The following is a 57,671-nucleotide window of genomic DNA, read 5'->3' as shown; positions in this document are numbered from 1 at the left end:
ATCCGTGGCGACAGCGTCCGGACCGTCGAGACCATCGTGGCCTCGGTCGCCGATAAGACTGTCGACCAGTCCAAGCTGCGGTTGGTCGACTCGCTGAACACTCGCGCCATCATGGTCGCTGAGAGCGCCGGCGTCGCCGAGGCTCTACGCGGCAATACCAAAGACGGCCTGCGTGATTTCACGATCAGCGGCAATACCGAGCGCCAGATGCTCGGGATTCTCGCGCACCGCTTCGCCGACGGGGACCCGCAGATCGCTGATCTGAACCGGCTCCTGGACACCCGCTTGCAGTTGACGACCGGTGCGCAGGCCAGTTCCGGTCAGCTGCCGGTCGCCGACCTCAAAGACTCGGTCGAGTCGAGCCTGAACATCTATCAAACGATCGTGAACAACTCCACCAAGGAGATTGTCTCCCGGGTGGATTCGCTGGCGAGCACCTCGCGCACCGATGCCATCCGCTACTCGGTGATCGTTATCGCCACCATCCTCGGCGCGCTCGCGCTGGCCGTGTTGATTGCGCGCGCGATGATCGTGCCGCTGCGCCGTCTGCGCCTGGCCGCGCTCCGCGTCGCCGAATACGACCTGGGCCAAGAGGCCACGCAGCTGCGTGACGGCGCCGACCCGGAAGATGTGCCGCTGGAACCGATGCCGGTGCACACCGACGAGGAGATCGGCCAGCTGGCCCGTGCCATCGACGATATTCACGGGCAGGCGCTGCGCCTGGCCGCCGACCAGGCCACCATGCGTGTCCAGGTCAACGACATGTTCGAGACCCTGGCACGGCGCTCCAAGTCGCTTGTCGATCACCAGCTCTCGCTCATCGAGGCGATGGAGTACGACGAGAAGGACCCGCGTCTGCTCGAAAATCTCTTCCGCCTGGACCATCTCGCCGCGCGTATGCGCCGCAACGGTGACAACCTGCTGATTCTGGCCGGTACCACCAAGCAGCGCCGCGGCAAGTCGGTCCCGGTCGAGATCGCGGACGTGCTGCGCGCCGCCATCTCCGAGGTGGAGGACTACGAACGCGTCAAGCTGGGCGCCACACCACGCGGTTCCCTGACCGAACCGGCCGCCTCCGATATGGCGCACCTGTTCGCCGAGCTACTGGACAACGCACTGCGTGCCTCGCCGCCGGAGACGGACGTGAAGTTCACCTTCGCGCAGGCACACGATCAGGGTCTGCTCATCGAGGTCGCCGACCGCGGCATCGGTATGCCGCCGGCCGAAATGGCCGAGATCAACCGTCGTCTGGAAACCACCGCCGAGGTCGGCCCGGACACCGCGCGTCACATGGGCCTGTTCGTGGTCGGCCGGCTGGCCGAGCGCCACGGCCTGGTCGTGCGACTGCGCCCGACCTTCGATACCGCTCGCGATCCCGGCGTGACCGTGACCGTGCACGTGCCCAAGCCGCTGATCGTCGGCACCAGTGGGCCCATTGCGGTTCCGCCGCAGCCCAACCAGCAGCAACCGGCTCCGGCCGCGCCGCAGGGCGCCGGCAACCAGGCCGGTGCGCCGTCCTCCATGCAGATGCGTGCGGTCACCCGCACCGCGACCGGCAATGTCATGGTCACCGTGGATCCCGGTGTGAGCGGCCCGATTCCGGCCGGTGCTCCGGCCGCGCCCGCTCCGGCGGCGGCCAGTGCCTCCACCGGTCTCCCGACCCGTCAGCCCGGTGTTGCCATTCCGGGCGGGCTGCCCGGCGGCGGCGGTCTGCCGCAGCGTCAGCCGGGCGTCAACGGCCCGACCGTCAAGCACACCGTGGCTGCCCCGGCCGTGAACAGACCGGGTGGCCTACCCCGGCGGGATCCCGGTGCCAATGGTCCCGCCGCGCCGTCGTCGCAGCCGGGCGCCAACCTCCCGCAGCGTCAGCCGGGCGATGGCCCGGCCCGGCCGGGTGGCGGCCTCGCCGCCAATATGCTTCGCCGCCAAGGTGGTCCGGGCGGACCGGGTGCTCCCGGTGGCTTGGGTGCTCCGGGTGGACAGCCGCAGCGTCCGGGTGGTCTGGGTGCCCCCGGTGGTCCGGGCGAGTCCGGCCTCCAGCAGCGCGGCCCCGTGCCGCCGCAGCGCGATCCGTCCGGTGGTCTGGCCCCGCGTGATCTGTCCGGTGGTCTCCCGCAGCGGGACGCGTCGGGTGGTCTGCCGCAGCGTGATGCTTCCGGTGGCTTGCCGCCGCGTGATCCGTCCAACGGTCTCCCGCAGCGCGGTGATGCTTCCGGTGGTCTGCCGACCCGTCAGCCGGGTGCCAATGGCGCACCCGGTCGCGAGCCGAGCGTCGGCCTGCCGCCGCAGCGTTCCACCCAGGGTGGTCTGCCGACCCGCGATCCGGGCAAGAACGGCGCCCCGCAGCGCGACGGCTCGAATGGTCAGGCACTGGGCGGTGGAGCGCCGCAGCGGGAAACCGGTCTGCCCCAGCGTGATTCCGCCCCGATCAACCGCCCGCCGCGTGATCCGGCAGCCGGTGGCCTCCCGCCGCGTGATCTGTCCGGTGGTCTCCCGCAGCGGGACGCGTCGGGTGGTCTGCCCCAACGTGATGCTTCCGGTGGCTTGCCGCAGCGTGATGCTTCCGGTGGTCTGCCGCAACGTGATGCTTCGGGTGGTCTGCCGCAGCGCGACGCGTCCGGTGGCTTGCCGCCGCGTGATCTGTCCGGTGGTCAAGCGCTGGGAGGTGGAGCGGCGCAGCGGGACGCCTCGGGCGGCCTGCCCCAGCGTGATCCGGCGTCCGGCGGTCTCCCGCAGCGTGATGCCTCGGGTGGTCTGCCCCAGCGTGACGCGTCCGGCGGTCAAGCGCTGGGAGGTGGAGCGGCCCAGCGTGAACCGGCCGCAGGTGGTTTGCCGCAGCGCGCCGACGCACTGGGTGGTTTGCCGCCGCGTGATCCGTCGAACGGTCTTCCGCAGCGTGGTGATGCTTCCGGTGGTTTGCCGCAGCGTGATGCCTCGGGTGGTTTGCCCCAGCGTGATGCGACCGGTGGTCTCCCGCAGCGTGATGCCACGGGTGCGACCGGTCTGTCGCAGCGTGATACCGGCCGGCACGGCTTGCCGCCGCGCGATGCGGGTCTGCCGCAGCGCGATCCGGCGGTCGGTGGTCTGCCCCAGCGTGATGTGGGCCAGACGAACCTGCCGGGCCGCGACGCCGGTGGCAATCGCTTGCCACAGCGCGATCCTGCCGCCAATGGCTTGCCGCAGCGTGACGCCGGTGCAACCGGTATCCCGCAGCGTGATCAGACTGCCGGTGGCGGCCTCCCTCGCCGTGCGCCGGGTGGCAATGGTGCGCCGCAGCAGGATGCCCCGTTCGGTGGCCTCCCGCAGCGTGCTCCCACCGGTGGTCTCCCGCAGCGTGATCCGGCGAGCGGTGGTCTCCCGCAGCGTGACCCCGCGAGCGGTGGCTTGCCGCAGCGCGACAGTGGTCTCCCGCAGCGTGGTGCGACCGGTCTGCCGCAGCGTGATCCGGGTGCGGGTCTCCCGCAACGTCCGGCTTCGCTGCCCGGAATCGGTCTCCCGCAGAACGATTCCGTCGACCCGAAGGATCGCGGGCGGCACAGCTTCCGCTCGAATCCGCAGAAGGCGGCCTCGTTCTTCCAGACCCGGTTGCAGCCGGCCGGTGAAGCCGAAGCGTCCATGGGTACACCGATCTTCGCGGAGATGATGTCGGCGTGGCTGACAGATCCCAGTGCGGACCGGTCCCAGGTGGCAAACTCCTTCGAGTCACCGGGTGATGAGGGTTGGCAGGCCGCGCAGCGCGCCGTCGAGGCCGAGCCGCAGCGGCGTACCCCTTCGGGTCTGCCGCAACGTGACCCGGGTAATCGTCTCGTGCCGGGCGGTGTGAACGGAAACGCTGACAAGCAGGCCCATCGCGACCCAGAATCCATCAGGTCGAGTCTGAGTCGGCATCAGCAGGGTGTCCGGGATGGCCGCGCAATGAAAGAAATGAACCTAACCGGAGATAAAGGAGACCGATGAACCCCGATCTAGGTGGTACGAAGCGTCAGCTGGATTGGCTGGTTTCGAATTTCGCCAATGAGGTTCCCGGCGTTGCGCATGCGGTTCTAGTTTCGGCGGACGGTCTGCTGATGGCCGCGAGCGCGCAGCTGCCCGTGGATCGCGCCGAGCAGCTGTCCGCCGTCACCGCAGGCCTCGCGAGCCTGTCGGTGGGTGTGTCCAATCTGTTCGAGGGCGGCACCGTGCTGCAGTCGGTCGTCGAGATGGAGCACGGATACCTGCTCCTGATGGCCGTCGGCGATGGCTCCTACCTCGCGGTGCTCACGAATACCTCGTGCGACATCGGACAGGTGGGATACGAAATGGCCTTGTTGGTCGAGCGAGTGGGCCAGACAGTCCAGGCCACACCTCGCGTCACGATGGGTTCCTGATGGCGGGATGGACATAGACAACGAACGTGTCGGTAGCGCCGAGCCGAGCCTCGTCCGCCCATATTCCCTGACCGCCGGCCGTACGCGGCCGAAGGTGGAATTGGCGTTGGAGGCGCTCGTCGCATCGCATCCGGTCGCCCTCGAGCGGCAGTTCGAACTCACCAACATCGAGACGTCAATCGTGGAGTTGTGTAGAGAATCGCCGTCTGTCGCCGAGGTCGCCGCGCGCCTGGGTATCCCTATCGGGGTGGCCCGGGTGCTGGTCGCCGACCTCATCGATGCCGGCCATGTGCGGGTTTCGGCGACATTGAAAGACGATTCCAGCGACGATGAACGTCGCGAGCTGATCGAAAGGGTTCTCAGTGGACTCCGGCGTATTTGATTCGACGACACAGGTCGATACGCGCACAAGCAAGCCCACGTCGGCCAAGATCGTGGTCGCCGGTGGTTTCGGTGTGGGTAAGACGACCCTGGTAGGTGCCGTCTCGGAGATTGTTCCGCTGCGCACCGAGGCTTTGGTGACCAATGCCAGTGTCGGCGTGGACAGCCTCACAGGTGTCCCGTCGAAGGCCACCACCACGGTGGCCATGGACTTCGGCAGGATCAGTCTTGCCGACGACCTGGTGCTGTATCTGTTCGGCACGCCCGGCCAGTACCGCTTCTGGTTCATGTGGGACGACCTCATCAAGGGCGCCATCGGCGCGGTGGTGCTGGTCGATACTCGCCGCCTGGAGGACAGTTTCGCCGCCGTCGATTATTTCGAGGCGCGGAACCTACCCTTCCTGGTGGCGATCAATGAATTCGATGATGCGCCAAGGTATCCGGTCGAGGACATCCGTCAGGCACTCGCTGTGCCCGCGGATGTGCCGATCCTGTCGATGGATGCTCGTCGACGGGAACCGGTGAAGCAGGCCCTAGTAGCTGTTACCGAGTACGCACTGCGCAAGGTTGTGCAGGGCTATTAGTTTGCGGCCCCTTCCGGGGCCGCAAACTGCTGCGCCGAAGGTGGCGCAGTGGAACACCGGCTCGACGTTGACCACAGCAGCGTCCGAGTCCGGTTAAGCTCGCGCCCGTGAAGATTTCGGCGCGCGAATTGCTCGGCGAATTGCTCGATCCCGGTTCCTTCGAGAGCTGGGATCGACCGCCGATCGAAGTCCCTGCTTCCCCGCAGTATCGGGCGGAGTTGGAGGCGGCTGCGATATCGGCGGGCACCGATGAGTCGGTGCTCACCGGTGCCGGGTTGCTGCGTGGACGGCCGGTGGCCGTAATCGCTTGTGAATTCAGTTTTCTCGCCGGATCTGTCGGTGTGGCAGCGGCCGAACGCATTGTGTCGGCGGTGGAGCGCGCGACGGAGCTCGGCCTGCCGCTGCTGGCGTCGCCGACCTCCGGTGGCACTCGAATGCAAGAGGGCACAGTCGCTTTCGTGCAGATGGTGAAGATCGCCGGCGCCGTCGCGACGCACAGGTCCGCGGGGCATCCGTATCTGGTGTATCTCCGGAATCCGACCATGGGTGGCGTGTTCGCCTCGTGGGGATCGTTGGGGCACATGACTTTTGCCGAACCCGGGGCATTGATCGGCTTCCTGGGTCCGCGCGTGTACAAGGCACTGTACGGCCGCAACTTCCCTGAGGGTGTGCAGACCGCAGAAAATCTCTACCACAGCGGCGTCATCGACGGCGTGGTGCCGGTCTCGGTGTTTCGCCGTATCGCGCACCGCGCCTTGAACGTGCTGTGCGACGGACCGCAGCCGCTCACCGAAATGGAAAGCAACACCCGCGAATTCGACAATGGCGTGGGGATTCTGCAGGCCGGGCACGAACTGCGCGGGCCTGCCCTGCAGGTCGGTGACAATGTGCCGGCCTGGCAGTCGGTGCTCATCTCCCGCCGCGGCGATCGCCCGGGTATTCGGGACCTGCTCCGTCATGCGACCGACCGAGTTCCCTTGTCCGGCACCGGCCAAGGCGAGTCCGACCGCACGGTGGTGCACGCCCTCGCCCGATTGCGCGGCCAGCCGTGCGTCCTGTTCGGCCACGATCGTTCCGGTCAATCACCCGATCAGACGATGGGCCCGGCGGCACTGCGGGAGGCGCGCCGCGCCATGCACCTGGCGGCCGAACTGCATGTACCGCTGGTGCTGGTCATCGACACCATCGGCGCGTCACTCTCCCGCGAGGCGGAGGAGCGCGGGCTGGCTCCCGAAATCGCCCGCTGCCTGGCCGATCTGGTGACTCTCGATACCCCGACCGTCTCGGTCCTGCTGGGTCAGGGCAGCGGTGGCGGCGCGCTCGCTCTGCTTCCTGCCGACCGAGTACTCGCCGCCGCCAATGGCTGGCTCGCCCCGCTCCCGCCCGAGGGCGCCAGCGCCATCGTCTACCGCGACACCCTGCACGCCCCGAAAATGGCGGCAACACAGGGCATTCGCGCGCCGGAGCTGAAAGCGAACGGCATTGTCGACAGCATTGTCGCCGAATATCCGGACGCTGCCGACGAACCGGTGGATTTCGCCCTGCGCATGGTCTCGGCGATTGCCGTCGAAGTCGCCGACCTGACCTCGAAACCGATGGATGAGCTCCGAGCCGTCCGCCACAACCGCTACCGCCGCCTGGGACTCCCCGGCTGAGCACTGCGACTGATCTTGGTGGCACCGGTTTTGGGGGCTCACCGAAGCATATGCATTTCACTACCGTCGCGAAGCGACACAGAGGGAAATGCTTGCGGCGTAAGACAATTGCTTCGCGAGTCCTGATCGCGGAGGCTTCTCATGTACCGAACCGTTCGTCTCATAGTGACCGGCGCGGTCGCGGCCGCGGCGCTGACCGCCGGTGCGGCCACCGCTTCCGCGGATACGGGTTCTGTCGGCTCGGGTTTCGCATCGGGCTCGTCGGGCATGGTTGTCTCGATCGTGCGGGCGCTGGAGTACAGCCCGGGGGCGTCGTCCGGCAGCTCGAATGTGATCGAGAGCCTGATGGTCAATTCCGGCTCGTTCTCGTACTGCGACCGCAACGGCGGCATCGTTCCGAATTGCTGGGTGCACTAGCCGGGTGCTCCTGCTGAAAGTTAGCTGGTTCACATATCGATATCCGGGGCTGACACGCGCGGGCGCGTGGTTGACGCCCCGGTAAACCGCTTCTACGGTCGGAACGGTGACTTACCGGAGCGAGACCAGCGCAGTTCCTTCCATCGTCCTGAACGACGGGCAGGTCATGCCGAAGCTCGGCTACGGCGTGTTCAAGGTCGCCGCCGAAGAAGCCGTCGACGCTGTAGCGGCCGCGCTGCGGGTCGGCTACCGCAGTATCGATACCGCCGCCATCTACGGCAACGAGGCCGAAGTGGGCAGCGCACTGCGGGAATCGGGGCTGCCGCGCGACGAACTCTTCGTCACCACCAAGCTGTGGAACAGCAATCAGGGCTATGACGCCACGCTGCGCGCTTTCGACGAGAGCATGAAGCGCCTCGAGCTGGACCGATTGGACCTCTACCTGATTCACTGGCCGATTGCTGAGGCCGGACTGTACGTCGATACATTCCGCGCTCTGCAGGCTCTCAAAGCGCAGGGCAGGGTCACTTCCATCGGCGTCTCCAACTTCACCCGCGCGAATCTGGAGCGGGTGATCGCCGAGACGGGTGAGGCCCCGGCGGTGAATCAGATCGAGCTACACCCGTACCTGCCCCAGACGGCTCTGCGCGCCTTCCACTCCGAGCACGGCATCATCACCGAAGCCTGGAGCCCCCTGGGCCGTGGCGCCGAGCTGGAGGATCCGGTCATCGCCGCCATCGCGGGCGAGACCGGCCGCACCGCCGCCCAGGTGATCCTGCGCTGGCACATGCAGCTCGGCAATGTGGCAATCCCCAAGTCGGTCACCCCGTCCCGGATCGCCGAGAACTTCGAGGTCTTCGATTTCGAACTGACCGACGAGCAGCTGGCGCGAATCAACGGCTTGGACAACGGCACTCGCATCGGCCCCGACCCGGACACCTTCCAGATCGACGCGCCCGCCTGATTCCGTCGCGGCCGGCGCTCGCCCTCATGGCTGTGGCCACCGGCTGTCGATGAGGTCGGCGAACATCCGGGTGACGCGGTCGGCGAGAGCGGCCGCGGTGGTGCCCATGTGCGCGGAGCGCGCTTCGAGTTTGCCGTCGAGAGTGAGCGAGGCCAGACCGTGCGCGAGGCTCCACCAGGCCAGGGCCAGGGTTTCGGCGTCCTCGGCCGGTAGCTCGCCCGCCCGGGTGGCGTCGGCGAGCGTGTCCTCGAGGACCGCGAAGGCGGCGTCGCCCGCGTCCTCGGTGTCCGGCTGGTTGTGCGGCTGGGAGAGTTCCGGGCGGAACATCAGCCGGAAGTAGGTGGGGTGTTCGCGCGCGAATCCGACGTACCCCTCGGCCATTTCGATGAGCGCTTCCCGTGCTGAGGAAGTGGTGTCGCGTGTGGAAATCAATGCCGCGCCGAGCAATTCGAAGCCGCGGGTGGCGAGCGCGGCCAGCAGCGCCGCCCGGTCGGTGAAGTGGTGGTAGGGCGCGCCCGGGCTCACCCCCGCCTCGCGTGCGACCCGCCGCAGGCTCACCGCTGCCAGTCCCTCGGTATCGATCAGCCGCAGCGAGGCGCGCAGGAGCTCTTCGCGGAGGTCTCCGTGGTGATAGCGGTCCTTGGTCGGCGGCATGGAATGAGCGTAAAGGGTTGACTTCGGCGCGCCCCGCCATCTATACAGTGTTTAGATTCTAAACACTGCTTAGATTGGAACCCGCTCATGTCCGATCTCGTTCTTGTCACCGGCGCCTCCGGCTATGTCGCCGGGCATGTCATCAGTGAACTGCTCAGCAACGGCTACCGCGTGCGCGGGACCGTCCGCGCGCCGGCCCGCGCGGATCTGTCCCATCTCGACGGCGTGGAGCTGGTCGCGGCCGACCTCGGAGCGGATGCCGGCTGGGCCGACGCGGTCGAGGGTTGCCGCTACGTCGTGCACACCGCCTCCCCCTTCCCGTCCGCCGAACCGGAACACGAGGACGAGCTGATCCGCCCGGCGGTGGACGGCACACTCCGGGTGCTGCGCGCCGCCGCCGCGAGCGGTGTCGAGCGCGTGGTGCTCACCTCCTCGGTGGCAGCGGTCCGCTGCGGCAACCCGGGCCGCGATCTCACCGAGGCCGATTGGTCGGATCCCGCCGCCTGCAACGCCTATGAGAAGAGCAAGACGCTCGCCGAGCGCGCCGCCTGGGATTTCGTGGCCGAATATCCGAAACTCGAACTGTCCGTGCTCAATCCGGGCATGATCCTCGGACCGGTGCAGCGCGCGGTGGCAGGCACCTCCGTCGATGCGGTCCGGCTGCTGCTGGCCCGCGAAATGCCCGGCGTCCCGGATTTCGGTTTCGCCACCGTCGATGTGCGCGATCTGGCCATCGCCCACCGCCTGGCCATGACTTCCCCGCAAGCCGCGGGCAGCCGCTATATCTGTGCGGGAGCACAGGTTTCGCTCCCCACCATGGCACGCACCCTGGCCACCACCTACCGTGTCCCGACCCGCGTCCTCCCCGACTGGCTGGTGCGCCTCACCGCCCGCTTCAATCCGGCAGCCCGCACCGCAGCCCGCTACCTCGGCCGGCAGGAGCGCGTCAGTGCCACAAAGGCCCGCACCGAACTCGGCTGGACCATGCGCCCGGTAGAACAGACCCTCCTCGACACCGCCGCCAGTCTCATTCGCTTCGGCCTGGTCGCAGATCCGGGTGCGCCTCGTGGAAAGAACACGCCCGCCACCGCCCGGCCCGCCGTGGCCTGAACCGTCGCCCCCCACGCGATCCGGAATTTCGGAAATGGCTGCCGCGCTGCGAATCCCGCTATCGGCGCCGCCTTGTTCTATCGGTGCGGCAGGCCCAGATAAGTGGTGAGTTCCACGGCGGCCGCGCGCCCGGCCCGATTGGCGCCGATGGTGCTGGCGGACGGTCCGTATCCGATCAGATGGATGCGCGGGTCGGCGGCCACCTGGGTGGCCAGCTGCCCGGTCATGGTGATGCCGCCGCCGGGCCCGCGCAGGCGCAGCGGGGCCAGGTGATCGAGGGAGCTGCGGAAGCCGGTGGCCCAGAGGATCACGTCGATGTGCTGGAAAGTGTCGTCGGCCCAACGGATTCCGTCGGTTTCGAGGTGGTCGAACATGGGCTTCCGGTCGAGCACGCCGCGTGCCTGGGCGGCGCGGACGCGGTCGTCCTCGGGGAGCCCGGTCACCGATACCACCGAGCCGGGCGGCAATCCGCGCCGCACCCGGTCCTCGACCATGGCGACCGCCGCGCGACCGTCCTCGGGCCCGAAGTTCTTGTCGCGGAACACCGGTTCGCGCCGGGTGACCCACGTGGTCTTCGTCACTTGCGAGATTTCGTCGAGCAGCTGGATGGCGGTGATCCCGCCGCCGACCACGAGCACCTGCTTGCCCGCGAACTCCGCCGCGGTGCGGTAGTCGTGCGCGTGCAGCTGTCTGCCCCGGAACCGATCGGCGCCGCGATAGTAGGGGATGAATGGCTTGTCCCAGGTTCCCGTGGCATTGATGAGCCCGCGGCTGCGAATGCTGCTGTCCACCACCGGTGTAGAGACCGTTCGGTCTTCATCGATGCTGCCGCCCGGCCGGGTCTCCGCATGCAGCAGGCCGTCGACCTCTTCATTCGGGCAGGTCACAGCGGTAGCCCGATCGCACACCACACGCACCGACACCGGCCGATGCACCCGCAGATCGAAGCGCTTCTCGTACAACTCGAAGTATTGCGGTACCGCCGTGGCCGCCTGCGCCTGCTCCGAACCCGCCGGCAACGTCTCCTCGAAGGACATTCCGGGCAGATCGTGCACCCTATTCACGGTGCTCAAAGTCAGTGACGGCCACCGGAACTGCCACGCGCCACCCGCCGCGGGGGAGTGGTCCACGATGAGGAAGTCCTGTTCGGGTCGCAGCCCGAGCCGCTGCAGGTGGTAGCCCACCGACAGACCGGCCTGGCCCGCACCGATCACCAGGATCTCGACATCGGGTGTTGCGGTCACGAACCAGACGGTACGCCCGCTTACAGTTGAGATGACCATGGGTACGCAGCACAGTGGGGAAGGACAAATGCTCGGAGTCAGCCACGATGGCGAAGTTGTCACCATCGAACTGCAGCGTCCGCAACGGCGGAACGCACTCAACGAAGAGCTGGTCGGGCTGTTGCGCGACGCGATCGAGCAGGCCGCCGAGTCGGCGCGCGTCATCGTGCTCACCGGCCAGGGACCGATCTTCAGCGCCGGCGCTGATCTGGACGGGGTCTACTCCGACACCTTCCTGGAGGGCCTACTAGGTATGTTGGCCACCATCCAGACGGTGCCGGTGCCGGTGATCTCCGCCATCAACGGCGGAGCGCTCGGCGCCGGAGTTCAGCTGGCCATCGCCTCGGACCTGCGAGTGATGAGCCCGGATTCGTTCATTGCCGTGCCGGCGGCGAAACTCGGTATCTCCGTGGACCGTTGGACGGTCCGGCGCCTCTCGGCGCTGATCGGCTCGGGTCCCGCGCGCACCATTCTGCTGGGTGCGGATCGGATATCGGCCCAGGACGCCTACAATTTCGGCTTCGCCAATAAGATCGGCACGCTGGCCGACGCACAGCAGTGGGCCAAGCAGATCGCGGAGCTCGCACCGCTGTCGCTGCGTCATATGAAGCTGGTCTTCAATGACGACGGCAGCCGCACCACCGATACCGCCGAGCAGAGCGCGGCCCTGGCGGCAGCCTGGGCCAGCGATGATGCGAAGGAAGCGCGCGCAGCAAGGCTGGAGAAGCGCCCGGCGAAGTTCACCGGCAGATGAACGGAGAGCGTATGGCCGCGAATGCACGCAAACTGGTGGGTATGGCTGCGGGTGCGTTCGGAATTTCCTGGTTGATGCGGGCGGCGTGGGGCATCCCGTCCGCCATCGGCGCCTCGACGTCGGCCATCGCGCCGACGGCGACCGGTGCGACCACCTATCGCAAGGGGCAGTTCCACAACACCGAGCCGAGCTCCCAGCTCACCGGCTCTGGGCTGGATCTGCTGTATCAGCTTGTGACACAGCGAGATACGGGTCGCCCGCCGGGGCAGATCCCGGTGGAGACGCCGGTCGCGCCCGAGCAGGCCGCGGATCTGGCGGTCACCTGGTACGGCCACGCCTCCTGCCTGGTCGAGGTCGACGGGTATCGCGTACTCGCCGATCCGGTGTGGAGCGAGCGCGTGTCGCCGTCGCCGCTGGTCGGCCCGGCCCGCCTGCACCCGGTGCCGACGCCGCTGGAGGCGCTGCCGCCGCTGGACGCGGTGCTCATCTCGCACGATCACTACGACCATCTGGACCGCGACACCATCGACACGCTGGTGCGCACCCAGGACGCGGTCTTCATCGTCCCGATCGGCATCGGCGCCCATCTGCGCCAATGGTCGGTGCCGCCGCAGCGCATTGTCGAATTGGATTGGGGCTCTTCGGTTTCCCTCTCCGAACTGGAGCGTGAGCACGCCGACGGCACCGATCTGGTCATCGCCTGCTCGGAGGCCAGGCATTTCTCCGGGCGCGGGCTGGTGCGCAACACCACACTGTGGGCGTCCTGGTCCATCGCCGGTCCGACCCGCCGGGTGTATTTCGGCGGCGATACCGGCTACACCAAGGCGTTCGCGGAGGCGGGCGCGCGGCTGGGCCCGTTCGATCTGACCCTGCTGCCCATCGGTGCGTACGACCGGCACTGGCCGGATGTGCACATGAATCCGGAGGAGGCGGTGCGCGCACACGCCGATCTGTGTGTCGGAGATCCGGGATACGGGCTGCTGGTGCCGATCCACTGGGCAACCTTCAATCTGGCCTTTCACGGCTGGTCGGAGCCGGTACGCCGGCTGGTCGCGGCCGCACAGGAGGCGGGCACCGAGGTCGCCGTTCCCAAGCCGGGACAGCGGATCGACCCGATTGGCCTCCCACCACGGGATACGTGGTGGGAGGATGTGCGCGAATGACCTATGACCGAGAGTGAAGGAGCAGGTTGCTGTGAGTCTGATAGACACGCTCAAGGGATTGGTCGGTAAGGGCAAGGAAGTGGCGGCCCAGAACGCCGACAAGATCGAGCAAGCGGTCGACAAGGGCAAAGATGTCCTCAACGAGAAGACCGGCGGGAAGTACTCGTCGCAGATCGACAAGGGCGCCGACGCGGTCAAGAACGCCATCCCGGCCGATGCCGCGGCAGAGGCGGCCCCGGCCGCTCCCGCCGAGCCCGCACCGGCCGAGGCGGCTGCGCCCGCTCCGGAACCGGCGCCCGAGCCGGCTGCGGAGCCTGCTCCGGGGGAGCAGCCTCCGGCGTAGTTCCACCCAGGTCGTTGCGGGCCGTTCGGTTTCCGGTTGAGAACGCGCCGGTGACCTGAACGGCCCGTTGGCTTTTCATGCGCTCTAGACTGCTGTCATGGGGTCCCGGCGGGATTTCGGGGGCATCGAGGTTGGTCTGACCAACCTCGACAAGGTGCTGTACCCGGCCACCGGTACCACCAAGGGCGCGGTCATCGACTATTTCGCGGCCATAGCGCCCGCGCTACTGCCGCATATCGCGGGCCGGCCGGTGACCCGCAAGCGCTGGCCCAACGGGGTCGACGCAGCGTCGTTTTTCGAAAAGAATCTGCCCGAGCACGCGCCGAAATGGTTGCCGCGCCGCACCATCGAACATTCCGACCGGCCGGTTGTCTATCCGCTCATCGAATCGGTAGCCGCCATGGCCTGGCTGGGTCAGCAGGCGGCGCTGGAATTGCATGTGCCGCAATGGCGTTTCGACGGCGCGGAGCGCGGGCCGATCACCCGGCTGGTCTTCGATCTGGACCCCGGGCCGGGCGCCGGGCTGGCGCAGTGCGCGGAGGTCGCGCTCATTCTGCGGGATGTGGTGCGCGAGGTGGGCCTGGACGCCTATCCGGTGACCAGCGGCTCCAAGGGAATTCACGTCTACGTACCCCTGGACCGGCAGCTGGGCCCGAACGGCGCGTCCACCGTCGCCAAGCAGGTGGCCACCAATCTGCAGCAGCTGCGCCCGCAATTGGTGACGGCGAATATGGCCAAATCGGCGCGTGAGGGCAAGGTGCTGCTGGATTGGAGCCAGAACAATACGGCCAAGACCACCATCGCCCCGTATTCGCTGCGCGGGCGCACCGAACCGTGGGTGGCCGCACCCCGCGGCTGGGAGGAGATCGAGAGCCCGAAACAGTTGCGGCACTTGCACTTCGACGAAGTATTGCGACGGTGGCAGGAGAACGGCGATCTGCTGGCGGGGTTGGACGAGCCGCTGCCCGAGCGCACCGGCGACCGCCTCGACACCTACCGCTCCATGCGCGACGCACAACAGACTCCGGAACCGGTGCCTGTCACCGCACCGGTGCCGAGTCCCGGGAATCGCTATGTGATCCAACAGCATCGAGCGCGGCGGCTGCACTGGGATCTGCGTCTCGAGCGCGACGGCGTGCTGGTGTCCTGGGCCGTGCCCAAGGGTCCGCCGATCGACACCCACGAGAACCGGCTTGCCGTGCACACCGAGGATCATCCGCTGGAGTATCTGGACTTCCACGGCGCTATTCCGCAGGGGCAGTATGGGGCCGGGGAAATGGAGATCTGGGATTCCGGCGTCTACGAAACCGAGAAGTGGCGCGACGACGAGGTCATCGTGCACCTGCGCGGGCAGCGGCTGGACGGTCGGTACGCGCTCATCCAGACCAATGGCAATCAGTGGCTCATGCATCTCATGAAGGACCGGGCAGCGCCGGACGCCGCGGCGAAAGGCAATGGTGTACAACAGCCTTCGAAGCCGAAGGAGCCGGTGCCGCTACCACACGGCATGACCCCCATGCTCGCCACGCCGGGCGATGTCAGCACGCTCGACGCCGAGCGCTGGGCGTTCGAAACCAAGTGGGACGGCTTCCGCCTGATAGCCGAAATCGACGACAGCTCGGTCTCACTGCGCAGTCGCACCGGGCATGTGGTCACCGGCCGCTATCCCGGCCTGGCCGCGCTCGGCAGCGAATTGTCCGGCCACCGTGTGCTTTTGGACGGTGAAGCAGTGGTCTTCGACGATCACGGCGTCGCGAACCTGGGCCTGCTGCGCGCCGATTCACATCGCGCGGTCTTCGTGGCCTTCGACGTCCTGCACCTCGACGGCACCTCGCTGCTGCGCAAACGCTACGACGACCGCCGCCTAGTGCTGGAAGCCCTGGCGAAACAGGCTCCGTCCCTGCTGGTTCCGACCCGACTCGAGGGTTCGGGGGCGGACGCCCTCCGGCACAGCCAGGAAAACGGCCTGGAAGGTGTGGTGGCCAAACGCCGCGATTCCGTCTACCTGCCCGGTCGCCGCGGTAGTTCCTGGATCAAGACCCGCAATTGGCGCACACTGCCGGTGGTGATCGGCGGCTACCGCAGTTCGGAGAACCGCCAATTCGCCTCGCTGCTGGTGGGAATTCCGCATGCGGGCGGCCTCTACTACCTGGGCCGGGTCGGTACCGGTTTCACCGAACAGGAGCTGACCGACCTGTCCACCCAGCTCCGCCGCCTGGAGCGCAAGACCAGCCCGTTCGACAATGAAACCACCGCGGAGGAAAGCAAGGACGCCGTCTGGGTGAGCCCGAAACTCACTGGGACGGTCCGCTTCATGAACTGGACCGAGGCCGGACGCCTGTGGCATCCGGCCTGGATTCCCGCCTCGGACTGAGGTTCAGCGCGCCGGCGGCCAGCCGGTCTTCTCCAGCAGCGATGCGAGGGTGTCGGTATCGGTGACGATGGCATTGCCCTGGAAGGCGAATTCGTCCCAGGCGCGAGCCAACCCGGCCGCATCACGACCACCGACGGCATCGCGCACCACCACCGGAACGAACCCGAGATCGGTGGAGTGCGCGACGGTCGGCGCAATGCCGATCTCCAGCGCCACGCCGGTGATGGCGTACGCGCCGATGCCCAGATCGCGGAGTGTCGAGGCCAGCGGGGTGCCCTCGAACGCCGACATGGTTGTCTTGTCGAAGACGACCTCGTCCGGCTGCGGCCGCAATTCCGGAACGAGCTGGAACCCCGGCGAATCGGCCTGCAGAATCGGCTTCACCTCGTCCACCGAATCCACCCCCTGCCAGTTCATGGCCATACGCAGCGCAAACGCACCCATGAGCCGCTTGGGCAGAAACAGATGCCGCAGGAAGATGACCGGATATCCGCCGCGTCGGGCGGCCTCGACCACCCGCACCACCCGCTCCACGACCTGCTGCCCATCCGGAAGCTGCCCGACCACCCCGACCTGCATGTCGTAGACGATCACCGCCATCCGCTCCGGCGCACACAGATCCTCGAGCGTCTCCGGAATCTGCACTCCATTACCGTGTCGCATCGCTCTCCGTTATCGGTAGCTCCCACAACAGCTTTCGAAATTCCACAGTACTAGGGAGTTGCCAGAGGGAGGGGAGTCGCCGTCGGGGCCTGGTCGCCGTCGTTCTTGTGCACTTCCCGGAAGCCCGGCAGGAAACGATCGACGAAGGGGATGAGCAGGTGGATGAGTGGCCCGATGCCGAAGGCGTAGACCAGAGTTCCGATGCCGACGCTGCCGCCCAGTACCCAGCCGACCGCCAGCACACTGACCTCGAGGGAAGTTCGGACGACCCAGACCGGCCGACCGGTCCGCCGAACCAGTCCAGTCATCAGTCCATCGCGCGGCCCCGGCCCCATGCCCGCACCGATATAGAGCACGGTGGCTATCGCATTCAGTACCACCGCCGCACCCATGGCCCCCACCCGCAGCCACAGCCCGTCCAGATGCGGAAGCACCCGCAACCCGACATCCACCGACACCCCGAGCACCACGACATTGCTGATGGTCCCCACCCCGGGCATCTGCCGTAAAGGTATCCAGGCCAGCAACACCACCGCACCGGTAATGGCAACAATCGTCCCGAAACTCAACGGCACATGGCCAGCCACCCCCTGATGGAAAACATCCCAGGGATCCAACCCCAACGCCGCCCGCAGCATGACCGCCATAGACAAGCCGTAAAGCCACAACCCGACATAGAGCGCAACCAATCGACGCAACAACATGCGCCAATCATCCCCACAGCTGGCCTGCCAATACAGATCCACTTCCCAGTTACTGGCCTTACATTTCTGCTCGTGGCTCGTGGCTCTTCTCTGTTCTCGTAAACCGGACCACAGCCGGTCGACCCGGCTGGAACCGCCAGCTCTTCTCCCAACTGCGGGAGGATGCTCGGGTACGGCTCCTGACGTGCTGGTGGCGTCGGGTGGGGTACCCGAATTACCTTCCAATTACCTTCCGCGGTTACGGACAGAGCCGAAAAGAACAAGAACTTGAAGGACAAGGACTTGAAGAGCGAAGGCTCGAAGGTTAGAAACTTGACGACCGAAGCGGGCGATGGGTGAGGGGTTTGGGGTTAGGGGTGGGGTGTGGATTGCAGGTGGTGCTGGTGGGATTTTGTTGCGGCGTGGCTTTTTTCGGGCGCGCTGGAGTGCGTTGACCAGGCGGTATGGTCGCTGTAATTGTGGTTCTCCGATGCGCTGGGCTGTCGGTCGGCGCGGTGCGAGTCCGTCGGGACTGGGGCGTCGGGGGTATTCGACGCTGGAGGCGGGTATGCGGGGGAAAGGCTCGGCAGGGTTCGGCCGATTCGCTGGCGGGAGCGGTGCCATGTGGTGGGACCGGTTGGTGGAGTCGGCGGCCAGGTTTGGGCGGTTCTGGCTCGCGGAATCGCTATCGGGGTTCGGACGATTCGTGCGGCGGGGTGTGACGCGGCGGCGGGTTGGGGTGGTCGGGATCGTTGTGGTTCTGGCGGCGGCTGTAGTCGGGCCGGTGGCATGGGCGGATGTGCCGTTTCCGGAGGACGATTCGTTCTACGCCGCGCCTGCCTCGGTGGAGTCGTTTGCCGATGGGGCGGTGCTGAATTCGCGGCCTATTTCGGTGTTGGGGTTGCCGCTGCCTGTGGCGGGGTGGCAGTTGCAGTTCCGGAGTACGGATTCGGCGGGGGCGGCTATTGCGGATGTGGCGACTGTGCTCGCGCCGGTGGTGCCGTGGTTCGGGGCGGGTGGGCGGCCGCTGCTGTCGTATCAGGTCGCGGAGGACAGTCTCGGGACTCGGTGTGCGCCTTCGTTCGCGCTGGGTGGCGGGCGGGATCCGTCGATTATCAATACGGCGCTGGACATTCCGTTCCTCACCGCGATGCTGCTTCGGGGCTGGGCGGTGGTGGTCACCGATTATGAGGGGCCGCAGTCGCGATTCTTCGACGGGGTGAACTCGGGCCGAGGTGTGCTGGATGGTGTGCGCGCCGCCAAATCGTTTGCACCGGTCGGGATTACCGATAGCAGCCCGATCGGCGCGTGGGGGTACTCGGGCGGGGCCTTCGCCACGCTCTGGGCAATGCAGCAGCGGGCCGCCTATGCGCCGGAGTTGTCGTTCGCGGGCGTGGCCTCGGGTGGTGTGCCCGCCGGTATCGCGGATATCGCTCGCCGGGTCGACGGTCAGACGCAGGCCGGTCTGGCGGTGCTGATGCTGGTTGCGTTCGCGCGCAATGATCTCGGCTCAGGATTGCTCGGCGACTTGAACGATCATGGTCGCGATCTGGTCGCGCAGGAGTCCACGGCCTGTGGTGCGGATTTGGTGCTGCGCCACGTGAATCGGCATGTGGATGAATACTCCGATACGCCGAACCTGTTGTGGCACCCACAGTTCGAGGCCGCTACGCAGCGTCAGGAGCTGGGCGGTATTGCGCCCGATGTGCCGCTGTACATGTATCACAGCTCCGCTGACGACGTGATTCCCGTCGCGGGCTTCTCCGCGCTGGTGGATCGCTATTGCGCACTGGGCGCGGATATCACGGCGGTGCACTCCGCCATCCCGGGCCACAATCCGGCGGCAGTGGTGGAGTCCGTCGGTGCGATGAACTTCCTGGCGGACCGCTTCGCTGGGCAACCGGTATCCCCGGGCTGCACGGTGCGCTGACCCGGACGGGCACGGTGCGTGACCTGGCATGGGCGCTGAACCGGTCGGGGCGCACACCGAAAGGTGCGCGCCCCAACAGAATTCGGTACCTACGACTAGTTGACGGTGCTGTTGTTGTACTTGGTGGTGCCGGGCGCCGCCGCCAGCGTGCCGATCAGGTCCATACCGGCGATGAGCAGTGCGGGTCCACCGACCACCAGGGTGCCGATAATGCCGCCGACCGCGGCACCGGCGATAACGCTGGCGATGACGGTGGGTCCGGCGACAATTCCGGTCAGGCCGACCAGTGCGCCGAGCGCGGTGCCGACGAGGGCGCCGATGGCGGTGGCAATGCCGAATTGGCTACTGAAAGTCTGCATGGCCAGCAGGTTTTCATTGGGGGAGGCCACCGGTTTGACCGCCACCGGGTACGCCGCCGAGACGTTCCTGGCGGCAGTGAGCGACAGCGTGTGGGCATCGTCGGCGAGCGAGCTCGTCAGCGGGTACGCCGTGCCGTTGTCCTCGAAGGACAGCGGCAGGCTCACCAAGGTGTTACCTGCGGTGTCCTTGATGTTCACCGAGGAGCCGGACAGCTCGAACTGCCCATTGGTTAGAGTGGTCACCACGGTGTTGCCGACCAGGTTCGCCTGGTAGCCGATATTAGGAACAGCGGAATCGGCATGTGCGACACCGGCTCCCGCGATGGCGACCGCAACGGCGATGGGTGCGGCAACTGCGGTGATCTTGCGCAGCATCATTTGGTTTTCCAATCTTCATCAGGTCTTACGGGGCAAACACGTGCTCAACACGATCGATTCCCTTCCAATCGGAAATGTGTTGAGCCCCCACGCGTTTGCAACTACCCCTTTGCTAGGGATTACGTTAGCGCGCTCGACCGACACGTCTGACCATTTTTGCCACGTGTGTCAGGTCAGAGCAGTAGTGAGACCACGATCCCGGCCGCGCAGAGCAGCACCAGGAGCAGCAGCGCTACCGCATCCGATCGTCCCGGTGAGCTGGGCCTTGCTGTCAGTTCGCCGGTGCCGCCGCGGGTGGTGATGGCCTCGCCGAGCTCGCCCGCACGCCGACTGGAAACGGCCATGCTGGCGGTCAGAATATCCACGAACGGGTTCTCCGACGCCCGGTGCACCAGCGAATCCTTGGGCCGCAGTTTGCGGGCGGCGCGGAGAATCCGCAGCTCCTCCAGCAGCAGCGGCAGCCCGCGCAGGGTCAGCGCGACCACCACGGCCCACTCGTCCACCGGAAGGCGGTGTGTGACGCCCTTGCGAGTCCAGCCGAGCCGTCGCAGCGGTGCGCCGAGCTTGGCCAGCGCGGGCGCGATCTCCCCCATGGGCGTCGTCCAGGCGACCAGGAACGAGGCGCCGAGTAGCAGGAATCCGAACACAATGATCTGCCCGTAGCGCAGCACCGCATCCAGGCCGACCGGGGCATTGATGCCCGCGCCGATCAGAATGCCGATCCAAATCCACCAGGGGAACCGCGGCAGCGTGCCGAGCGGCAACCGGGCCAGGAACCACACCGCGATCAGAAAGACCGCGCTGACCGCCAGCAGTCCCCAGGACGGTGTGAACATGAGCAGGACACTGAAGACGAAGACGCCGACGATCTTGGTACCGGCCCAGAGCCGGTGCACCGGGCTGTCGACGGGAACCTCGCGGAGAATGACGCTCATCGGAGGCCTCCGGTGAAATCGTGCGCCGCAGCGGCAGCGGAATAGGGTGCGGCAGCATCGTTGTCGATCAGATGCCCGTCGCGCAGGTGCACGATGCGGTCGCAGACCACCGACATATCGGCGACATCGTGGGAGATGACGATCAGGGTCAGCCCGGAATCCCGCAGTCGCGCAAGCAATTCCACCACCCCCGCGCGCCCCTCCGGATCGAGTCCGGCCAGCGGTTCGTCGAGCACAACTACCGCGGGCCGGCTCGCGACAATGGCGGCCAGCACCACTCGCTTGGCCTGCCCGCCGCTGAGCGATTCGATGGAATGCGAGGCCAGCGCCCGATCCAGGCCCACCGCATCGAGGGCGCGGGCCACGGCGGCGGTGCCGCGACCACCCCAGTCCTCGATCTCGCCCCCGACGGTCTGGCGCTGCAATTGCAGCCGGGAATGCTGAAAAGCCAACTGCACGGCCCCGATTCGCTTGTGCGAGGCCCGGGTGCCGGTGTATTCGTGCAGCTCGCAACTGCCGCCGCTGGGGACGGTCAGCCCGGCCATGATCCACGCGAGCGTGGATTTGCCGGACCCGTTGCCGCCCACGACGAGCAGTGCTTCGCCGCGCCGCACCGACAGATCGATGCCGTGCAGGGCGGGCGCTTCCCAGGGCGTGCCGTGGTTGTAGGTGTGCCGCACATCGCGCAGCTGCAGGACGGTATCGCCCATCGGTCGCTGTCGGCGATCACGCACCGGCCGGGGCCAGGCGGGCAACTGCTCGACCGAGCGTCCGCGCTGCAGGTGCACGACCCGATCGGCGGCCGCCGCATCGGCCTCGTGGTGGGTGACCAGCACCACCGCCATGGCGTGCCGGCGCGGTAGATCGGCGAGCAGTGCGACCAGATCGCGCCGCCCCTCCGGATCGATCATGGAGGTGGCTTCGTCGGCCAGCAGCAGGGTGGGTTTGCGAGCGAGCGCCGCGGCGACGGCGAGCCGCTGCTGCTGCCCGCCGGAGAGGGTCGCGGTTTCGCGCCGCCCCATGCCGGCCAGCCCGACTTCGCTCAGCAGTCCGTCGATATCGACCTGCGCGGCCAGTTCGGTGGGCAGCCCCCACACCACGTCATCGGCGACGAGCACGCCGAGCGTCTGACTTTCCGGGCGCTGCAACACCATTGCGGTACCACCGGTGACGCCGAGTCCGGCCGATCCGGGCCGGGTGACGGTACCGCCGGTCGGCGGCCGCCCCGCGAGAATCCTGGTGAGCGTGGACTTTCCGGACCCGTTGTGCCCGACGATCGCCACGAATTCGCCGACCTGCACGGTCAGATCGATGCCGTACAGCGCGTCGGTGTGCGTGTCGGGATAGCGAAAAGCGACCTGCCGCAAGGTGATCGGCAATGGCGCGACCGGCCGATCGTCGGCGGGAGCATCGAGTAGATCGTCGCGTCCGGGCAGCCAGGCCAGCCGATCCAGCACCGATCCGAGAACGAACCAGGACACGATGCCGCTGACGACCATGCCCGCGATGATGCCGCCGCCGATCCAGGCCCACCACCAGTGCAGGAATGCTTCGGTGTATCCGGCAATGTGCCGCCCGAGCGGCTCGAGCAGCGCCTGCCGTGCCGCGAGGTTCTGCAAACCCTTGGCGCTGTTGCGAATATTGTCGAACAGCAGGTGCCGTGTCCCTGCGAGCACCAGCAGCATTCCGACGGAGAACGCGGCGAACACCAGTCCGGCCAGCGCGGACAGTCCGAGCACCGCGGGCAGCCCGCCGCGTCGCCGCTTGACGGTCCCGATAATGCCGCCGATCACCGCCACACCGACCAAGTTGGTGGCCGGCGTCATCCCGGCCGCCACAAACGTCACCAGCGTTCCGGCAATGGTCGCCGTGAGCACCGCGCGCAGCCGATGCCGATGCGCGAGCAGCCCGATAGGCACCGCGGCCACCAGTTGCAGCGCCGCCGCGAAGGGCACCAGCGACCCGACGGTCACCAGCCCGACGGTAGCCCCGCCGAGCACCGCCCCGGTCGCGAGTTCGATGGGCCGAAGCGGGCCGTGCGCGAGAACGGACCCGCGCCGCCGGTCCGGCACGGCATTACGAGTCTGGGACGAATCGGTCACGCTAACCAGTCTGCCGTGTCCCAGCGTGTCCCCAGGTAGACCTCACTACATTCACACAAGTTCGACAGTTTCTACATACATGCGCAACTATGCATGAGTTGGATTAGGCGGTCTGCCGCCGGTCGGCCTCATACCGGGGTGAGTCGGTAGTCCGCGCGCCGGAGCTTGCGGGTGCGGCGGCGGTAGCTGCGGGTGGTGCCGGGCCAATTGTTGGTGATGCGCCCGGATTTTGTGCGATACCAGCTGGTGCAGAAATTCCACGGGGTCCGAGCCAGTCGCTGCTGCAGGGCGGTGTTGTACTCGCGCTCGGTCTCCGGCAGCACCTCCAGGCAGTGCCCGGGCTGCTCGGCCAGCAACTGCACGGCATGCCGGATATAGCGAGCCTGCGACTCGATCATGTAGATGATCGATCCCACGCCGAGATTCGTATTCGGGCCGTAGACCATGAACATATTCGGGAAGTCCGGCACCGTGATTCCGAGATAGGCGTGCGCACCGCCCTCCCACACATCCGACAGATTGCGCCCGCCGCGACCGCGAATCTTCATGGGCCACAGGAACTCCGTCCCCTTGAACCCGGTGCCGTAGATGATCACCTCGGCCGCATGCAGCACACCGTCGGCCGTCCGCACCCCCTCCGGCACGATCTCGCTGATGGCCGTCGTCTCCACCGTGACATTCGGCTGCGTCAATGCCGGGTAGTAGTCGTTGGAGAACAGCCCGCGCTTACATCCGATCGGATAGTCCGGCGTCAGCTTGGCCAGCAACTCGGGATCGGTGACCTGCTCCGCGAGATGCTTTCCCGCCATCCGCGCGACCGCCCGCGTGATCGCCGGGTACTCCACCAGCCCCAATGCCACGAACTCGGCAATGGCCCACCACGAGAAGCGTTCCGCCACCGGCAATCCCGGCACATGCAACAGCACCCGCTGATGAATCGGCTTGTAATCGGTATCGAATTTGGGCAGCACCCAGGCCGCCGTCCGCTGGAACAGCGTCAGCTGCGCGACCTCCGGCTGGATCTCGGGAACGTACTGGATGGCACTGGCCCCGGTCCCGATGCACGCCACCCGCTTCCCTGCCAGCTCCACCCCGTGATCCCACTGCGCCGAGTGAAAGGACTTCCCGGCAAAGCTTTCGACGCCGGTGATCGCAGGCAGCGCGGGCCGCGACAATTGCCCGACCGCGGAGATCAGCACATCCGCCGTGCGCGCATCGCCGTCGGCTGTCTGCACGGTCCACTGCCCGCTGACCTCATCGAATTCCGCATCGGTCACGTCCGCCCCGAATACGATCTGCTCGAACAACCCGTGCCGCTCGGCCACCCCGCGGATATACGCGACAATGTCCTCCCGCCCCGAATACCGCTGCCGCCACTTGGGTTTCGGCTCATACGAGAACGAGTACAACGGCGAAGGCACATCACACGCCGCCCCCGGATACGTATTCTCCCGCCACACCCCACCCAGATCGGCCGCCCGCTCCAGAATGGTCACCTCCCGAAACCCATTCCGTTGCAGCTCGATAGCCATCCCGAGCCCGCCGAACCCCGCACCGATGACAATGACCGAAGGCATATGGCCCACCTCACATCGAAGACCCCTCCACTCTAAGAGCGCGCCGTCAGGTTCGTGGGCGACCGGATCGAGAATTTCGGCCATAATCTGGCTATGAGTACGGTGCAGGAGGCGGGGATTCGGGACTGGGACTTTCCGCGTGGGGTGGCGAGTGTGGCGCTGATGGTGGGGTTTGCGCGGGAGCAGGGGGTGGGGGCCGGGCGGATACTGCAGGGGAGTGGGCTCGGCGAGAAGACGCTGGGGGATCCGGATGCGCAGATCGATGCGCATACCGAGCTCGCGGTCATCCGGAATCTGGTGCGGGAGCTGGGGGCGCGCCCGAACCTCGGGCTGGAGGTGGGGCGGCGGTATCGGATCACCACGTTCGGGATCTTCGGGTTCGCGTGCGTGAGCAGTCCGACGCTGGGGGAGGCGATCGCCTTCGCGCTGCGGTATCTGGAGTTGAGCTTCACGTTCTGCATTCCGGTGGCGCGGTGGCAGCCGGGGGAGTTCGTGGCCCGGATCCACGATGAGCGCATCCCCGCCGATGTCCGCCGGTTCCTGGTCGAGCGGGACGTCACCGCCATGTTCCAGATGCTGTGCGATCTGCTGGGCCATCGGGTGGATCTGCTGCGCGCGGAGTTCGATTTCCCGACGCCGGTGAATATCGACCTGTATCACGAGATCTTCGGCGTGCTACCGCTGTTCGAGCAGCCGCACAATCTCTTCTCGCTGAATCCGGCGATATTGGAGCAGCCACTGCCGCAGGCCAATGAGCACACGCTCGCCATGTGCCTGGCGCAGTGCCGGGAGCTGGTATCCCGCCGCCGGGCGCGCACCGGAATCGCGGCGGATGTACGGGAGTCGCTGGTCCCGCGCGGTGGCGCGGACGGTTTCGCCGCACCGCCCGGAATCGACGCGGTGGCAAGGGATCTCAATATGAGTACCCGCACCCTGCGCCGGCATCTGGATGCCGCGGGCACCAGCTATCGGCAGCTGCTGGACGAGGTGCGCCGTGCGCTGGCGGAGGAAATGCTCACCGCCACTCCGCTTTCGGTGAGCGATGTGGCGATCCGGCTCGGTTATGCGGAGGCCTCGACCTTCATCCACGCCTTCAAAAGATGGACGGGGACAACGCCTTCGGCCTATCGGCGCGGTGCGGTCAGTCCAGCGGTTCGCTGAGCCAGCCGCCCATGGCGACCGGACGGAACATGGAAAGCAGCCGGCCGTCCTGAATGGAGTGCATGACCAGCGAGGGGCCGGGTGCGAAGTCGATCGGCACGTGTCCCGATCGGGCCGTTTCCCATTCGCCGCCGATGGTCGAGGAGACACTCGGCGCGACGATGAGCGGCTTGCCCGCGAAGGACGTGACCAGTCCCGAGTGGACATGCCCGGTGAGCACACCCAGAATGCGATCGTCCCCGGACACGATGTTCTCCAGCCGCTCCGGATTGGTCAGGCGAATGGGGTCGACCACCGTGCTGAGCACCGGAACCGGCGGATGGTGCATGGCGATCAGCACCAGTTCGTCCGGCGGCGCGGCGGACAGCAGATCGATGAGCCAGCTGTAGGTCTCGTCATCGAGCAGCCCCTCGGGCTTGCCCGGAATGCTGGAGTCGAGCATGGCCAGCGTGACACCGTCGACGCTGTGTGCCTGATTGATCGGACCGTAACCCGCGGTGCCGTCGAGCAGCACCTTGCGCAGATTGCCGCGATCGTCGTGATTGCCGGGCATGATCACCACCGGCACGTCGGCGACCAGGGCATTGCGGGCCTGCTGGTACTCCTCGATTTCGCCTTCATCGGCAATATCTCCGGTCACGATAATGACGTCGGGGCGCTGCGGCAGCTCGGCCAGATAGGCCATCACCCGCTCGGCGCGTTCGTTGTTCCTGGCGCCCATATTGAAGTGGGTGTCACTGAGCTGTGCCAGCAGAACCATCGGCATTCGCTTTCTGTGAAGGGCCGCACCATTGCGCCCGATCGTGCCGCGCCAGCGCGCCACGTCACCAGGCTAGATGCCCTACCGGTAGGGGTCTCAGTGAGACTCGCCACCGAATATAGCTAGTGCCTATCTTGCCTCCGCTTCGCGCTGTGTTTATTTTGCCTCCGCTTCGCTCCGGCGGGTTCGCGGCCCTGGAGTCTCGTTCTTCCCTCCTTCCGCTCCTCCAAGGCGCAGGTCTATGGAGCCGTTCGCTCCCCCGCTCCACTCAGTCCAGAACGAGACGGGCCGCGAACCTTGATAGCTGATCCGGGTCGGGTGTAATCGAGGTCTTGCCGACGGTCCAGAAGTCCGGGCCCGGCTCGGCTTCGAGGTCGAGCACCGGGGGAGTGCGCCAATCCGCGTCCAGCAGCAGGCGCCACGAATGCAGGTAGGTGCGGGCATGCGCACCGGACTTGTCGAAGAGCGGATCGCCGACGATGGGATGTCCGATCCAGGCCAGGTGCACGCGAATCTGATGCCGCCGCCCGGTGATCGGCCGTAGTGCCAGCACCGTGTGCGACTCGGTGCGGGCGAGGGTCGCGAATTCGGTGACCGACGGATAGTTCTTGCCCGCCAGCACATCCCGCTCGTCCACCCGCCAGCTGTCGCCGTCGCGCTGAATGCTCTCGCGGGGCGCGGCAATTCGCACCCGGTTCTTGCGGCCCACGCTCAGCGGCAGGTCGATGACGCCGTGATCCGGCAGGCCCACCGGCCCGGTGGTGACCGCCAGATACGCCTTCTGCGCTGTGCGCTTGTTGAACTGCCGGGTCAATTGCCCGTGCGCCGGCAGTTCTTTGGCGAGCAGCACCAGTCCGGAGGTCACCTTGTCGATGCGGTGCACGGGGTACAGCGTCTCCCCGTGTGCGGCGGCGAGTTCCACGATGTCGGTGTCGTGGCGCTCGCCGGTGACCGAGATCCCGGCCGGTTTATTGAGCGCGAGGACATTGTCGTCCTCACTGATCAGGCACTGTTTCCGCAGTTCGGGCCAACGCGTATCCACAGGGTCCAGCGTAGAGAGCGCCCGCGATCAGGCGATGGCCCGCTCCAGTTCGGCCAGCCCGTCCTCCATATGCGCGGGCAGCCGGTCCAGATCCGGCACGGTGCGGCGGCAGCCGACAAAGCCGAAATCGAGGTTCTCGCCATTGGTGGTCAGCGTGATGTTCATGGCCTGCGATTCGAACGGAATCGACAGCGGGTAGTTGCTGTCCAGTCGCGCGCCCTGCATGTAGACCGGTTTACGCGGCCCCGGCACATTCGAGATGACGAGATTGAACGGCATGCGCGGCAGCGCCTCGAACCCGGGAATCAGCGAGACGCCCAGCGGCGACATGAGCAGTGCCGAGAGCGCCATGGCTTCCAGCTTCGGCAGTTGGGTGAAGACCTGTTTGGCCTCGCGCATGGAAGTGCTGATCGCCGTCAGCCGCGCCATCGGATCATCCAGGTGGGTGGCCAGATTCGCCAGGCAGGCGGCGACCATATTGCCTTCGGAGGCGTCGGCCTCGGCGGCGGTGCGAATATTCACCGGCACCATGGCGATGAGCGGTTCGGGCGGCAGCCCGTCGTGCTCGATGAGGTAGGTGCGCAGGGCGGCGGCGCTCATGGCCAGCACCACATCATTGACGGTCGCGCCGGTGGCCTGGCGCACCCGGTTGATGCGCTCCAGTGGCCAGGAGCGCACGGCAATGCGCCGCGCCCCGCCGATCGACACATTGAACATGGTGCGCGGCGCGGTCATCGGCATGGTGAGCCGGCCGTCGATGGCCCCGCGCAACGGCGCGGCAATCGATGCGGTGCTACGGACCATGCGCGGCAAGGCTTTTCGCAACTGCTGCCACGAGCTGGTGCGTTCGACGCCCGCGAGTTCGGCGCTTTCGCGGATGGGCGCGGTGCCCCACGGCACCCGCACCTGCGAATCCAGCGGATCGTCCGTGAGGGTGCGCTGCAGCAACCGCATGGCGGACACGCCGTCGATCAGTGCGTGATGCATTTTTATATAGAGCGCGAAGCGCCCGTCGTCGAGGCCCTCGATGAGCCGGGCCTCCCACAGCGGCCGGTGCCGGTCGAGCAGGATGCCGTGTAGTCGTTCGGTGAGATCCAGCAGATCGTCCATGCCGCCGGGCGCCGGCAGCGCGCTGCGCCGCAGGTGATAGCCCAGATCGACCTGCTCGGCATGCGACCAGGACAGGCTGGAGAAGCCGCCCAGCGTGCGGCTGGGCTGTCTGCGGAAGCGGGTGCGCACCTCGGTGGAGGCGGACATGGCCGTGTAGAGGTCGTGCACGAATTCCGGTCCCGCGTCGGCGGGCGGTTCGAACAGTTGCAGACCACCCACGTGCATCGGATGTTCGCGGGATTCGATGGCAAGGAAAATAGCGTCGAGAGGGTTCAGAAGGTCCATCGGTTTCGCCTAACCGGTGGGGCAGCGCTGTTCGACAAACGGCACGCACAACTGCCCAGGGAGATACGGTCGAGCGACGCTGCCCCCCGCTGCGTTGACGGTGAATTAGGTTATCACTGTGCTTGTTTCGTTATAACCCGAACTTCGGAAAGCAAACCTTCGGCGGGTGTGCCATGAGTTTGCTCGCGCCCCAGATCGTCGATCGACGCGAAGGACATGCCGACAATGGTGCGGCGGCCGTGTGCGAACGGATGCACCCGGTGCAGGGTGGTGTCGGCGCGCATCAGGTAGAGGTCGAGGGGTTGCAGTTCCCAGGACTGAATGGGATTGCGGGTGAGGGTGCGATACACATCGGAGTGATCCCAGTCCCGCCGCGTATGCGCCACCGTCTGCACGAACCCGCCTTCTTCGAGCGGCGGGCACTCCACCACCAGGATCAGTGCGAAAGCGTAATCATCCCAATGCCATTGGCCGGCCGCATCGTCGTGCTGCCGACGCTGCACCACATACCGGTGCGGCGCCGGGCACGGTAGCACCGGCTCCGTCGCCACGGTAGTGAGACTGTGCCGCAACAGTTCACAGTCGTACAACTGCGGAATGCATTGGCTGCGCGCATCGACTTCCCGCGGGCTGAGGTCGATCGCATGCCGCTCGGGAGCCTCGGCGCCGGGCGCGACCCAGGATTGATGATGATCGAGCATGGTCAGCGCCTCGGCCGCCAGCGCCCGCTTGACCTGGTAGGGCAGCAGGAACCCCAGGCGCGCGATTCCGGTCTCGGCCAATCGGTCTCGCGCATGACGCAGGGCTGCGGGATCCACCGCCGTCAGATGTTTACGGGCGGCGTCCACGGAATGGTGGGGCTGCACCTGATCGATTGTAATCCGTTGCCTGCCAACGATTATGGAATCAGGTTCCCGATTGATCACGATCGGGTGGCGACCGCGCCTCGCGCGGCCGGGACCGACTCGCCGAAAGGACGGGGGTGTGCCGGAACCGCAGGTCAGATCGGCGTAGCTTGAAATTTGCTATGGCTGACTACGGGCATGAGCTGAGGTTCGGGATCTTCGTTCCGCCCGAGGCGGCGCGGGGGCCGTCGCTGCTGCGGCTCATTCAGCGCGCCGATGCCACCGCCGGGCTGGAAGTGCTGGCGGTTCAAGATCATCCGTATCAGCCCGCCTTCCTGGACACCTGGACGCTGCTGTCCTACGTCGCCGCCATGACCCGCACCCTCACCCTCATGCCCGCGGTGGCCAATCTGCCGCTGCGCCCGCCCGCCGTCCTGGCGCGCAGCGCGGCCAGCCTGGATCTGCTCAGCGGCGGCCGGGTGGAACTGGGCCTGGGCGCGGGCGCGTTCTGGGACGCCATCGAAGCCATGGGCGGTCAGCGGCGTACGCCGGGACAGGCGCTGACCGCTCTGCGTGAGGCGGTGGGGGTCATACGTGCGGTGTGGGGCGACGGCCGCCCGTACCTCGAAGGCGAGTTCTACTCGCTGCACGGCGCCAAAGCCGGACCGGCCCCCGCACATCGGGTGGGCATCTGGCTGGGCGTCTACGGTCCCCGTGCGCTGCGTCTGACCGGTGAACTGGCCGACGGCTGGCTCGGCGGATTCTCCTACGCCCCACCGGATCTGCTCGCCGGACTGATGTCGTCCATCGATACCGGCGCCCGGGAGGCGGGCCGGGTGCCCGCGCTCATCCACCGCGCCTATGTGATCGATCCGTCCATGCCGGTCGCGCAGCTCGCGGAGGTGGCCCTGGCACACGGCATCAGCGAATTCCTGCTACCGGTCGACCCGGACGGGGAAAGGGCGACAATGCGGTTCGCCGTCGAAACAGCCCCGGCGGTACGTGCCGCGGTGGCCGCGGCGCGTGTCGCCTGAGGAGCGTTTCGGACGTCAGCGCAGTTCGAAGAACGTGCTGTTGATGATCTGCCGCAGCGGTGACAGCGCACCGTCGTAGCTGACCCGATCGGAACGCACCGTGTGCAGTGAGCTGTCGCCGCGCTTGGGGTCCTCGCAGATGACGCGAATCCGCTTGGTATCGGTGCGAATCGAGCCGAGTGTCAGGTCCACGGCGCCCGCGGCGTCCACCGATCCCCAGGGTCCGGCGATGTCCTTACCCGCGATCTGACAGCGTGCGCCGGTCTTCTCGCCGGTGACGTGCGCGGTGACGGTGCTGCGGCCCTGGATGACGGCCTTGGGCTCGCTGTTGGCGGTAGCCGCGCCGGCGGCGAGCAGGGTGCCGAGTGTCCCGATCACGACAGCGGTGGTGATGCGGGTGCGGAGCGATCGACTCATGGTTCCGATAGTGAAGCGCTTCATATGAGATTTTCGTGAGGTCGGGGGGTGAATTGGCGATGAACTTCGCGCCAAGACCTGTTCGAGCGAACCGGCGACCGGGTTGTCCGCAGCCGCGGGTAGCCGATCCGAGGACGATTCCGGGACTTCCACCACGCCGACATTATCGAACATCGATCCGCTTGCCATCGGCACCGACTCAATATGATTCCAAATCCGCCGGAGCCGAATCCGGCGGAGTGACTGCCCGGCCGGAGTGTTCTCTGCCAGAATCGAATAGCTGTGAGTACGCTGACCCCGTTCATCGTGGGTTCCGGAGCAGATAGAACCAGCTGCGGACCGACCTCGAGGAGGATGTGGTGACTGCCGTAGCTCCCAAGCCGGAACCGGGACTGGAGGCCGCTCGGCCCTACCCGGCGCGGCTGGGCCCCAAAGGTTCGTTCATCTACAAGGCGGTGACGACAACCGACCCCAAGGTACTGGGCGTCATGTACATCACCACCGCGATTTCGTTCTTCCTCATCGGCGGTCTATTGGCTCTGCTCATGCGCGCGGAGCTGGCCCGGCCGGGCATGCAGTTCCTGTCGACGGAGCAGTTCAATCAGCTGTTCACCATGCACGGCACGATCATGCTGCTGTTCTATGCGACGGCCATCGTGTTCGGCTTCGCGAATCTGATCCTGCCCTTGCAGATCGGCGCGCCCGATGTGGCCTTCCCGCGACTGAACGCCTTCAGTTACTGGCTGTACCTGTTCGGTGCGTCGATGGCCACCGCCGGCTTCGTGACTCCCGGTGGCGCGGCCGACTTCGGCTGGACCGCGTACACGCCGCTCTCGGACATCGTGCACGCGCCGGGTGTGGGTGGAGATCTGTGGATTCTGGGTCTGGCGGTCTCGGGTCTGGGCACCATCCTCGGTGGTGTCAACATGCTCACCACGGTGGTCTGCCTGCGCTGCCCCGGCATGACCATGTTCCGGATGCCCATCTTCACCTGGAACATCGCCGTCACCAGTGTGCTTATCCTGCTGGCCTTCCCGCTGCTGACCGCGGCGCTGTTCGGGCTCGCCTACGACCGGCACCTGGGCGGACACATCTATGACCCGGCCAATGGCGGGGCCATCCTGTACCAGCATTTGTTCTGGTACTTCGGCCATCCCGAGGTGTACATCATCGCGCTGCCGTTCTTCGGCATCGTCTCGGAGATCTACCCGGTGTTCTCGCGTAAGCCGATCTTCGGTTACACCACGCTGGTGTACGCGACCCTGGGTATTGCGGCGCTGTCCATCGCGGTGTGGGCGCATCACATGTATGCGACGGGATCGGTTCTGCTGCCGTACTTCTCGTTCATGACCTTTCTCATCGCCGTGCCCACGGGCGTGAAGTTCTTCAACTGGATCGGCACCATGTGGCGGGGTCAGCTGACCTTCGAAACACCCATGCTGTGGTCCATCGGCTTCCTGGTGACCTTCCTCTTCGGTGGTCTGTCGGGCGTCATCCTGGCCGCCCCGCCGATCGACTTCCATGTCTCCGACAGCTATTTCGTGGTCGCGCACTTCCACTACGTGCTCTTCGGCACCATCGTGTTCGCCACCTTCGCGGGCATCTACTTCTGGTTCCCGAAGATGAGCGGCCGCCTCTTGGACGAGCGCCTGGGCAAGTGGCACTTCTGGGCGACCTTCGTCGGCTTCCACACCACCTTCCTGGTGCAGCACTGGCTGGGCAACGAGGGCATGCCGCGCCGCTACGCCGACTACCTGCCGAGCGACGGATTCACCACGCTGAACACCATTTCCACCATCGGCTCCTTCATCCTCGGTGCGTCGATGCTGCCGTTCGTGTGGAACGTCTTCAAGAGCTACCGCTACGGCGAGGTGGTCACGGTCGACGATCCGTGGGGCTACGGCAACTCCCTGGAGTGGGCAACTTCCTGCCCGCCCCCGCGGCACAACTTCTACGAGCTCCCGCGCATCCGCTCCGAGCGTCCCGCGTTCGAGCTGCACTACCCGCACATGGTCGAACGCATGCGCGCCGAGGCGCACGTGGGCTGGGGTTCCAAGGCGCACAACGTGGCCGAGGAAGCGACGATCTCCAGCTGACAAATTTAGGTTTGACACACGAATTATATTCAGCCTAATCTTGTGTCCGTTACAAGATAAGGACTGAAGGGGCACCGACGTGCGCAAGATTCACTTCTCCGGCCATCCGGCACAGCTCACCGTGCCGGAACCGGTGCCCGGTCCGGGCCAGCTGCTGATCCGGACCCAGCTGGCCGGCGTCCACCTCGGCATGATCCGAATGATCAAGGCGGACAGCAGTTCCGATCCGGGCGCGGAGATCGTCGGCACCGTCGCCGCCGCCGGGCCGGAGGTCGCGCCCGACTGGATCGGCAAGCGCGTCGGCGGCGTAGTGTTCGCCGGCGCCCACGCCGAATACGTCCTGGCCGCACCGGCATTGATGACCGAGATCCCCGCCGGGGTGCAGTCCGCCGACGCCCTCGCCGTAGTGCGCGGCGGCCTGGTAGCCCTGGGTGCGCTGCGCGCCGGCCGATTCACCGCGGGGGAGTCGGTGCTGATCACCGCCGCCGCCAGCGGAAGCGGCCATCTCGCAGTGCAATTGGCGAAAGCACTGGGCGCATCGCGAGTCGTGGCAGCGGTCCGCTCCGCCGACAAGGCGGAATTCCTGCGCGACTGCGGAGCCGACGCGGTAATCACCTACGACGAGCCATGGACCGAATCAGTCGACATCGTCCTGGATGGTGTAGGCGGCGACCTCCTCCAGCGCAGCGTAGAAACCCTTGCGCCGCAAGGCCACCTGGTTGCCTACAGCGCAGGCGGCGGCTCAGTCGACGTAAACAGCCTGCTAGCCCACCTGAAGACCGTCACCGGTTTCTCGGTAGGCATGCTCAGCCGCACCCGCCCTGACCTCATCGACTCTTACCGGTCCGAACTCTGGGAGTTGTTGTCCGCAGGGCATTTACGCCCCCACCACACCGTCTTCCCCCTGGAAAACATCAACAAGGCAGTCGAACTCATCGAATCCCGCCGCAATCTAGGCCGGGTAATCGTGCAGACCGCCTGAATCCCGCGGTTCCGCTCCACCGGCAGTGCAACGCACGTTCTTCGGCATTTGGGCGTTGCCGGGGCCGAGATGGCATCGGCACCGCTTCCCACAGCTGCTCCTCGCGCAAAATGACCGGACATACCTCCTCCGACAGCCCCGCGGCCAACCGGTCCTCGTTGGCGCGGGTCCGCATTGCGATACAACTCGGCGACCAGTTACGTAGTCACGGCGGTGGCGGATATCTCGATCAGCCATTCGGGACGGCCGAGGCTGGCGACACCGACCAGGGCACCGGGTTTGATCGGGTTGATGCCCAGCGCGGTTGCCGCGGCTCGGATGCCTTCGGCCAGAGCCGGGTACTTGGATTCGTCCCAGTTGGGAACATAGAACGTCAGATTCACAACGTCGTCGAAGGTGGCTTCGGCCGCGGCGAGCGCGATCGCCACGTTGCCGAGCGCGCGTTCGGTTTGAGCGATGAGGTCTCCCGGGCCGACGATAGTGCCGTCGGGGTCATGGGCCGCCTGCCCGGCTATATGGATCAGTCGCGAACCTGTCGCCGCCGAGACGTGGGCGTAGCCGTTCGGGGTGGGCAGCCCCGGCGGGTTGATCGTGGTCACTGGCATCGAAGCCTCCGTTGGAGCGTCAGGCCGTGGTCTGTGGGTCGCAGATCCAGCTTCACCAGGTCTTGCCGCCCGGCTCCCGGATCGTGTGATTGATCCGGTTGAAGAAATTGGTGATCGCGATGTTCAGGATGATCGAAAAGATCTGCTTCTCGTCGAAGTGAGCGGCAGCAGCCTCCCAAATCTCGTCCGTCACGCCCGGCGAGCCGTCCTGGATCCGGGTGGCGGCCTCGGTCAGCGCGAGCGCTGCCCGCTCCTCCTCGGTGAAGAACGGGGTCTCGCGCCAGGCCACCACGCTGTGCAGCCGCTCCTCGGTCTCTCCATGCCCCTTCGCCGACTGGACGCCAGCGAACACACACGGGCTGCAGCCGTTGATCTGGCTGGCCCGCAGATGAACCAACTCGAGCACGAGCGGGTCGACGCCTCCGGCGTGAATCGCCTTCTGGAGATGCTCGATCCCGGTGATCAAGTCGAGACTCGCCACGCTCTTCATACGCGCTTCCATGGGTTCCGCCGTCGACTCGCCGCGTCCGTTTGTGGACTGTGTATGACTCATACATATAAACTAGGGCCATGTCTCGAACCTCGTCAAGCCGCCAGCACGCCGCCAACGTCCTGGGCGCTTTGAGTCTCGCAGTCGCTGACCGGATGAACACCGCCGTCGAAGCGATCGCGGCGCTCGGCCCGTCGGCCCCGGCCGCCCTCGCCGCCATGCACGAGTTCCTCGACGGCGCATCGGTAACGCAGCTGAGCTCCGTGCTCGGCCTGACCCATTCGGGCACCGTCCGCCTCGTCGACCGCCTCGTCGCCGAAGGCCTCGCCGAGCGCGTCAGAGCACAGGACGGACGGGTCGTCTCCCTGGTCTTGACCCAAGATGGCCGAAGCACGGCCGAACGGATACTTCGAGCGCGCGAGAAGTCATTGGCGAGCGCACTGTCCGCGTTGCCCCCGGACGAGATCGACAATCTTGTGGCAGCGTTGGACACGATGTTGACCACGGTGACCCGGACCAGAGCCGAGGAACGCTCCGCCCGCACCACCGACCGTCCACAACCTTGGTTGTGCCGCCTCTGCGACTTCACCGCATGCGGCCGCAACGAGGGCAACTGCCCCGTCAATAGCGCGATCACAACCAGCACAAGCAGTTGACACAACGTTGCGACTCGGCCCAGGGCAGACATTCGATGTCACCAACCTGAACTTGTCGGCCGTGTCGGAGAAGACCTCGAACTCGCCCTCGTTCCACAGCGCCGAGAAACGTGCATCTGACAGGAAGAGACCGGAGCGACGACCTGCGTGCGGTCGGTGACCCTGGTCTCGGGTGGGGACGGTTATCCATTACGTAGTCGGTGTCGGCGGACTCGTTCACGGTTGGCGCAGCCGCGGTCGGGGCAGTAGCGCACCGAGTTGTTCTTGGTGGTGTCGGCGTAGAAGCGGTGGCAGTCGCGGGCGGAGCAGAGGCGTATGCGGTCGGGGCCTCGGGCGATGAGGAATCCCATGAGCGCGGCGGCGGACTCGGCGGCTATATGGCGCCAGGCGGTGCTGGCGGGGGTATGGAAGTCGATGTGCCAGGGCAGACCGTCGTGGTCGGTGAGCCGGGGGCGCCATATCTAGCCGCGAACAATGTCCGCAATGTGTTCACCGGCGGGACGCCGACCACCCATTTCACCCTCGGGACACCACACGACGGATCGATCATCGATCATCTCACCGAGCGAAAGACCTCCAATCAACCACCCGCAGAAGGGGTCTGACGCAACCTCGCACATCGGGGTCGATAGCCGCCGTACGGCACTCGATCATTGTCCGGCGAGCTTGGCGACTATCGGAGCGAATCTTTCGGCGAAGTCGGCGCCGAAGATGAAGTAGGAGAAGCCGATTTCTTCTCGGCGGCGCTGGATTTCTTCGGCGGCGGCGGCCGGGTCATCCGGGAGTACGGTCATTGCGTCCGCCGCGTGAAGCGCTGCGGTATCGGTGTTGGGGTGTGCCATGTGCGATGCGACAGTGTCGCCGATGACCGGCACGGCGAGTGCGAGCTCGAGGTTCCCGGCGGTGCGGAAGTCGTGTGCCAGGCGCTCGACTTCGGCCCGGGGCTGATCGCCCAGGACGAAGGTGACTGTGTCCGCGACCTCGGCCGCCAGTGCTCGGGCCTTCGGGCCGAGTACGGCCATTGCCACGGGCGTGTGACGGTCGGGGCCGTCGAGTTCTCTTAGCGCCCTGACGGTTTCACGTATTTGCTTCAGCCGTTCGTACGGCGGCGGTACTTCGGGCATTCCCTTGTCTCGGAGCTCGTCTTCGATGCCCGGTCTGCCGGTGCCGATGCCCATTTCGAAGCGGCCGTCGGTCAGTAGTGACAGCGAGTGCGCTTCCCATGCCGTCAGCCAGGCCGGGCGTAGCGGGGAGGCGTAGACCCAGGTGCCCACGCGCAGGTCGGTGCGGGCTGCGACGGTGGCCAGTGTGGGGCCGGGCGCCGGTTGCATCTGCGGGAAGTCGGGCATCAGCAGTGTCGAGTAGCCACTGTCGGCGATGCGGCGCACGCGGTCCAGCCATGTCGGCAGGTCACTTCTGAGCGGGGCGACAACTCCGAACCGAAACGGTCTCGTCATGCCTGAATTCCTCTCTGCGGTAGGCGAGATCACCTGTCAGCCTCCTGGGGAAGGCCGACGATCATCTCCTTCGGTCTATCCAGAGATATTGACGACGGATCTGCCCGGAATTCATCGGTGCGGCCGAGTTCGCAGGCACGCTCCTTCGCGGGTCTGAGGTCGGCTGTCAGGAGGGGCGCGGCCAGGGGCGTCCGTCGACGTGTTCGATGTCGGTATTGAGCCTTGCGAGGTAGCCGGCGAAAGCGGCGACGTCTGCGGGTGACCAGTTCGTCATGACCTGTTCCAGCCCTTGGGTATTGGCGGCCCGCTCGGTTTCGAGATTGTGTTCGCCGTCGGCGGTGATGCGGAATTTGCGGGCGATGCCGCCGTTCGGGTCGGGGATGCGTTCGACCAGTCCGGTGCGCAGTAGGGCTGCGGTCTGCCGGTTGAGGGTGGAGGCATCGAGGCCGAAGCCCTCGGTGAGCTGGCCGATGGACATCGGGCCCTCCGCGCTGAGCCGGTTCAGTAGGACGTAGGCGCTGCGGTCGAGTCGGGTGCCGTCGCGGCGGTAGCGCGCATTCACGGTGTAGCGGCTGAGCAGCATGATTTCGAATTCGACCCGGTCCGTGGGCTTTTTCATGCAGTCCTTCCGTCGCGACCTCGGTGAGTCTGTCTACCACAGGTGACCCACATCACAGCGTGTATATGCATCATGCATTAGATGTGTATCGTGCACATGCGTTGAACTCGATCGATGAGGAGAAGCGCATGGGTGAGTCAGTGATCAAGGCCCCGCCGGGGGACACGACCGGCGAGCTGCCCGGCGCCGGTTCGAAGGGCATCGTGGGCGTGCTCGCCCTGGCGGGCATTATCGCCGCAGTCATGCAGACGCTGGTGGTGCCGCTGCTCGGCCAGCTGCCGCAGTTGCTGCACACCAGCGCTTCGAATGCCTCCTGGGTGGTGACGGCAACCCTGCTGGCCGGCGCCGTCGCCACGCCGGTCGCCGGACGGTTCGGCGACCTCTACGGCAAGCGGCGCATGCTGCTCATCTCGACCGTGCCGCTCATCGCGGGCTCGGTGCTGTGCGCGGTGGCGGATTCGGTGGTGCCGATGATCGTCGGCCGCGGCCTGCAGGGCATGGGCATGGGCATTCTGCCGCTGGGTATTTCGGCGCTGCGCGATCTGCTGCCCGCCGAGCGGCTCGGCCCGTCCATCGCCATGGTGAGCGCTTCCCTGGGAATCGGCAGCGCGCTGGGGCTGCCCGTCGCGGCCGTTGTTGCGCAGCATGCGAATTGGCACATCCTGTTCTGGGGAGCGGGAGCCCTGAGCCTGCTCATCGCGATTCTCATCTATGTGGTGGTGCCGGACGTACCGGTGGTCGCCACGGGCCGATTCGACGGTGTGGGCGCGGTCGGACTCGGCGTCGGCCTGATCTGTCTGCTGCTCGGAATCTCGAAGGGCGCGACCTGGGGCTGGGACAGCGGCAGCATTGTGGGTCTGCTCGTCGCGGCGGTTGCGGTGCTGGTGCTGTGGGCCTGGTGGGAGTTGCGGACCGTCGATCCGATGGTCGATCTGCGGGTGGCCCGGCGACCGCGGGTACTGCTGACCAATGCCTCCTCCGCCGTGCTCGGCTTCGGCATGTACTCGGCCTCCCTGATCGTGCCGCAGCTGCTGGTGCTGCCGAAGATCACCGGATATGGCCTGGGACAGTCGATGCTGGCCATGGGCCTGTGGATGGCACCGGGCGGCATCATCATGATGGCGGTGTCTCCGCTGGGCGCCAAGCTCTCCGCCGCGCGCGGGCCGAAGGTGACTCTTGTTGCCGGGGCGCTGGTGCTGGCCGCCGGATACGCGTCCTCGGCGGTGATCATGGGTTCGACTTGGGGGCTGCTGGTGGCGGTGTGCATCTGCAACTCCGGTGTGGCGCTGGCGTACGGCGCCATGCCCGCGCTCATTATGAGTGCGGTGCCGCTCTCGGAGACGGCCGCGGCGAACAGCTTCAATACGCTGATGCGCTCCATCGGCGCGTCGTTCTCGGCGGCGATCATCGGTGTGGTGCTGGCGCAGCTGAGCACCACTCTGGGCGGGCATTCGATTCCGACCGAAAATGGTTTCCGTGTAGGCCTTTTCATCGGCTGCGGGGTGGCCTTGGCGGCGGCGGCGATTGCCGCGTTCATCCCGGTGCGGAATGTCGGAACAAGCAAGCGCTCGACCAGTAGTGCAGCGGCCGTTGCGGCCTGATCGTTCGTCCACTTACGGCACGAAGGAAATGGCAGCAGACTTCTAGCAACTGTGCGGTACTGTCCGCAGTCGGGGCGCGCGAATCGGTATCCATTTGCGCCCCGGCTCATTCCGCCGCTCTCGACTTCGGGAGGGACAGTGCCAGCCCAGTCTCCGGATGTTTGCGACGCCGTACCGTTCGAATTGTCCCGAGCCCAAATGGAATTGTGGCTCGCGGACGATATCGGAGCCGGGGACAGCGCCGATCCACGCGTGCTACCCGGCCAGGCGCATTACCTGGAATTGCACGGGGAACTCGATGCGGAACTCTTCGATGTCGCGTCGCACCGCGCCTTCGAAGAGTTCGGCGTGGGACGACTGCGCATCGGCCGGGCCGACGGGCGGCCGTACCAGTGGATGGCCCCGGAAATCGGTGGCGCACTGGAACGTGTCGATTTCACAGCTGAGCCCGAACCGCGCCGGGCCGCACTGGAATGGATGGACCGGCGGCACCGAATTCCGATCGAGCTGGTCGACGCTCCGCTGTGGGCGGCGGCGCTGCTGACCCTCGGGCCCGAGCAGCACATCTGGTACGCGCAGATGCATCACGTCGCCATCGACGGCTACGGCGGGCTGAGCCTGATCGCGCGCATTGGGCAGTGGTACGCGGCGCTGCTCGGCAATACTGAACCCGCGCCCTTCACGGGGCTGTCACCAGCGGAGATCCAGGCCGCCGATGCCGAGTACCGGGCTTCGGCGCGCTACACCGCCGACCGTGACTATTGGCGAGAACGCTTCTCGGACTGGACGGCTCCGGTGCCGGCGGCCGCTGCGACCCGGCCGCGTCGCCGTGCCGCCGCGCCCGCCGCCCTGCGCGCCGCAGGTGCACTGTCGCCGTTCGAATGGGTGGCGCTGGACCAGCTGGCTGCCGACTGCGCCGTCAGTCCGGCGCAGGTGTTGGTCGCGGCGATCTGTGCGTACCGGGCGGGTACCGCCGGCACCGCGGAACCGATGGTGCAGCTGGCGGCCTCGGCGCGGACCACCGCCGCGCTCAAGCGATCCGGCGGCATGCTCGCCAATGTGCTGCCGATTCGGCTGCACTGCGCGGGTGCGGTCACGCTGCGCGAGCTCATCGAGGCCGCCGCGCGGGAGACCGTCGGCGGGCTGCGCCATCAGCGCTACCGTTTCGAGGAGCTGCGCCGCGAACTCGGTGTGAGCTCGGATCAGATTCTGGGCCCCAGCGTGAATCTCATGTTCTTCGATCGCACCAGCCGATTCGGCCGCGCGGTAGGCGAATACCGCATTCTCTCTTCGGGTTCCGTGGCGGATCTGCATTTCAATCTGTATCGCGCCGGGTCCGAGGAAGGCCTGTCGGTCGATATTCTCGCCAACCCGGAAAAGTACGACCAGCAGCAGCTCGACGACCACCTGAACCGCTTCCTGCTATTCCTGGGCAATTTCATTGCCGCCGATCCGGACCAACCAGTCGGCCGAATCTGTCTCCTCACCGACCCTGAGCGAGACCGAATCCTGCACGCCCCGAACCGCATAGACGAACCCGACCCCCTTCTCCTCCCTGACCTTCTCACCGCCACCGCCCGGGCGAACCCCACGGCGCAGGCAGTCGTCTGCGACGCAGCGGCTGGCGAGCCGACAGCCCTCACCTACGCCCAGCTCGACGCGGCATCGAATCGCCTCGCGCACAACCTGAGTCGGCGCAATATCGGCCCCGGCGACGTCGTGGCCATCCGCTCCCAGCGCTCCCTCGAATGGGTAGCGGCCATCTGGGGCGTAATGAAGTCCGGCGCCGCCTACCTCCCCATCGACCCGCACCACCCCGCCCACCGCACCACCGCGATCCTCGACGAAGCCGAAGTGCGCCTCGGAATAGACACCGCCACAGCCACATTGCCCGACTCCATCCGCGGCGACCGAGACTGGCTGACCCGCGTCGACCTGCTCGGAGTCCTCGACTACCCGGACGCTGACGCCGCTGCCTTCGCGGATGCCGATCGGACTCGGCCATTGCATGCCGGGCATCCGGCGTATGTCATTTACACCTCGGGGTCGACCGGTGGGCCGAAGGGTGTGGTCGTCACCCATGGCGGGTGGGCCGGTCTTGTTGCGGCGCAGGGGGAGCGGTTGCCCGCTGCGGCCGGTGATCGTGTGCTGTGTGTGACCGCTCCGACTTTCGACGCTTCGCTGTGGGAGCTGCTGCTGGCCGCGACTACCGGCGCGACGCTGGTGGTGGCCTCGGGTGACGCTTATGCGGGACCGCGCCTGGCGGAGCTCATTCGCCGCGAACGGGTGACCCATGCCTTCCTGACCCCCGCCGTGCTGGCGAGCACCGATCCGGCGGGACTCGAACGGCTGCAATATCTTTCGATCGGGGGCGAAGCCTGCCCGCAGACGGTGGTCGCGGCCTGGGCTCCCGGCCGGAATCTCGTGAATGTGTACGGTCCCACCGAGACCAGCATTGTCACCAATCTCGGCGGCCTCGCGCCCGACCGCCCGATCACGCTGGGCACACCCGTTTCCGGTATGCGCTGCTACGTCCTCGACCCCTGGCTGCGCCCCGTGCCTCCGGGCGTCGTCGGCGAACTCTATCTGGGCGGCCCCGGCCTCGCCCGCGGCTACCTCGCGCGCCCGACGGCCACCGGCACCCACTTCATCGCCGATCCCTTCGGTGCCCCGGGTGAAAGGCTCTACCGCACCGGTGATCTCGTGACCTGGGACGAGTGCGGCGAACTCGAATTCCGCGGCCGGGTCGACTCCCAAGTAAAGCTGCGCGGCCTCCGCATCGAACTCGGCGAGATCGAAGCAGTCCTCGCGGACTGCCCCGGCGTCGCACAGGCAGTAGTCGTCGTGCACACCGGCACCCGTGAAACCGAGGTCGCACACGTCGGCCCAAGTGATCCGTCCACCCGGACAGGTGGCGAGATATCTGTCGGTGGTGCGCCATCCGAGCCGGCTGCGTCGCGGATCGTCGCGTACGCCGTGCCGCATCCCGGTGTTCTGCTGACCAATCGGGAGTTGGAAGTCAGTGCGGGGCAGCGGCTGCCGAGTTATATGGTGCCGACCATCGTGCTGCTGGATCGGTTGCCGGTCACCGCGAACGGGAAGGTGGATCGGCGGGCTTTGCCTGCGCCGGTGGCGGTGGCGGCTCGCTATCGGGCGCCTGTCACCGTTGCGGAAAAGGTTGTGGCTGAGGCGTTTGCGCAGGTGCTGGGGGTGGACAGTCCCGGGCTCGAGGATGATTTCTTTGCGCTGGGCGGGGATTCGCTGAGTGCGACGCTGGTGGTGGCTCGGGTCGGTGCCGCCCTCGGAGTGGCGGCTGGGGTGCGGGAGCTGTTCGAGGCGAGCACGGTGGCGAGCTTTGCCGAGCGGGTGGGGGCGCGCGATCTGCTGGTGGATCGGGTGCGGCCAGCGCCCCGGGTGCGGCCGGAACGGGTGCCGATCTCGTATGCGCAGCACCGGCTTTGGCTGCTGAACCGGCTGGATCCGGATTCGGCGGCGTACAACATGCTGCTGGGATTGCGGCTGACTGGCGCTGTGGATGCCAGCGCGCTCACGGCCGCACTGACGGATGTGGTCGGGCGGCACGAAGCGCTGCGAACCTCCTTCCCCGAGCTCGATGGCATGGTGTGCCAGCAGATCTCGCCGGTGGACTCCGTGATCGGCGGACTGGTTCCGGAGCCGGTCGAGGCGGCGGACTTCGAGCGCACCATGGCCGAATTCGGCGCCAACGGATTCGATCTTATTGCCGCGCCGCCGATTCGGGTGTGCCTACTGCGCGTGCACGACGACAGCGACCGCCCCGATCATCATGTGCTGGCGGTGCTGGTGCATCATGTGATCGCCGACGGACTCTCGCTCGGCCCGTTCGCGCGTGATCTGGCGACCGCGTATACGGCGCGGATGCGCAGCACTTCTCCGGAGTGGTCGCCCCTACCGCTGCAGTACGCGGACTACACCCTGTGGCAACATGCCGTGCTGGGTTCCGATTCCGATCCGGAGTCGGAGCTGTCCCGGCAACTCGGCTACTGGTCGGAGGTGTTGTCGGGGCTGCCGGTGGAATCGGCCCTGCCGCCGCACCGTTCGCGTCCGGCGCACCCGTCGGGGCGTGCGGAGCGAGTGTGTACAGATCTTCCGGGCGATATCGTCCGGGGGTTGCAAGAGGTAGCGCAGCGGCATGGCGCCACCTTGTTCATGGTGGTCCATGCCGGGCTGGCGGCGGTGCTGGCCGCGATATCGGGCGGAAGCGATATCGCGGTCGGCACGCCGGTGGCCGGGCGTGGCGATGCCCGCCTGGACGACCTGATCGGCATGTTCGTCAATACGCTTGTACTCCGGGTGCCCGTCGACGCGGCGGAGTCGTTCGACGCGCTGCTGTCCCGAGTCCGGGATATCGACCTGAGCGCTTTCGCTCACGACGAGGCCCCGTTCGAGCGCCTGGTGGAGACGGTAGGTCTGCCACGCTCCCGGTCCCGGCATCCGCTGTTCCAGGTGATGCTGTCGTTCCGTTCCGGCGGACGCACCGAATTCGAACTGCCCGGACTGCGGGTGGAATCGGTCGAAATGTCCTTGCCCCTGGCGAAATTCGACCTCGAGTTCACCGTCGCGGAGTCTCCGGCCGGACTGTCGGTGACCGTGCAGTACGCCACGGATCTGTTCGACCGGACCGGAATGGAGGCGCTGACACAGCGGCTCGTTCGGGTCCTCGACCACATTGCTCGTGATTCGGGCGTCCTGATCGGTGACATAGACCTGCTGGCGCCGGACGAACGGCGTGCACTGCGGGACTGGAACGACACCAGCGACGCAATCGCCGTCACATGGCCGCAGCTGCTCACCCGGGCAGCGGCCTACGATCCGGACGCCGCAGCGGTGACCTGCGAGGACGGCGCGCTGACCTACCGCGAGCTCGGCATTCGCTCGAACCACCTGGCCCGCAGGCTGATCGCCCTCGGCATCGGCCCCGAGGACATTGTCGCGGTGGCACTGCCTCGCTCGCTCGAATGGGTGGTAGCGGTCTGTGCGGTGGCGCACGCCGGCGCGGCATATCTCCCCGTCGATCCGAATGCGCCCGCCGAACGCATCGAACTCATGCTGGCTGATTCGGTTGCGGCCATGGGCATTACCGTGGCCCGGCGGCGCGCAGATCTGCCCGCCCTCCCGAGCGGCGAGTGGCTGGTCATCGACCCGGAGGAGCCGGTCGAACCGTCCGCGAAGCCGATCACAGATGCCGACCGGGTGCGTCCGCTGCGCCTGCAGCATCCGGCATATGTCGTGTACACCTCCGGATCGACCGGAATCCCGAAGGCCGCCACCATCACCCATGCCGGACTGGCGAATGTGGTGGTGACCCAGGCGCAGCGCTGCGACTCCGATCCCGATACCCGGGTGCTCGCCGTCGCCTCCCCGAGCTTCGACGCCTCGGTGTGGGAATTGCTGCTGGCCTTGGGTTCCGGCTCCACCCTGGTGGTCGCACCACCGTGGGCCTACGCCGGTGACGCCCTGCTCGACCTCATGGACCGCGAGCGCATTACGCACGCCATGCTCACTCCACGGGTACTGGCCACTCTCGAAGCACCGGAGCGACTTCCGCACTTGCGATTGCTGGCCACCGCCGGTGAGGCCTGCTCGCCGGTACTGGCCGGAATCTGGTCTGCCGGGCGGAGTTTCATCAATGCCTACGGCCCGGCCGAGGCGACCATCTGGTCCACCGTCAGCCGCCCGTTGCGGGCTGATGCCACCGTATCCATCGGTGGCCCCGTCGTGGGTGCCCGTTGCTACGTGCTGGACAACCGCTTGCGGCTGGTCCCACCGGGCGTGATCGGCGAAGTGTACGTAGCCGGAACAGGTCTGGCGCGCGGCTACCACCGCCGGCCGGGACTGACCGGCGGCCGATTCGTGCCGAACGGCTTCGGCGCACCGGGCGAACGCATGTACCGCACCGGCGATCTCGGCTCCTGGCGTACCGACGGCGAGCTGGATTACCACGGCCGCAACGACTTCCAGGTCAAGGTGCGCGGAGTCCGGCTGGAGCTGGGCGAGATCGAAGCGGCCCTCACCGCCCTGCCCGGCATCACCGACGCGGTGGTGACGCTGCGTACCAGGGACGGCGAGCCGGAGCTCGCCGCCTACGTGGTGCCCGCGGCCGGGCAATCTGTCGATGCCGCCGCGGTGCGCACCGGTCTCACCCGCCGCCTTCCCGACCAGTACCTGCCCACTGTTGTCACAGTGCTGGAACAGTTTCCGCTGACCCTGACCGGCAAGGTGGATCGCACGGCACTGCCCGAGCCCGTGCGATCCCCTGCGGAAATCCGGGCGCCCCGTTCGGCTCTCGAAGAGTCGGTGGCCGAGGTGTTCGCCCAGGTCCTCGGACTCGACCGGGTAGGCATCTTCGACGATTTCTTCGCGCTCGGCGGCAATTCGCTGAGCGCCACCCGTATTGTCGCGCTACTGCGCGAGGCGGGGTGGGAGCCGGACCTGCGCAGCCTGTTCGACGAGCCCACCGTGGCGGGCCTGACCGCACTCCTGCACCTGCGCGGGCACGCCGAGCCGGCCGGCCCGCTGATCGCCGGTCCGCAGGAGCGACCCGAGCGAGTCCCACTGTCGTTCGCGCAGCAGGGCATCTGGCTGCTCGATCGCCGTGGCGCGGGCGCGGCCTATCACATTCTGCTGGCCGTGCGCCTGACCGGTGCGCTCGATGTGGTGGCCCTGGCGGCCGCCGTATCCGATGTCGTCCACCGGCACGAGGCGCTGCGCACCTACTTCCCCGAACACGATGGTGTGCCGTATCAGGCGGTCTCGCACGAGGATATCGGCGCGCTGGAGATGCGCCGAATGCCACCGATCCGGTTGCAGCGCGCCTTGGCCCAGTTCGAGTCCGCGCCTTTCGATCTCGCAGCCGCGCCGCCGATACGAGTGCGGCTGTACGCGGTCGACTCCTCCATACAGCCCGCTGCGTTCGCCGGTACGTGCGGGCAGTCCGAGTGGGTGCTGGCCGTAGCCGTGCACCATGTCAATGCGGACGGCTACTCGCTGGGCCCGCTCACCCGCGATCTCGCGACGGCCTATCTCGCCAGGGCGACCGGTGGTGAGCCGCAATGGCCCGCTCTGCCAATGCAGTACGCGGACTTCGCCGTGCGCCAGCACGCGGCCCTGGGTGCCGCCGGGGATCCCGAATCGGAGCTGAATCGGCAACTGGCGCACTGGGTTCGTGTACTTGCCGCCGCGCCGATCGAAATCCCGCTGCCGCTCGATCGCCCGCGCCCCGAATCCGCCGCCTACAGCGGCGACAGCATCGAGTGGACTGTGCCGCAGGAGATTACGTCCACCCTGCGGGAGGTCGCACGCGAGCACCGGGCCTCCCTGTTCATGGTCGTCCATGCCGCCCTTGCGGTACTGCTGGCGAAGCTCTCCGGGACCGGGGACATAGTCATCGGCACACCGACGGCCGGCCGCGACGCCTGCGGCCTGGACGAGCTCGTGGGCATGTTCGTCAATCCCATTGCCCTGCGGACCTCCATCGATGCCGACGAGTCGTTCGCCCACCTGCTGGACCGCGTGCGCGATACCGATCTGGAGGCTTTCGCGCACGCCCACACACCCTTCGAATGCATCGTGGAGGCCCTCGGCCTGACACGTTCGGCCGCGCGGCACCCGCTGTTCCAGGTCGTGCTGGCCTTCCGGAACTTCGGCGCGACCGAATTGCGCCTGCCCGGGGTCCGGGTGGAGCCGATAACTCCGCCGCCGCGCACCGTGCGCTTCGATCTGGAATTCGATATTGCGGAGGTGGATTCCTGCCTCGCCGTCGAACTCCGCTACGACACCGCACTTTTCGATCGCGATACCGCCGAGTCCGTACTGCATCGCTTCGACCTCCTGCTCTCGCAGGTGGCCGCCGACCCCGCGCGCCCGGTGCGCACGCTCGACGCGCTCGGAGCGGACGAACGCCGCCGGGTTCTGTACGACTGGAACAAGACCGGCGGCGCCACTCCGACCAACCTTCCGGGGCTGATGGCTCGTGCCGTCGCACTGGCTCCCGATGTCGTCGCGCTGGTGTGCGGTGACCGCACCCTCACCTATCGGGAGCTCGACGAACAGTCGAATCGCCTGACCCGCGTGCTGCTTCGGCGCGGCATCGGCCCGGACTCCACAGTGGCCGTGGCCCTGCACCGTTCGATCGATTGGCTGGTCACACTGTGGGCCGTGGCCAAATCGGGCGCGACCTACCTGCCGATCGAGCCACGCCATCCCCAGCAGCGCATCGAGCGCATGCTGACGGATTCCGGTGCAACGCTGGGTATTACGACGGCGGCGATCGGTGCGCGGCCGGACTGGCTGCTGCTGGACGACCCCGCACTGCTCGCCGAACTCGCTGCCATATCCGGCTCCACCGTGTGTGCCGCTGAGCGTCTGCGCCGTTTGCGCCTGCTCGATGCTGCCTACCTCATCTTCACCTCCGGCTCGACCGGTGTGCCCAAGGGTGTGGTGATCACCCATGGCGGCCTCGCCAATATTGTCGGAGCGCAGGCGAAACACTGTGCTCCGGGCCGTGATTCGCGCATCCTCGGGCTGGCCTCGCCGAGCTTCGACGCCTCGCTCTGGGAGGTGCTGCTGGCGGTGGGTACGTCCGGCGCCCTGGTCCTCGCCGCGCCGGACGTGTTCGGTGGATCCGAGCTGACGGCTCTACTGTGCCGCGAGCGAATCACGCACGCCTTCATCACCCCCGCCGTACTCGCCGGAATGGACCCGGCGGAGCTGGAGACCCCGGGCGCGGACTCGGTTCTGCGGGTACTCGTGACCGGTGGTGAGGTGGTCGCCCCGACCCTCGCCGCCCGCTGGTCGGCCGGTCGCACGCTGCTCATTGCCTACGGTCCCTCCGAGACCACCATTATTTCGAATCTGAGTGCTCCGTACGCCCCGAACGACCCGGTGACACTGGGCGGCCCCGCAATCGGTGTGCGCTGCTACGTCCTCGACGAACGCCTCTCGCCCGTGCCGGTCGGCGTCACCGGTGAGCTCTATCTGGCGGGTCCGGGTGTGGCACGCGGTTATCGGTCCGGTCCGGCGCTGACCGCGATCCGCTTTCTCGCGGACCCCTTCGCGCCCGGCCGCATGTATCGCACCGGTGATGCGGTGCGCTGGCGGGCCGAGGCCACGCTGGAATTCATCGGCCGCACCGATGCCCAGGTGAAGGTGCGCGGTATGCGCATCGAGCCGGCCGAGATCGAAGCCGCGGTGTCGAGTGCACCCGGCATCACGCAGGCGGTGGTCATGATCCGCCAGGACATCCCCGGCGACCAGCGCATCGTCGCCTATGCGACGGGTCCGAGCGTGAACGTCGGCCGGGTCCGTGCGGCGGTCGCGCAAAGGCTGCCCGATTACATGGTGCCGTCGGCATTCGTGGTCTGTGCGCAATTGCCCCTGACCGCCAATGGCAAGGTGGATCGGGCCGCGCTGCCCGCACCCACCGCGGAGTCCGAGCCGTTCCGCGCACCGCACACCACCGCGGAACGTGCGGTGGCGCAGGTCTTCACGGAGGTCCTGAGTGCCCCGGGCGTCGGCCTCGACGACGACTTCTTCCGGCTGGGTGGTAATTCGCTGAGCGCCACCCGGGTAGCGGCCCGATTGGCCGCCGCACTGGGGATCGAGGTGCCGGTGCGGGCGGTGTTCGACGCATCGACGGTCGTGGAACTGGCTGCGTACCTTGCCACTTCGGCGGCAGTGGTGCGCCCGCCGCTGGTGGCCGTGCCGCGTCCGGATGTCGTGCCACTGTCCTTCGCTCAGCAGCGACTGTGGCTGCTCAACCGGCTCGATCCCGATTCCGGCGCTTACAACATTCCGCTGGTCCTGCGTTTGGAGGGCCGATTGGATGTGGCGGCACTGGTTTCGGCGCTGCGGGCGGTCGCGGCCCGGCACGAGGCACTGCGGACGTACTACCCCGAGATCGACGGCGTGGGGTGTCAGCGCGTGGCAGCCAGGGAACCGGTGCTCGATATCCGCACCGTTCGCCCGGCGCGGTTGGCCGCAACGCTCGGCGAATACTGCTCCGCGCCTTTTGATCTGCGGGCGAAGCCCCCATTGCGCGCCGGATTGTTCGCGGTCGGCGCGGCGGTCGAGCGCGCCCGGGAGTGGAGGCTGGTCTTCGTCGTCCACCACGCGAATGCCGATGGATTCTCGCTTGCTCCGCTGGCCCGCGATCTGGCCGAGGCGTATTCGGCCGCGCGGCGCGGGAAGGTCCCGTCGTGGACCCCGCTGCCGGTGCAATATGCCGACTACACGCTGTGGCAGCGATCGGTACTGGGCTCAGCTGCCGATCCCGAATCTGAGATGTCACACCAGATCGACTACTGGACAAACACTCTCGCGGGATTGCCGCCGGAACTCGGGCTCCCGACGGATCACCCCCGCCCGCTGGTCGCCGCACAGTGCGGCCGGACCGTCTCGGCGGTGATTCCGGAATCGACGGTGCGGCATCTGCGCGAACTCGCGTGGCAACACGATGCCTCGCTGTTCATGACCCTGCATGCCGGACTGGCCCTGCTGCTCGCGGCCTGGTCGGGCAGTGACGATATAGCCATCGGCACCCCGGTGGCGGGACGCGGTGCGGCGGCGCTCGATGATCTGGTCGGCATGTTCGTCAATACCCTGGTACTCCGCACGGAAGTCTCTGCTGCCGAATCCTTCTCGGCACTGCTGGAGCGGGTCCGCAGTCTCGATCTCGCCGCGTTCGCACACGCCGACCTGCCCTTCGAGCAAGTGGTGGAGGTACTCGATCCGCCACGTTCGCGGTCCCGGCACCCGCTCTTCCAGGTTGTGCTGGCGCTGCAGAACCTCGAACCGGTGCGCCCGGAGCTGTCCGGCCTGCACGTCGAACCCGTCATCCTGCCCTCGCCGAGCTCCCGCTTCGACCTGGAATTCACGGTGGCCCAGGCGGATTCCGGGCTCACGCTGGATGTGCAGTACGCCACCGAGCTGTTCGGCCACGACACCATTACCGCGCTGGTCGAGCGCTATCTACTGCTGCTCCAGCGTGTCACCGCCGATCCGCACACGCCCACCGCGCGCGTCGGCCTGCTCAGTCCCTCGGAGTATCGCCGGACCGTGCGGGACTGGAACGACACCGACGGTGCGGACACCGACCTCCTGCTTCCCGATCTGCTGGCGGCGGCGGTCCGGCGCGCACCCGATGCCGAGGCCGTGCGCTGCGGCGACCTCGTCCTCACCTATCGCGAACTCGACGAGCGCTCCGACCGGATCGCCCAGTGGCTGACGTCCCGGGCCATCGGTTCGGAAGACGTGGTGGCGCTGGGTATGTCGCGCTCGCTGCCCTGGGTGGTGGCGTGCTGGGGTGTGACCAAATCGGGCGCTGCCTTCATGCCCGTCGATCCGGGATTCCCGCAGGCCCGCATAGCGGACATGATCCACGAGGCAGGCGCTCGCATAGTGGTGACCACCGCCGGTGAAAGCGCGGCCTTCGCTGGGCAGCCGATCGTCGAGGTGCTCGCGCTCGATGCGGATGGGTCGAATACCGCACTGCGGCAACTGCAATCGCAGCCGGAGGAGTGCCCGCCGCGCCAGCACATCGGCACGGCGGCCTACGTCATTCACACTTCGGGCTCCACCGGCCTGCCCAAGGGTGTGGTGGTCAGTCACGCCGGGCTCGCGAATATGGCTGCCGCCCAGCACCGATGCATAGGCGCGGACGAGCGGTCCCGCATATTGTGCTTGGCCACACCGAGTTTCGACGTCTCGGTGTGGGAGCTGGTCCTCGCGGCCGGAGCGGCCGCAACCCTGCTGGTGGCCCCGCCGGACGCGTACGCGGGTGCGGAACTGACACAGCTGCTGCGCCGGGAACGAGTGACACACGCCTTCGTGACGCCCGCCGTACTGGCGTGCACCGATCCGGTCGATCTGCCCGGTCTGTCGGTGGTGCTCACCGGTGGCGAAGCCTGTCCGCCGGCGGTGGCGTCCGCCTGGGGCGCGGCACATCGGCTGCTCAATGCCTACGGCCCCACCGAGGCGACGGTCATCGCCACCATGAGCCGGGCGCTCGACGGTGACCATGCCATCACCATCGGCGCACCCGTGGTCGGTATGCGCTGCTACGTCCTCGACCGCAGTCTGCGTCCCATGCCGATCGGTGCGACCGGTGAGCTGTACCTCGGTGGGCCCGCGGTGGCGCGCGGCTATCTGGGCCGATTCGCCGCCACGGCCGCCCGCTTCGTCGCGGACCCGTTCGGTCCGGCGGGCGCACGCCTCTACCGCACCGGGGATCTTGTCACCTGGTCCGCCACCGGCGAGCTGATCTACCAGGGCCGCAGTGACTTTCAGGTCAAGGTACGCGGTATGCGGGTAGAACTCGGCGAAATCGAGGCCGCGGTGGCGACCGCGCCCGGGGTGGCGCAGGTGGTGGCGACCCGCGCGCAGAGTCCGGGCGGAGCCACGCTGGTCGCCTATGCGGTACCGGAATCCGGCCGCACGCTGGACCCCGCTGAGCTCACCAAGGCTGCGGCACAACGCCTTCCGGATTATCTGCTGCCGGTCGTGGTGGTCCTGGACCGGCTGCCGCTGCTGGTCAACGGCAAGGTCGATCGGGCCGCACTGCCACTGCCGCCGGCCCTGAGCACCGGGTATCGGCCGCCGGTGACCGATGCCGAAACGGCGGTGGCCGCGGCCTTCGCCGAAATCCTCGGCCTCGAGCAGGTCGGTCTGGACGATGACTTCTTTGTGCTCGGTGGCAATTCCCTCACCGCCGCGCAGGCCGTCTCCCGGCTGCCGGGCAGCGTGGCGTTGCGCGATCTCTTCGAGGCCCCGAAGGTCGGCGCACTCGCTCTGCGACTGTCCGAAAACACGACGGCCACAAGCGAAGACGAGTCGCTCGAAATAGTCCTTCCGCTGCGCCGAACGGGCCCTGAGACGCTGTTCTGTATCCACCCCGGTGGCGGCTTGGCCTGGCCCTATGCGGGTCTGCTCGCACACCTGGATCCGGAGATCTCGCTCTACGGCATCCAGGATCCATGGGTGGTCGGGGGAGTCCCGCCGCTCGCCTCACTGGACGAGTACGCCGACCGCTATGTCGCCGAGATCCTCCGGGTCCAGCCGGCCGGGCCGTATCGCCTGCTGGGCTGGTCCCTCGGCGGTCGCATCGCACACGAGATCGCGGTACGACTGCAGAGTCTCGGCGCGGAGGTGGCGCTGCTCGCCCTCATGGATACCGCTGTCGCCGACGGCACTTCCGCCCAGCAGCCCGCCGATACCGAGGCCGCCTGGCACGAGCTCCGCGGTATGGAATCTTTGGTACGCGAGGCCGGAGACTTCCCACCGGAACTGCTCGCACGGGCGACAGCCGCACTCACCCGGCAGGTCCCGGGCGTACCGAGCGGCAAGTTCTGCGGCGACCTGCTGCACTTCACCGCCACTCGGGAAGGGTCCGGGGACCGCGGTGCGGCGCGGAGCTGGGAGGAGCACATCACCGGCGCCGTGACCGATGTCCCCGTATATGCCACACATATCGGTATGGCGCAGCGGGATTCACTGCGGCTCATCGGCCTGACACTGGTCGAGCGGTGGGCGGTGCAGGCGGTCGCTACAGCCCCGGCACTGTGACGAAGACGGCGCAGGCGCTGTCCTGCCGGAAGAAGATGTCGCCCGGCGGGTTCCGATACGAGTCCACGTGCGAGTCGGGCAGCCAGGTGTAGTCGACCAGGCGCAGGACGAGCGGCCCGGCGGGTGCGGTCAGTTCCACCTCGATGCCGTCGGCGGTCGGCGCTTCGAAGCGAAAGCCCTTGTCCGGCACCGGGGTCACGTCGCGACCGGCGACGTGCAGCGACTTGATGGCGGTTTCCCAGCGCAGCTCGATGCGGGTGGCCCCGCGCGTCGACCGTATCCGCAGGCGAACGGTGCGCTGCCCGGCCTCGGTGGACGCCGAGACGATCTCGGCCACCGGGGCCGACAATGCCTGTGCCGGTGCGGGTCCGCTGGACACCGCACTGGACCACAGTGCGGAGAAGGGCGCATCAGGTGCACTGTCGCCCACGAAGTTCCGTGTCCAGTCGTCCGGTGCGAGAGCCGACAGCCAGCGCGCCTCGTGCCGATCGGCATCGAGTGCGTAGCCCAGCTCGGTGATGCGCGGATGCTGGTCGTCGAACTTATCCACCGTCAGCCCGGCGGCGGCGAGCGCGGCGGTGACCACCAGTGCGGTGGCCGGAATCGTCCACCCGCGCCGGGTCGGCCAGGCTCGGCTGAGCGTCAGCGTCAGCAGCCCGCCGAGCAGCATGATCAGCGGTGCGGCCAGGAACGGTGCGGTGAGCAGCCCGGCCTGCATCCCGGACCAGGCGGTGCCGCCGAGGAATACCGCCGCGGGCAGCAGAAATACGGTGAGCGCGAGCAGCCGCCAGCGGTCCGGCACCAGGAAGGTGACGGCCACCCCGAATGCCGCCGCGCACCCGGGCAGTACGAACATTTCAGCGGCCGCGGGCGAGTAGGTGGTGGTCGCCGCGCCGACCACCACCGTGGCGGTCAGCAGTCCGACCGGCGTGGCCGTGGCCCCGAACAGGCGGTGCGCCACGGCATAGGAAGCAGCCAGTGCGCACACGCACAGCACGATCATCGAGGCCTGGAAGAACTCCGGCCGATACGGATCGACCGGAAATCCCCGATACGCGGGCCGGATGGCCTGCACCACCCACCACAGCAGGTACGTCGCGCCGACGGCAAGGGGGACGGTGACCAATGCCAGTGCGGTAGCGCCGATCACGGCCTTGATCGAGGCCTCCCCGCTGTGCCGCACCTGCCGGATCACCCAGCCCACCGCCAGCAGCGCCAGCACCGCGAACGCGATGATCAGCCACGCCGGCGAGACGATCAGAACGCCGAAAGGCAGTGTGAAATAAGCAGGATTCGACTGATTGGAGTGATCGGCCAGATCCCGTTCGCCGAAGTCCCGTGCCAGCGCCAGCGCATTGTCGCCCACCTGCTGCACGGTCGCGAGATTCACATGCTCCGGATCGTCCTTCGGATTGTGGTAGTACGCATTGCGTCCGGCATAGGCCCAGTCCAGCACCCGCAGCCCGCCCGGTTCGAACGAGACGAAATCGGTGGTGCTGGACACGCCCGCACCGGCCAGGGTGGTGGTCAGGGAATCGGTATTCGGATGCGGCGCGGCCTGGGCCCCGCCCATGAGCCCGCCGTCGGGCCGGGTGATCCGCCACAGCAGCGGCGGTCCGCCCGCACCGCGCGCATCGTGGTTGATCACCACACCGTTCTTGTCGTAATCACCCGCTGCCACAAAGGCTTCCGCGCCCAGCAGCCCCGGTTCCTCGCCATCGGTGATCAGCGCGACCACATCATTGCGCAGCCCGGTCTCACTGTCCCGCAGTGCGCGCACAGTCTCGAGAATGGCCGCGACGGCGACACCGTCGTCATTGGCGCCGGGGCCGGACGGCACCGAATCGTAGTGTGCGACAAGGTAGACCGTGCCGGTCGAATTCGTTCCGGGCAGCCGGGCCACAATATTGGAGACCCGGCCCAGACCGGCCTCGCCGTGCTGGTATGTCCCGGGCCAGCGCCCGACCCCGTCCCGAATATCGGTCTGCAGACCGAGCTTTCGGAGTTCCCCCGCGAGATAGTCACGGACGCGGTCGTGTTCGGCGCTGCCGACCGGATGGGTCGTATGCGCGATCTCCTGCACCGTCCGGAAGGCGCGCCCGGCGCTGAACTCGTCGTTCGGCGCGGAGTCCGTCCGATATCCGTGCGGTTGTTGCTGCCAGGCGGTGGCCACCACCACCGCCAGCAGTACTGCGAATGCCAGAAACCCGGAAAGCCCTCGTCCCACCCGCATGAATCCGATAGTAGGCAAGAAAGAGGGCATTGGGTGCGACTCGGGCCCGCAGAGTCGAGTCAGGCCTGCTTGGTCGGCAGCACGATCACCTGACGCAGATTGACGTGTGCGGGCCGGCTGGTGGTGTACGCGATGAGGTCGGCGATATCGTCGGCGCTCAGCGCCTCGAGCGCGGTGAACATGCCGTCGAGCTGGCCGCTCAGCTCCGGATTGTCGATGTGCGTGCCCAATTCGGTATCGGTCAGGCCGGGCTCGATATTGGTGACGCGCACCCGGCGCGGGCCGAGCTCGGTGCGCAGGCTGCTCGACAGATGGGTGAGCGCCGCCTTGGTCGCGCCGTACACCGCGTAATCCGGGAAGGTCACGTGTGCGCCGATGGAGGAGATATCCACCAGATCCGCGGTGCGCCCGGCGTCGGCCGCCGCCAGCAGATCCGGTACGAAGGCGCGAATGATGCGCAGCGCACCGGTGATATTGGTGTCGATCATCCGGACCCACTCGTCCTCGCGGCCCGCCGTTATCGGGTTGGGCAACATGACGCCGGCCGCATTCACGACCAGATCGACCGGGCCGAAGGCCTCGTGCACCCGCGCCGCGGCGGCGCTCACACTCGCCGGATCGGTGATATCCACCGCGACGGCCAGCGCGGTGCCGCCGTCCGCCTCGATCTTGGCGGCCAGGGTCTGCAGCCGGTCCGCGCGGCGGGCCAGCAGAGCGACCCGTGCGCCGCTGCGGGCCAGCAGCAGTGCGGTGGCCTCGCCCATACCGCTCGCAGCTCCGGTGATGACGGCGGTGCGGCCGGCCAGGTTCTCGTAGCTCATTTTCGAATCTCCTTCGCTGTGTTCTGTACTCATCTTGGAGAGGCGCAAGGGGGTCAGCGAGGGGTCCGGTTTTCCTGGGTCCGGCAGTACCAGGATCGATCCCTAGGCTGAACGGCATGCACACCGATCTCGGCGAATTCCTGCAATCGCGGCGCGCCCGCATCCAGCCGTCCGACGCCGGGCTGCGCGAATACGGTCGCCGCCGAGTCCCGGGCCTGCGGCGCGAGGAGGTGGCGCAGCTAGCGGGGGTCAGCGTGGACTACTACATCCGGCTGGAACAGGGGCGTGGCCGCAATGCCTCGGACGCGGTGCTCGATGCCGTCGCGCGGGCGCTGCGCCTGACCGATCCCGAACGCGCGCACCTCTACGCGCTGGCCCGGCCCTCCGGTGGCCACCTGCCGAGCACGCCCGGCGTGTACCAGGATTCGCTGCGCCCGGGTGCGCGGCTGCTGCTGGATGCCATCACCGCGCCGGCGTTCGTGCTGGGCCGCCGCATGGATGTGCTGGGGTGGAATGCGCTGGCGGACACCATCTCCGGCTTCTCGGCGCTGCCTGAGGCCGAGCGCAATCAGGCCCGCTCCCTCTTCCTGGATCCGGCCGCTGCCGACTTCTATCCCGAGTGGGAGATCGTGGCGGCCGAGACCGCCGCGTTCCTGCGCCGCGATGCCGGACTGCATCCGGATGATCCGGAGCTGGCGGTTCTCGTCGACGAACTGTCCCGCCGCAGCGAGGCCTTCCGGCGCATCTGGGCCGCCCATCCGGTGAAGGAGAAGACGTACGGCGCCAAGCTGATTCAGCACCCGGTCCTGGGCCCGCTCGATTTCGGCTACGAGACCCTGGCGCTACCGGGCGATCCGGATCAACTGCTGGTGGTCTACACCGCCGTCCCCGGTTCGCCGACCGCCGCGGTGCTCGCCGATCTGACGGCGGGCAACCCCGTCGCACTGCGCTGAGGTGCGACGATGACGGCACAGCACCAGGCTGGTATCGACTGCACAGCTTCCCGGCCGGACACCCTCTCACGTGGTAGACCGGCTTTATGACGGAGGCGGTCGGCAACGGCGCCGAGCCCTCGGCAGCAGGGCGCGCAGCGCCCACGGCAGCGGGGCGTTCGGCGGAATTCTGGGGTTACCTCATGTGGGGCCTCGCGGGACTGGCGATTGCCGTCCCCGAACTGGCATC

The 57,671-nt window shown here is 67.2% G+C and carries 43 protein-coding genes (2 of these 43 cut by a window edge); 23 read left to right on the top strand and 20 right to left on the bottom strand.

Annotated elements, in window-relative coordinates:
- The 7 genes from JWN03_RS32835 to JWN03_RS32805 all read left to right on the top strand — a co-directional run.
- A protein-coding gene (locus JWN03_RS32835) for a sensor histidine kinase (protein WP_297623118.1) crosses the window boundary here: on the top strand, positions 1-3,957 show its 3' portion. 459 nt of this gene lie to the left of the window's left edge; the window shows 3,957 of its 4,416 coding nt (coding positions 460-4,416); its start codon lies off the left edge, out of view; the stop codon is at positions 3,955-3,957.
- Positions 3,954-4,367, top strand: a complete 414-nt coding sequence (locus JWN03_RS32830) for a roadblock/LC7 domain-containing protein (protein WP_029930951.1) — start codon at positions 3,954-3,956, stop codon at positions 4,365-4,367. The genes JWN03_RS32835 and JWN03_RS32830 overlap by 4 nt, the downstream gene beginning before the upstream one ends.
- Before the next feature lie 7 nt (positions 4,368-4,374).
- Positions 4,375-4,749 carry a DUF742 domain-containing protein gene (locus JWN03_RS32825; protein ID WP_297623103.1) on the top strand — a complete coding sequence of 125 codons (375 nt, stop codon included), beginning with the start codon at positions 4,375-4,377 and terminating at the stop codon, positions 4,747-4,749.
- Complete coding sequence (locus JWN03_RS32820) at positions 4,730-5,332, top strand: GTP-binding protein (RefSeq protein WP_297623101.1); 603 nt, start codon at positions 4,730-4,732, stop codon at positions 5,330-5,332. Before JWN03_RS32825 ends, JWN03_RS32820 begins: the two co-directional genes overlap by 20 nt.
- 107 nt (positions 5,333-5,439) lie before the next feature.
- The gene (locus tag JWN03_RS32815; RefSeq protein WP_297623099.1) at positions 5,440-6,987 is read left to right on the top strand and encodes an acetyl-coenzyme A carboxylase carboxyl transferase subunits beta/alpha; all 1,548 of its coding nucleotides are present in this window, start codon (positions 5,440-5,442) and stop codon (positions 6,985-6,987) included.
- Between the two features lie 141 nt (positions 6,988-7,128).
- Complete coding sequence (locus JWN03_RS32810; RefSeq protein ID WP_297623097.1) at positions 7,129-7,404, top strand: hypothetical protein; 276 nt, start codon at positions 7,129-7,131, stop codon at positions 7,402-7,404.
- 106 nt (positions 7,405-7,510) lie between these two features.
- Positions 7,511-8,368, top strand: coding sequence for an aldo/keto reductase (locus tag JWN03_RS32805; RefSeq protein ID WP_297623096.1), 858 nt, complete (start codon positions 7,511-7,513; stop codon positions 8,366-8,368).
- Between the two features lie 24 nt (positions 8,369-8,392).
- Here the strand turns inward: JWN03_RS32805 and JWN03_RS32800 are convergent, their stop codons facing one another.
- Positions 8,393-9,022 carry a TetR/AcrR family transcriptional regulator gene (locus JWN03_RS32800; RefSeq protein ID WP_297623094.1) on the bottom strand — a complete coding sequence of 210 codons (630 nt, stop codon included), beginning with the start codon at positions 9,020-9,022 and terminating at the stop codon, positions 8,393-8,395.
- An 87-nt stretch (positions 9,023-9,109) separates the two neighbouring features.
- On the opposite strand from JWN03_RS32800, the gene JWN03_RS32795 reads away from it, so the two are divergent.
- A complete protein-coding gene (locus tag JWN03_RS32795) occupies positions 9,110-10,132 on the top strand; it encodes an SDR family oxidoreductase (protein ID WP_297623092.1) in 1,023 nt (340 codons plus the stop codon).
- Between the two features lie 77 nt (positions 10,133-10,209).
- Here the strand turns inward: JWN03_RS32795 and JWN03_RS32790 are convergent, their stop codons facing one another.
- A complete protein-coding gene (locus JWN03_RS32790) occupies positions 10,210-11,415 on the bottom strand; it encodes an FAD-dependent oxidoreductase (RefSeq protein WP_441343100.1) in 1,206 nt (401 codons plus the stop codon).
- Between the two features lie 28 nt (positions 11,416-11,443).
- On the opposite strand from JWN03_RS32790, the gene JWN03_RS32785 reads away from it, so the two are divergent.
- From JWN03_RS32785 to JWN03_RS32770, 4 genes are all read left to right on the top strand, one after another.
- Positions 11,444-12,169: an enoyl-CoA hydratase gene (locus tag JWN03_RS32785; protein WP_297623393.1), complete on the top strand. Its 726-nt coding sequence runs from the start codon at positions 11,444-11,446 to the stop codon at positions 12,167-12,169.
- A gap of 11 nt (positions 12,170-12,180) precedes the next feature.
- Positions 12,181-13,332 (top strand): MBL fold metallo-hydrolase, encoded by a 1,152-nt coding sequence (locus JWN03_RS32780; RefSeq protein WP_297623088.1) that lies wholly within the window; start codon positions 12,181-12,183, stop codon positions 13,330-13,332.
- A gap of 31 nt (positions 13,333-13,363) precedes the next feature.
- A complete protein-coding gene (locus JWN03_RS45870) occupies positions 13,364-13,675 on the top strand; it encodes an antitoxin (RefSeq protein WP_441343099.1) in 312 nt (103 codons plus the stop codon).
- A 97-nt stretch (positions 13,676-13,772) separates the two neighbouring features.
- Positions 13,773-16,049 (top strand): ATP-dependent DNA ligase, encoded by a 2,277-nt coding sequence (locus JWN03_RS32770; RefSeq protein WP_297623086.1) that lies wholly within the window; start codon positions 13,773-13,775, stop codon positions 16,047-16,049.
- 3 nt (positions 16,050-16,052) lie between these two features.
- Here the strand turns inward: JWN03_RS32770 and JWN03_RS32765 are convergent, their stop codons facing one another.
- Together JWN03_RS32765 and yczE are read right to left on the bottom strand one after the other, a co-directional pair.
- A complete protein-coding gene (locus JWN03_RS32765) occupies positions 16,053-16,712 on the bottom strand; it encodes a cysteine hydrolase family protein (RefSeq protein ID WP_297623084.1) in 660 nt (219 codons plus the stop codon).
- Between the two features lie 50 nt (positions 16,713-16,762).
- Positions 16,763-17,416 (bottom strand): membrane protein YczE, encoded by a 654-nt coding sequence (gene yczE, locus JWN03_RS32760; RefSeq protein ID WP_297623083.1) that lies wholly within the window; start codon positions 17,414-17,416, stop codon positions 16,763-16,765.
- Between the two features lie 763 nt (positions 17,417-18,179).
- Between yczE and JWN03_RS32755 the strand changes: the two genes are divergently transcribed.
- Complete coding sequence (locus tag JWN03_RS32755; RefSeq protein ID WP_297623081.1) at positions 18,180-19,325, top strand: lipase family protein; 1,146 nt, start codon at positions 18,180-18,182, stop codon at positions 19,323-19,325.
- A gap of 95 nt (positions 19,326-19,420) precedes the next feature.
- On the opposite strand, the gene JWN03_RS32750 is transcribed toward JWN03_RS32755, so the two are convergent.
- The 4 genes from JWN03_RS32750 to JWN03_RS32735 form a co-directional block, all read right to left on the bottom strand.
- Positions 19,421-20,062: an ammonium transporter gene (locus JWN03_RS32750; RefSeq protein WP_297623079.1), complete on the bottom strand. Its 642-nt coding sequence runs from the start codon at positions 20,060-20,062 to the stop codon at positions 19,421-19,423.
- Positions 20,063-20,235: 173 nt separating this feature from the next.
- Positions 20,236-20,997 (bottom strand): energy-coupling factor transporter transmembrane component T family protein, encoded by a 762-nt coding sequence (locus JWN03_RS32745; RefSeq protein ID WP_297623077.1) that lies wholly within the window; start codon positions 20,995-20,997, stop codon positions 20,236-20,238.
- Positions 20,994-23,069 carry an ATP-binding cassette domain-containing protein gene (locus JWN03_RS32740; protein WP_297623391.1) on the bottom strand — a complete coding sequence of 692 codons (2,076 nt, stop codon included), beginning with the start codon at positions 23,067-23,069 and terminating at the stop codon, positions 20,994-20,996. The genes JWN03_RS32745 and JWN03_RS32740 overlap by 4 nt, the downstream gene beginning before the upstream one ends.
- A 158-nt stretch (positions 23,070-23,227) precedes the next feature.
- Positions 23,228-24,676 (bottom strand): flavin-containing monooxygenase, encoded by a 1,449-nt coding sequence (locus tag JWN03_RS32735; RefSeq protein WP_297623075.1) that lies wholly within the window; start codon positions 24,674-24,676, stop codon positions 23,228-23,230.
- Positions 24,677-24,769: 93 nt separating this feature from the next.
- On the opposite strand from JWN03_RS32735, the gene JWN03_RS32730 reads away from it, so the two are divergent.
- Positions 24,770-25,837, top strand: a complete 1,068-nt coding sequence (locus JWN03_RS32730) for an AraC family transcriptional regulator (protein ID WP_297623073.1) — start codon at positions 24,770-24,772, stop codon at positions 25,835-25,837.
- Here the strand turns inward: JWN03_RS32730 and JWN03_RS32725 are convergent.
- The 4 genes from JWN03_RS32725 to JWN03_RS32710 all read right to left on the bottom strand — a co-directional run bounded on the left by JWN03_RS32725 (position 25,818) and on the right by JWN03_RS32710 (position 29,900).
- Positions 25,818-26,603, bottom strand: a complete 786-nt coding sequence (locus tag JWN03_RS32725; protein ID WP_297623070.1) for a metallophosphoesterase — start codon at positions 26,601-26,603, stop codon at positions 25,818-25,820. The two genes, JWN03_RS32730 and JWN03_RS32725, sit on opposite strands and share 20 nt — an antisense overlap.
- Positions 26,604-26,865: 262 nt before the next feature.
- A complete protein-coding gene (locus tag JWN03_RS32720) occupies positions 26,866-27,639 on the bottom strand; it encodes an RluA family pseudouridine synthase (RefSeq protein ID WP_297623068.1) in 774 nt (257 codons plus the stop codon).
- Between the two features lie 27 nt (positions 27,640-27,666).
- Entirely contained in the window at positions 27,667-29,034 is a 1,368-nt protein-coding gene (locus JWN03_RS32715; RefSeq protein ID WP_297623066.1) for a WS/DGAT/MGAT family O-acyltransferase, read from the bottom strand.
- Positions 29,035-29,147: 113 nt separating this feature from the next.
- Positions 29,148-29,900: a HalD/BesD family halogenase gene (locus JWN03_RS32710; protein ID WP_297623064.1), complete on the bottom strand. Its 753-nt coding sequence runs from the start codon at positions 29,898-29,900 to the stop codon at positions 29,148-29,150.
- A gap of 161 nt (positions 29,901-30,061) precedes the next feature.
- On the opposite strand from JWN03_RS32710, the gene JWN03_RS32705 reads away from it, so the two are divergent.
- Complete coding sequence (locus JWN03_RS32705; protein WP_297623062.1) at positions 30,062-30,913, top strand: LLM class flavin-dependent oxidoreductase; 852 nt, start codon at positions 30,062-30,064, stop codon at positions 30,911-30,913.
- A 15-nt stretch (positions 30,914-30,928) separates the two neighbouring features.
- Here JWN03_RS32705 and JWN03_RS32700 read toward each other — a convergent pair whose 3' ends face one another.
- Complete coding sequence (locus tag JWN03_RS32700) at positions 30,929-31,330, bottom strand: hypothetical protein (protein ID WP_297623060.1); 402 nt, start codon at positions 31,328-31,330, stop codon at positions 30,929-30,931.
- A 359-nt stretch (positions 31,331-31,689) separates the two neighbouring features.
- Between JWN03_RS32700 and ctaD the strand changes: the two genes are divergently transcribed.
- Positions 31,690-33,426: an aa3-type cytochrome oxidase subunit I gene (ctaD, locus tag JWN03_RS32695; protein WP_297623058.1), complete on the top strand. Its 1,737-nt coding sequence runs from the start codon at positions 31,690-31,692 to the stop codon at positions 33,424-33,426.
- A 79-nt stretch (positions 33,427-33,505) separates the two neighbouring features.
- On the top strand, positions 33,506-34,408 hold the full coding sequence (locus tag JWN03_RS32690; protein ID WP_297623056.1) for a quinone oxidoreductase family protein: 903 nt from the start codon (positions 33,506-33,508) through the stop codon (positions 34,406-34,408).
- A 197-nt stretch (positions 34,409-34,605) separates the two neighbouring features.
- Here the strand turns inward: JWN03_RS32690 and JWN03_RS32685 are convergent, their stop codons facing one another.
- Positions 34,606-35,013, bottom strand: coding sequence for a RidA family protein (locus JWN03_RS32685; protein WP_297623054.1), 408 nt, complete (start codon positions 35,011-35,013; stop codon positions 34,606-34,608).
- A gap of 52 nt (positions 35,014-35,065) precedes the next feature.
- A complete protein-coding gene (locus JWN03_RS32680) occupies positions 35,066-35,503 on the bottom strand; it encodes a carboxymuconolactone decarboxylase family protein (protein ID WP_297623052.1) in 438 nt (145 codons plus the stop codon).
- 80 nt (positions 35,504-35,583) lie between these two features.
- Here JWN03_RS32680 and JWN03_RS32675 point away from each other — a divergent pair, with 80 nt between their 5' ends.
- On the top strand, positions 35,584-36,159 hold the full coding sequence (locus JWN03_RS32675; RefSeq protein WP_297623050.1) for a MarR family winged helix-turn-helix transcriptional regulator: 576 nt from the start codon (positions 35,584-35,586) through the stop codon (positions 36,157-36,159).
- Positions 36,160-36,341: 182 nt separating this feature from the next.
- Here JWN03_RS32675 and JWN03_RS45615 read toward each other — a convergent pair whose 3' ends face one another.
- Positions 36,342-36,509, bottom strand: a complete 168-nt coding sequence (locus JWN03_RS45615) for a CGNR zinc finger domain-containing protein (protein ID WP_366914505.1) — start codon at positions 36,507-36,509, stop codon at positions 36,342-36,344.
- Positions 36,510-36,575: 66 nt separating this feature from the next.
- Here JWN03_RS45615 and JWN03_RS45610 point away from each other — a divergent pair, with 66 nt between their 5' ends.
- Complete coding sequence (locus JWN03_RS45610) at positions 36,576-36,764, top strand: hypothetical protein (protein ID WP_366914504.1); 189 nt, start codon at positions 36,576-36,578, stop codon at positions 36,762-36,764.
- Between the two features lie 45 nt (positions 36,765-36,809).
- Here JWN03_RS45610 and JWN03_RS32665 read toward each other — a convergent pair whose 3' ends face one another.
- Together JWN03_RS32665 and JWN03_RS32660 are read right to left on the bottom strand one after the other, a co-directional pair.
- Positions 36,810-37,616: an LLM class flavin-dependent oxidoreductase gene (locus tag JWN03_RS32665; protein WP_297623046.1), complete on the bottom strand. Its 807-nt coding sequence runs from the start codon at positions 37,614-37,616 to the stop codon at positions 36,810-36,812.
- Between the two features lie 166 nt (positions 37,617-37,782).
- Entirely contained in the window at positions 37,783-38,235 is a 453-nt protein-coding gene (locus tag JWN03_RS32660) for a MarR family winged helix-turn-helix transcriptional regulator (protein WP_297623044.1), read from the bottom strand.
- Between the two features lie 128 nt (positions 38,236-38,363).
- Here JWN03_RS32660 and JWN03_RS32655 point away from each other — a divergent pair, with 128 nt between their 5' ends.
- On the top strand, positions 38,364-39,836 hold the full coding sequence (locus JWN03_RS32655; protein WP_297623042.1) for an MFS transporter: 1,473 nt from the start codon (positions 38,364-38,366) through the stop codon (positions 39,834-39,836).
- Between the two features lie 198 nt (positions 39,837-40,034).
- Entirely contained in the window at positions 40,035-53,435 is a 13,401-nt protein-coding gene (locus JWN03_RS32650) for a non-ribosomal peptide synthetase (RefSeq protein ID WP_297623040.1), read from the top strand.
- Here JWN03_RS32650 and JWN03_RS32645 read toward each other — a convergent pair.
- Both JWN03_RS32645 and JWN03_RS32640 read right to left on the bottom strand, forming a co-directional pair.
- Positions 53,416-55,668 (bottom strand): M28 family peptidase, encoded by a 2,253-nt coding sequence (locus JWN03_RS32645; protein WP_297623038.1) that lies wholly within the window; start codon positions 55,666-55,668, stop codon positions 53,416-53,418. The two genes, JWN03_RS32650 and JWN03_RS32645, sit on opposite strands and share 20 nt — an antisense overlap.
- 59 nt (positions 55,669-55,727) lie before the next feature.
- Positions 55,728-56,489 (bottom strand): SDR family oxidoreductase, encoded by a 762-nt coding sequence (locus JWN03_RS32640; RefSeq protein WP_297623035.1) that lies wholly within the window; start codon positions 56,487-56,489, stop codon positions 55,728-55,730.
- A 116-nt stretch (positions 56,490-56,605) separates the two neighbouring features.
- Between JWN03_RS32640 and JWN03_RS32635 the strand changes: the two genes are divergently transcribed.
- Positions 56,606-57,442 (top strand): helix-turn-helix transcriptional regulator, encoded by an 837-nt coding sequence (locus JWN03_RS32635; RefSeq protein WP_297623033.1) that lies wholly within the window; start codon positions 56,606-56,608, stop codon positions 57,440-57,442.
- Between the two features lie 86 nt (positions 57,443-57,528).
- Positions 57,529-57,671 carry the start of a hypothetical protein gene (locus JWN03_RS32630; RefSeq protein WP_297623031.1) on the top strand. It continues 538 nt past the right edge of the window, so the window shows 143 of its 681 coding nt (coding positions 1-143); its start codon is at positions 57,529-57,531; the stop codon falls past the right edge of the window.

The sequence above is a fragment of the Nocardia sp. genome (assembly GCF_025465275.1).
Lineage (GTDB): Bacteria > Actinomycetota > Actinomycetes > Mycobacteriales > Mycobacteriaceae > Nocardia.
The sequence above is the reverse complement of the archived record's forward strand: the minus strand, read 5'-3'. Positions and strand labels throughout refer to the sequence as shown.

What these genes read in the sequence shown, in the direction of transcription:
- JWN03_RS32830 (WP_029930951.1), top strand. Translation starts at nt 3,954, where the DNA reads ATGAACCCCGATCTAGGTGGTACGAAGCGTCAGCTGGATTGGCTGGTT.
- JWN03_RS32825 (WP_297623103.1), top strand. Translation starts at nt 4,375, where the DNA reads ATGGACATAGACAACGAACGTGTCGGTAGCGCCGAGCCGAGCCTCGTC.
- JWN03_RS32810 (WP_297623097.1), top strand. Translation starts at nt 7,129, where the DNA reads ATGTACCGAACCGTTCGTCTCATAGTGACCGGCGCGGTCGCGGCCGCG.
- JWN03_RS32800 (WP_297623094.1), bottom strand. Translation starts at nt 9,022, where the DNA reads ATGCCGCCGACCAAGGACCGCTATCACCACGGAGACCTCCGCGAAGAG.
- JWN03_RS32795 (WP_297623092.1), top strand. Translation starts at nt 9,110, where the DNA reads ATGTCCGATCTCGTTCTTGTCACCGGCGCCTCCGGCTATGTCGCCGGG.
- JWN03_RS32790 (WP_441343100.1), bottom strand. Translation starts at nt 11,415, where the DNA reads ATGGTCATCTCAACTGTAAGCGGGCGTACCGTCTGGTTCGTGACCGCA.
- JWN03_RS32785 (WP_297623393.1), top strand. Translation starts at nt 11,444, where the DNA reads ATGCTCGGAGTCAGCCACGATGGCGAAGTTGTCACCATCGAACTGCAG.
- JWN03_RS32780 (WP_297623088.1), top strand. Translation starts at nt 12,181, where the DNA reads ATGGCCGCGAATGCACGCAAACTGGTGGGTATGGCTGCGGGTGCGTTC.
- JWN03_RS32770 (WP_297623086.1), top strand. Translation starts at nt 13,773, where the DNA reads ATGGGGTCCCGGCGGGATTTCGGGGGCATCGAGGTTGGTCTGACCAAC.
- JWN03_RS32765 (WP_297623084.1), bottom strand. Translation starts at nt 16,712, where the DNA reads ATGCGACACGGTAATGGAGTGCAGATTCCGGAGACGCTCGAGGATCTG.
- yczE (WP_297623083.1), bottom strand. Translation starts at nt 17,416, where the DNA reads ATGTTGTTGCGTCGATTGGTTGCGCTCTATGTCGGGTTGTGGCTTTAC.
- JWN03_RS32750 (WP_297623079.1), bottom strand. Translation starts at nt 20,062, where the DNA reads ATGATGCTGCGCAAGATCACCGCAGTTGCCGCACCCATCGCCGTTGCG.
- JWN03_RS32745 (WP_297623077.1), bottom strand. Translation starts at nt 20,997, where the DNA reads ATGAGCGTCATTCTCCGCGAGGTTCCCGTCGACAGCCCGGTGCACCGG.
- JWN03_RS32735 (WP_297623075.1), bottom strand. Translation starts at nt 24,676, where the DNA reads ATGCCTTCGGTCATTGTCATCGGTGCGGGGTTCGGCGGGCTCGGGATG.
- JWN03_RS32730 (WP_297623073.1), top strand. Translation starts at nt 24,770, where the DNA reads ATGAGTACGGTGCAGGAGGCGGGGATTCGGGACTGGGACTTTCCGCGT.
- JWN03_RS32725 (WP_297623070.1), bottom strand. Translation starts at nt 26,603, where the DNA reads ATGCCGATGGTTCTGCTGGCACAGCTCAGTGACACCCACTTCAATATG.
- JWN03_RS32715 (WP_297623066.1), bottom strand. Translation starts at nt 29,034, where the DNA reads ATGGACCTTCTGAACCCTCTCGACGCTATTTTCCTTGCCATCGAATCC.
- JWN03_RS32705 (WP_297623062.1), top strand. Translation starts at nt 30,062, where the DNA reads ATGGCTGACTACGGGCATGAGCTGAGGTTCGGGATCTTCGTTCCGCCC.
- JWN03_RS32700 (WP_297623060.1), bottom strand. Translation starts at nt 31,330, where the DNA reads ATGAGTCGATCGCTCCGCACCCGCATCACCACCGCTGTCGTGATCGGG.
- JWN03_RS32685 (WP_297623054.1), bottom strand. Translation starts at nt 35,013, where the DNA reads ATGCCAGTGACCACGATCAACCCGCCGGGGCTGCCCACCCCGAACGGC.
- JWN03_RS32680 (WP_297623052.1), bottom strand. Translation starts at nt 35,503, where the DNA reads ATGAAGAGCGTGGCGAGTCTCGACTTGATCACCGGGATCGAGCATCTC.
- JWN03_RS32675 (WP_297623050.1), top strand. Translation starts at nt 35,584, where the DNA reads ATGTCTCGAACCTCGTCAAGCCGCCAGCACGCCGCCAACGTCCTGGGC.
- JWN03_RS45615 (WP_366914505.1), bottom strand. Translation starts at nt 36,509, where the DNA reads ATGGGATTCCTCATCGCCCGAGGCCCCGACCGCATACGCCTCTGCTCC.
- JWN03_RS32665 (WP_297623046.1), bottom strand. Translation starts at nt 37,616, where the DNA reads ATGACGAGACCGTTTCGGTTCGGAGTTGTCGCCCCGCTCAGAAGTGAC.
- JWN03_RS32660 (WP_297623044.1), bottom strand. Translation starts at nt 38,235, where the DNA reads ATGAAAAAGCCCACGGACCGGGTCGAATTCGAAATCATGCTGCTCAGC.
- JWN03_RS32655 (WP_297623042.1), top strand. Translation starts at nt 38,364, where the DNA reads ATGGGTGAGTCAGTGATCAAGGCCCCGCCGGGGGACACGACCGGCGAG.
- JWN03_RS32650 (WP_297623040.1), top strand. Translation starts at nt 40,035, where the DNA reads ATGGAATTGTGGCTCGCGGACGATATCGGAGCCGGGGACAGCGCCGAT.
- JWN03_RS32645 (WP_297623038.1), bottom strand. Translation starts at nt 55,668, where the DNA reads ATGCGGGTGGGACGAGGGCTTTCCGGGTTTCTGGCATTCGCAGTACTG.
- JWN03_RS32640 (WP_297623035.1), bottom strand. Translation starts at nt 56,489, where the DNA reads ATGAGCTACGAGAACCTGGCCGGCCGCACCGCCGTCATCACCGGAGCT.
- JWN03_RS32635 (WP_297623033.1), top strand. Translation starts at nt 56,606, where the DNA reads ATGCACACCGATCTCGGCGAATTCCTGCAATCGCGGCGCGCCCGCATC.